Origin of the sequence: Sphingobacterium thermophilum (genome assembly GCF_039541675.1) — a bacterium.
Lineage (GTDB): Bacteria > Bacteroidota > Bacteroidia > Sphingobacteriales > Sphingobacteriaceae > Sphingobacterium > Sphingobacterium thermophilum.
Window position 1 is genome coordinate 1 of sequence record NZ_BAABGR010000003.1, and the last position, 57,671, is coordinate 57,671.

Sequence of the window (57,671 nt, forward strand, 5' to 3'; positions counted from 1 at the left end):
TACCCGTTACGCTACATGATTAATATCTTAAAGAACTCTCCGCCTCCGCATCTCGCTTCGGCTTTATCTCTTGCCTTACGGCCTTTATTTCTTTTTCTCTCCCCCTTCCTTGCGGACGGGACTGCAAAGGTAGAAACTTTATCCGACTTTCCAAAAACTTTTTTGAAGTTTTTTTTTCTCTTCTTTTTATCGGGCAACAAAAAAGATAAACTATCTTTTCCCTACCCTCTTCTACCCTCTTTTCAAACGTTCCGTAGAACTTCTCTCCCTAGCGGAGTGGTGCAAAGATAGAGAGTTTAAACCATTACTTCCAAACATTTTTAACCTATTTTTTAACCCTTAAAACATAATACGCTGATAATGCGTAAGATATTTTTTAAGTAACCTTAAAACTTTAATAAATCTATTCAAGAAAAAGCACCTTATTACTCCATCTGCCTTATAAAATCACAAATTATTTTGTAAACAGGGAAAAATTCATACTTTTGTTATTTAGAATTAATTTAAATAAAAAAAAGAAGCGATTATGAAAAAAAACTTCCTTTTTGCTCTATTCCTAGCAGCCGCCTTACATGGTAAAGCACAACAAGTATCAAATCCACTAATGAACCCAGACTTCTGGAAAGGCAAACCTAGCTTGGAAATGGTAAAAGCTGAAATAAACAAAGGTCACAGCCCTTCTCAAGGAAATGCAGCATTCTTCGACCCTACCACATATGCTATCAATAACCGAGCTTCAAATGATGTCATCATATATTTGATAGAACAAGAGGGTAATGGAATCCATAAGAAAACACATCATAGCCGCACCTACTTGCAATGGGCTGCAGCGGCAGGAAATGCTGACCTTGTTAAATATCTAATAGAAAAAGGATCTGATATACATTATAAGGACAGTTATGGCGATCCGGTGATTGCCTACGCAGCATCCGCCGGAAATACCAATCTTGAGGTTTATGAAGCACTATTCAAAGCAGGTATAGACCCCAAAGCAACTTATGAAAACGGAGCTACTCTTCTTATGTTAGCAATCGCACATGACACAGACTTTAAAGTTACAGAATACCTGCTCTCCAAAGGATTATCTCTGACCGACAAAGATGCTCACGGTCGAACGGTAGCTGATTATGCCGCCCGATTAGGCAATCTAAGTCTAATAGAAAGGCTCCTTGCTAAGGGGGTAGATCTTACTGACCAAGCTTTATTTTTTGCAACACAAGGGTCACGTCAAAAACAGAACGGTTTGGATGTTTTTCAACAGCTCATAGAAAAATATGGTCTAAACCCTAAGGCTGTCAATCCAAAAGGAGAAACCTTATTGCACATATTGGTAAAAAGACCGAATAAAGAACTTATCAACTACTTCTTATCTAAAGATATTGATATCACAAAAGCAGACCATGATGGCAATACCATCTTAATGAATGCTGCTGCCGGACGAGATGTTCAGCTTGTAGAAACTCTTCTTTCTAAAGCCAACACTATCCATGCACACAACGAAGACGGTGAAACAGCGCTCATAAAAGCGGTAGCTTCTGGATCTGCGGCGATAGTAGATCTTCTCATAAAGAAAGGCGCTGACACTAAAGTGGTAGACAAGAAGGGCAACAATATAGTCTATCACTGGTTTAACTCCTACCGCCCTAATGCCAAAGACGATTTTGTTGAAAAATTGAACGTCCTTAAAGCTGCGGGTATCGACATTACGGCCCCTCAGCAAAATGGGAATACGCTATTCCATCTAGCGGTAGATAAACAGGACATAGATTTAATCAAAAAAGCCGCAGAGCTAGGCGCAGACATCAATGCCCAAGATCAAGATGGCAATACGCCTTTGCATAAAGCAGCTCTTATTGCTAAGGATGATTCCTTACTCAAAACACTTATAGCACTGGGAGCAAAAAAAGAGCTGAAAACCGAATTCGATGAGACTGCCTATGATTTGGCTAAAGAGAACGACTTTTTATCCCGAAACAATATATCTGTAGAATTTTTGAAATAATATAAGGAGATGAAATATACTATTAAACTTTTTGTACTTACCTTCTTTTCCATATTTGCTATACAACATAGCATTGCGCAGACGACTACCAAGTACAAATGCATGATCCAAATGCAAAACTACTCCGGCAAGGAAGCCTATATAGTTATTTCCCTGATCAACCCTAAAGGTGAATATGAAAAAACCTTAGGTATTCTAGGCCCCGACCAAGAGTGGTATAACACCCTGAAAGAATGGGATAAATTCAGAACCAAAAAGAAAGAAAAACTAAATGCCATCACCGGCGCCTCCGTGGCCGGGGGTGCAAGAGCTACTCGAATATTAGAGTTTGACAGCAATAAACTAAACAAAGGTTATCGTATCCGCTTCGAATCGGCTGTAGAAACACAAAAATATCATGTCAAAGACGCAGAAGTGGCTTTGTCTTCCGACATTTTGGACAACAGAGAAGGTATCAAAGGGACGGGTTATATACGTACAATAAGATTTATAAAAGTTCAATAATAAATGACGTTATCGATCTGGAGATTTGCGCATCTTGCTTTAGCATTAATAAGCTCATTGTTTTTACTGATACTGTCCGTTACAGGCGTAATACTAGCTGTAGATGCAGTACAAGAAAAGTACCTTCCCTATCGTGTAAAAAATTTCGAGGAGATCACGCTCGCGCAAAGCATTCCCGCTTTGCGCGATGCTTATACGGAAATATTGCAAGTCACTGTGGATCATAATGACTTTGTAGCAATAGAAGCTTTGGATGAGAAGGGTAACAACATACATGCATATATAGACCCTTTAACGGGCGAAAAATTAGGCAATATCATTCCCAAAAGTCCGTTTATCCAATGGACAACAGCCCTGCACCGCTCCCTATTTCTAAAAGAAACGGGACGTCTCATAGTAGGTATTGTATCTTTCTTACTGCTATTGATAACCATTAGCGGAATCCTCTTGGTCATCAAACGCCAGCAAGGTATCCTCCACTTCTTTGATAAAATAAAGAAAGACAGCTTCGCTCCTTTCTATCATGTCCTATCGGGAAGATGGTTGCTTATCCCCGTTCTTATGATTGCTCTTACTGGAACTATCATCTTTTTGGTAAGACTGGACTTTTTCAAATCCGAAAACATAGAAATACCACACAATATCAGTTCTTCAGAACATTTAACCAAAGAGCTGAAGGATATAGCTTTCTTCCGAAATACCAAACTGACGGATGTAGAAAAAATAGAATTCCCTTTTATTCCGGACGATCCGACAGAACCTTTCATCATCACACTAAAGGACCGCATCGTTTCTATCAACCAGATCAATGGTGATATCCTTCATGAAACAAAACTTCCTTATGCGGCAGTACTTGAAAAAATCAATATCGACCTACATAGCGGAAGAACCAACAGCATATGGGCTATTATCTTAGGAATAGCATCGCTAAATATATTGTTATTTATCTATACGGGATTTGCCATTACCTTAAAACGCTGTCGCACAAAAATTCGAAACAAGTATTCTTCTCAAAATGCTGAGATTGTCATTCTTGTGGGGTCAGAAAACGGCTCTACAATTTCTTTTGCCAACAAAATACATCAACAGCTGCTTGCAAAGGGACATCGCTCGTTCCTTACAATGATGAACCAATACGTCTCCTTTCCAAAGGTTAGAAATATTTTCATTCTCACTTCCACTTATGGATTGGGTGATGCGCCCAGCAATGCAGATAAATTCATTTCCTTATTAGAAAAACATCCTCAACAAGGAAAAGTGGGCTTCAGCGTGGTGGGATTCGGCTCTACAGCATATCACGATTATTGCGCTTTCGCCCAGACAGCAGACAAAATAGTAGAACAACAGCCTTGGGCTGTCCGAATCACCAACCTTTTTACCGTCAATGACAAATCTTCTAACGAATTTGTAGAATGGGTAAGGCATCTCAACCATAAACTTTCTTTAGGTCTTTCTACCTCCCCGGCTGCGTACAACCCACATATATCGGGATTAAAGAAGTTTACCGTAGTAGAAAAAACACAAGCAACAGAAACTAACCCTACCTTCAAAGTGCTCTTAAAGAGCAGACAGAACTTTGTCTCCGGAGATTTATTGGCCATATACCCAGCTGATGACCACAGAGAGCGATTATATTCTATTGGCAGAAAAGGAAATTATATACAACTGGTGGTCAAACTATTTCCTAACGGCTTGGGTTCCGGCTTTTTGCATAGTCTAACTAAAGGTCAGACCATTCTAGGCCGTATCATGCCCAATCCTTCTTTCCACTTTCCGAAGAATGCCAATCAGGTGGCCCTTATCGCCAACGGAACGGGAATAGCCCCTTTCCTGGGTATGATAAGCGATAATACATCTCATATTCCTTTAAGACTTTATGCTGGATTCCGACACGACAATGAGCTTGTCCAAGAATACAGACAATTTGCTACGGCAGAAATTGAAAGACAGCATCTCTCGGAAATTCATTTTGCATTCTCACGCGAACAAGACAAACAGTATGTTATGGATTTGATTCGAAGAGATGCCAAGTATTTCGCAGACCTTCTTCATAACGAAGGGAAGATTATGATTTGTGGATCCCTACAGATGCAGAAAGATGTAGAAAAGGTACTAGACCAGATCTCTCAGTCATACAACAACGAAAGTCTGTCTACCTATAAGTCAAAAAAACAAATTCTGACAGATTGCTATTGATGAAAGACTATAAATTTTTCAGAAATAATTTGCTGCTATTATTAGTCATATTAGGCTTTGGCCCCTCCATGCTAAATGCCCAAGATATTGCTGTGACCCGCAATACATTCCTTATGGGTTCTCAATTTCAGATTACTATCGTAGCTCAGGATAGCATCACGGCAAATCACTTTATTGACCTTACCATAGAAGAGATGGAGCGTATAGAAAATCTGATTTCAGAATGGCGACCACATACACAAGTATCCGAAATCAACAGGCTGGCAGGAATCAAACCCGTAAAAGTGGACAAAGAACTTTTGGAACTCACGCAAAGAGCCTTATACTACTCTTCCATGACGGAAGGCGCCTTTGATATCAGTATTGCTGCTCTGGACAAAGTGTGGAAGTTCGACGGCAGCATGACACATAAGCCTTCAGAAACCACCGTCAGAGAATCCATCAAAAATGTAGGCTATGAAAATATCATTCTAGACACTACCCATTCCACCATCTTTCTGTCCCAAAAAGGAATGAAAATAGGCTTTGGCTCCATCGGAAAAGGTTACGCTGCAGATCGAGGTCGAGCACTCATGAAATCTTTAGGCGTTAAAGGAGGAGTAGTAAATGCCTCCGGCGACCTAACTACATGGGGATCACAACCTCTTGGCAAAACATGGAAAATAGGTATTAAAAATCCGTTTAGAAAGCACCGCATAGCCAAGGTACTCAAGCTTAAAGAAAGTGCAGTAGCTACTTCTGGCAGTTACGAAAAATATGCTGAAATTGATGGCATTCGCTATTCACACATCATCAATCCCAAGACCGGCTATCCTTCCACTGGACTTACAAGTGTTACCATCTGGGGACCGTCAGCCGAATTCGCCAATTTCTTAAGCACCTCCATCATGGTGTTGGGGACAAAGCAAGGTATTGCATTGGCAAAAAAATTCCCGGAATATAGTTTCTTCCTTATTACAGATAATGGTAGGATAATAAAATAATCTTTCTACTTCACCTCTGCACTATCGGTATCTTTTACCTCATCATCAAACAAGATTCGCACCGAAGGGGTATATGTATCCTCATATTGTTTGGTTTTATTGGCCCAAAAGAAAGCCCCAAGGAAAATCAAAGCTATAATAACACTAAACCCAATTAATAAAAAAATTATGTTCATTGTACTATACTTTTTTATAACAGTCCTCTTCGCTTACCGCACCAACGTGTCATCAAGCTTGTAAAAGATATTATGGTCACCGTACTTATAGGCATCAATATAGCGGCAAATAATGGAGACATCGTTCCTTGTACCGCAAAGCTCAATCCTATGATGTTATACATCAACGATATGCCGAAACTCATCTTGATGACTTTCACCGCATCTTTACTAAAATTAAAAAAAGCCGGAATCTTATCAAAGGAAACACCATCCAAGATAGCATCACAGCCCGGAGAAAAATTGTTGATATCATCCGATACAGCAATTCCAAGATCAGCCTTACGCAGTGCCCCCGCATCGTTAAGCCCATCTCCCAGCATACACACTTTATGATTTTGCTTTTGCCATTGATCAATACGTTGCAGCTTCTCGGAAGGATTTTGGTTAAACAACAGCTGAGATTCCGAAGGGAAGATTATCTTCAGCGCCTCAGCCTTTCGTTCGTTATCTCCCGAAATAAGATGAAGGTTATAGCCCTCCTTCTTCAGAGCCTGCACCACATCATTGAGCCTAGGACGCCATGACTGCTCCAATGTAAAAACGCCTTTTAATTCATCATTTATTTTTACGTAAACAGCAGTGCTCTCCGCGGTTTTTGCAACACCAACATATCCGGCACTGCCTATATCTACCTTATAATCTAAATATTTTGCTGACTGTCCTTTCCCCACCACTTCTTTGTAGTCCGATATGGGAAGGATGTTGCACGTACCTATCCATTTCACGATTTCTCTGCTCAAGGGGTGATTAGAGTTACGGCACATGGAGAAAAGTATATCTTTCTCCAGAGCACTTAATTCTCCTTCGAACCATAAAGCTGATGCATTAGGCGATGTGATGGTACCCGTCTTATCAAACACCACCGTATCAATTGCTGCCATCTGCTCTATGGCCGCGGTATTTTTGATATAAAATTTGTTACGGTCGAAAATGCTCAATGCCGCCGAAAGAGTAAATGGAGAACTTAAAGCCAAAGCACACGGACAAGCGATGATAAGCACTGCCGTAAAAGCTCCCCAAGCTTTGTCAGCATGTCCGTTGATCCACCAAAACGCCAACGCGGTCAACGCTATGCTCACTAAGACAACCGTAAAATATTTGCTTATGAAACCTACAAAAGTGTCGAATTTCTTTTCGTAAGTCTTGAAAGACTCGTTGTTCCATAGACGTGTAAGGTAGCTTTGATAGACAGGTTTTACCACTTCCAGCTCTATGGCTTCGCCCAACTGTCGTCCTCCGGCATACACTACCTCTCCCAAAACTTTGTCCACCGGCTTACTCTCACCTGTCACAAAGCTGAAATCCACAGATGCGTTTCCCTTTAGTAGGATTGCATCAGCAGGGATAATCTCATTATTACGTATAAGTATCCGATCTCCTACCTTTAAATCTCCTATCTGTTTAGGAATTTCCTTATTCTCTTCCATGACCGTTACCGCCACAGGAAAATAGGAACGGTAATCTCTTTCAAAAGATATATGATAATATGTTCTTTGCTGTACCCATTTACCTACCAAGATAAAAAACACCAGACTACACAAGGTATCCATAAACCCCGGACCGGTATGGGTTAAGATTTCTATAGCAGAGCGTAAAAACAGCACCAGAATCCCTAAGGCTAAAGGAACATCCAAGTTGAGTTGCTTCTGCTTTAAGCTGTTCCATGCCGACTTGAAATAGTCCGCAGCACTGTAAAACAAAACTGGAATTCCGAATGCCAAATTCATGTAACCAAAGAAATGGGCATATTCACGTTCAAATTCTCCTATACCGAAGTAGTCAGGAAAACTAATCATCATGGAATTGCCAAAGCAAAATCCTGCGACGGTAAGTTTCGCAATAAGTCCATTGTAACTCACTTTTCTACTTTCCTTAACTACATCTTGAAGTGTAATTTTAGGCTCGTAGCCAATGCGCTGAAGTAGTTCCACCACTTCTCTCAGTGTAATTAACTGTTTATCGAAAGTGATGCTAGCCTGTTTTTTCATAAAATCCACTTTTGAAGATCGGATGGCAGGCTCCAGCTTATACACATTTTCCAACAGCCATATGCAGGAACTACAATGGATAGCGGGTATATAAAAGGTGATAATCCCTATTTGGTCGTCCTGATAGTCTACCAACTTGGCAACAATATTGGGTTCGTCAAGATAAGAGAGATCCTGCTTCTGCAATTTTTGTGATTTTCCAGGATGAGTATTATAACGGTAATAGCTCTCCAGATTATTCTGGCTTAGGATTTGATACACTGTCTGACATCCCAAACAACAGAAAGTGTGGGAATCCAATACATAGGGAGTTTCCTCCACTTTGTCACCACAGTGAAAGCATGTGGTTCCTATCTTCGTCTCTACCACCATAATGTTATCCTTTAAATTGCTTGACTGAACAAGTTGTCTCGCTCCTGACGACGTTGTAAACGCTCATCAAAAGCCATACATACGTTGCGTAAGAAAGATTTCCCTGTCGGTGTTATACTGATCGTATTGTCTTTGATCCGAATCAGTTGGTCCTGCTCCAGAGGAGAGAGACGCGACAGGAAACGCTCATTCAACTCGTGCTGAGGTTTTAGATTCACCACGCCTCGGCACATCATGTCTAAGATATATTGACGGATAGTCAGGTCCTCGTCATTCAAAAAATGTCCTTTAAATACTGGGAGCAATCCTTGTCGGATAAGATCGTGATATTCTTCAACGGTTTTCACATTCTGACCAAAGGCTGTCCATGCATCCGAAATAGCGGAAACACCTAGCCCTATCATCAATGGAGTATACCTATCGGCATATCCCATGAAGTTGCGATGTAATGTTCCGTTTACGTTGGCTTCAAAGAGCGCATCCCCCTTCTTTGCGAAATGGTCCATCCCTACATCTTCGTAGCCGGCTTCCTGAATCATCGCTTTACCTTGCAGATACAGCTCTAGCTTGGCCTTACCTACCGGAAGATCCAACTCCGTAAAGCGTCTTTGGCCAGGTTTTATCCAGGGCACATGAGCATAACTGTAAAAGGATATACGGTCCGGAGAAAGTTTCAGCGATAAATTAAGAGTATGCTTGATAGAATCTAACGTCTGCAGAGGAAGTCCATATATTAAATCAAAGTTGATGGATTCATAACCTATCTGACGAGCTTCTTTCATAACTCGTGAAACATCCTCTACCGTCTGGTGTCTATTTATGACATACTGAACCTTCTCATCAAAGTCCTGAATTCCAAGACTCAATCTCTTAAACCCTAGGTCATATAAGGTCTGAAGGTGCTCGCGGGTAGTATTTGCGGGATGGGCTTCAAACGAAAAACTTGCATCTTGCGTTTTTTTGTTACCCGCCAATATCCCTTGAATTAATTTTTTAAGATTCTCTGGTGAAAAAAAAGTGGGAGTACCGCCACCAAGATGTATCTCCTGAATCAAGACACCTCCTTCTCCAAAAAGCTGACGGTACATTTCCCACTCTTTTAATAAAGAACCGATGTAAGGATCTTCAACCTTATGGTTTTTCGTAATGCGCGTATTACAACCACAATAGGTGCAAAGACTTTCGCAATACGGTAAATGAATATAGATACTTATTCCTTCGGATTTTGTTTGCTTATAACGGGCTACTACCCTTTCCGTCCATTCTTCACGGTTAAATTTTTCATTTTCCCAAAAAGGAACGGTAGGATAAGAAGTGTACCTCGGAGCAGGTACATTATATTTGTCAATCAACTTCTCTAACATCGGTTCAAAATTTAGAAGTTTATTATAAAGTTTTATCCTTATTACACGAAAACCCACATTGACAGGAACTTCCCAAACATTCGTTTTGTGTCCAAAGTGTAAGATTCTTTATGGTCTGTTGAGCTACACTCTCCAATGATGTATCCGAATCCGGCGTGTTAGCGACATGAAATTTGAGTTTCTTCGCATAATCCATATCGATATGATCCATCGTAGAAGAGCGTGTAATAATCTTATTTACATTAATATTATGTAGCGCATCTAAAATTTCTCGGTCCAAAATATCTTTATGCGAAATGATGACCACCTCTTTCCCTACAGCATATCTTAATGTTTCAAGATTCAGAGGATTCGAAATAAGGGTCAAGTCATGCACCTTAGCATTAGCTTTGGCCAATGTCTCCTTCTCAAAATCTTGAATATTATAGACTACAACACGCATATATTTTTTAATCCCTTAAATTGTCCAAAATTACCAGATTAAAGCGGGGCATGGTATGTAACCGGTCAGGAGAATATGTGATATAAGTCACAAAAAAAGGCTCCCGAAAGGGAGCCCTAGAAATTTCTTATTGTCTGATATTTTTAAGCTTGCGGATGGAAAAAATCCGTATGGCATTTCCTTCTTTAGTGATGAGCTTTTCCTCCTTAAAGTCCGCCAACATACGGCTTATGGTCTCATTGGCTGTCCCTGCCAATGCCGCCAAATCGTCGCGTGACACGCGAATCACCACCTCATCCTGATTTTCATCGCTGACAGATTTTACCGCGACCTGCACCAAAGTATTGGCAACACGCTTTCTTACAGAGTCATAAGCAAAGCCCAGCATCTGCTCTTCTTTTTCTTTCACGTTGCCAGAAAGTAGCTTTATAAATTTAGAAGCAAGCACCGGCTTATTGAACATGAGTTCAAAGAATTTTTCTTTCGGAATTAAAGCAATCTCTGTATCTTCTAATGCACTGGCATTGTCCGTATATTTTTCGTTCAGTAAGACAGATTCATAACCGAAAAACTCAGTCGCCGAAAGTATACTTGTCGTCAGTTCCCTACCATCTTGATAATACAGAAAAGTTCTCACCTTTCCGGACTTCACATAATATACATACACAGGACTATCCCCTTCCTCGTAGATAAGCTGCTTTTTCTTGTATACTTTGACACGCGCTTCATTGACAAGCTCGTTCAGCATTAAATCCTGCTCCTCGTCACTAAGGCTCAACGGATTGCTGCTTTTATGTGCAAACAAGGTCTGCAGGCTTTCTCTTTTCTTCAGACGGCTTTCGATGGAATTGAGCAATTCCAAATCATCAAAAGGCTTAACCAGATAGTCGTCGGCCCCCATTTCCATAGCTTTGCGCATATCCAAACGCTCCGACTTGGCCGTGAGGAAAATAAAGGGAATGTGCATAGTCTGCTCATGCTTAGAGAGCATATACAATACGCCGTAGCCATCCAACTCAGGCATCATGATGTCACATAAAATAAGATCCGGAATATGCTGCATAGCCATCTCCACCCCCTCTTTTCCGTTTTCTGCCTGCAAAACCTCATACCCCCCAGTAAGTTCCAAAATTTCGGCCGTACTCTCTCTGATTTCTAAATTATCCTCAACGATTAATATTTTTTTCTTAGTCATAGACAGATGATTATTTGTTACGTCTGAAGATCATTTTAAAGGATGTTCCTTTGTTTAATGCTGATTTATATTCCATTTCTCCTCCCATAAGTTGCACATATCGCTTAACAATATTAAGACCTAACCCCGTTCCAGGAATATTTCCTGTATTGTGCGCCCTGAAGAAGGGCTCAAACAGATGTTTTTGTGCATCTTCCGGAATACCGATACCGTTGTCACTGACCATCACTGTACATAAATCATCTGTAATTTCTGTGGCAAACTCTATAAAGGTATCTTCTCCAGAATATTTTATGGCATTGGAGATAAGGTTGATAATACTGTTCTTTAAGAGGTGGGCATCCAACTCAAATTCAGCCTGCGTTCCCGTATGCTGATAAACGATATGCTGGTTTTTCTTGCATATCAGCTGCATCTCCGCCGTGATCTCTTCTCCGAGCTGCACGACATTAATTTTTTCCATTTTTACGACCACCACGCCGGCTTCTAACTTCTCCAAAGACAGAAAGTCATTGAGAATATTATTGAGCAGCTGCACAGCGCCCTTGATACGGTTGGTATGTTTCATGATGGATTCCGCCGCATTCGGCTTCTCCAGATATTTATCTATAAGAGATGCTGACAACTGAACAGAACTTAAAGGTGTTCGGAATTCGTGTGAAGCCATAGACACAAAACGCGACTTAAGCTGGTTCAGTTCTTTTTCCTTTTCCAACGATTTGGAAACCTCCGCCTTCGCTTTCTCTAATTCAGACACCAAGGCTATCAGATCTTTGGTACGGTTACGGACGATCTCTTCCAGCTCCAACGTATGCTTACGAAGTTCCTCTTCGGCCTTTTTCTCCTTGGACAGATCGTGAATAAAGCCTGCAAAGACGCTTTTATCCTTATAAAACACCTCACTTACTGCCAGGCGAAAAGGAAAGGTCGAGCCGTCTTTTTTACGGCCCAAAACCTCACGGCCTATACCTATAATTTTCTTTTTGCCTGTTCGCCTGTAATTTTCTATATAAGAATCATGCAAGCTCCTATCCGGCTCCGGCATCAATATGGAAACATTCTGCCCCACGACCTCTTCAGCTGTATAGCCAAACAACTCTAGTGCTGCCGGATTGATAGACTCGATAAATCCCCGATTATCGGTAGTGATAATACCGTCTATAGCGTTTTCTATAATCGCTTCTAGAAGCTTTGCGGATTCTAAACTCATCTTCTTATTTAACCAACTTTTTGTATTTAATACGTTTAGGAGCTACATCTCCCAAGCGTTTTTTACGGTTTTCTTCATATTCGGTATAATTTCCTTCGAAGAAATACACCTGAGAATCGCCTTCAAATGCCAAGATATGCGTACATATCCTGTCGAGGAACCAACGGTCGTGGGAAATGATCACAGCACAGCCACCAAAATTTTCCAAACCTTCCTCCAAGGCACGTAACGTATTTACGTCAATATCGTTGGTAGGCTCGTCCAACAACAGTACGTTAGCACCTTTTTTCAAGGTCATTGCTAAATGGACGCGGTTTCTTTCCCCTCCAGACAATACTCCCACTTTCTTTTGTTGGTCAGCTCCATTGAAATTAAACTTAGAAACATATGCTCTGGAGTTAACCATCCTGTTACCTAACATGATGTTGTCGCTACCCCCCGATATATTTTCCCATACACTTTTCTCAGGGTCAAGGTCGTCGTGCATTTGGTCTACATACCCTAACACTACTGTTTCCCCTACACGGAAAGTTCCAGAATCCGGCTGTTCCTGACCTGTGATTAATCTAAACAAGGTAGTCTTTCCAGCACCATTAGGACCTATAATTCCAACGATACCTGCAGGAGGTAAGGAAAAACTCAAATTTTCGAACAGGATACGATCTCCATAGGCTTTGGTTACATTTTGTGCTTCGATAACGACATTTCCTAAGCGCGGTCCAGGAGGAATAAAAAGCTCCAGCTTCTCTTCACGCTCCTTCGTTTCTTCCGACGCTAACTTTTCATAGTTGTGAAGACGGGCCTTAGATTTGGCATGACGGGCTTTAGGTGCCATGCGTACCCACTCCAGCTCACGTTCCAATGTTTTTTGACGTTTGGTTTCCTGCTTTTCTTCTTGGGCTAAGCGTTTAGCTTTCTGATCCAGCCAAGAAGAGTAGTTCCCCTTCCAAGGAATACCTTCTCCTCTATCCAACTCCAAAATCCATCCCGCCACATTATCCAAGAAGTATCTGTCGTGCGTCACTGCGATGACCGTACCTTTGTATTGCTGAAGGTGCTGCTCCAGCCAATCTATAGACTCCGCGTCCAAGTGGTTGGTAGGCTCATCCAACAACAATACATCCGGCTCTTGAAGCAGAAGACGACACAAAGCTACCCGACGGCGCTCACCACCTGACAGATTGGCAACTTTAGCATCAGGATCCGGACAGCGCAACGCATCCATGGCTCGCTCCAGTTTCGTGTCTAACTCCCACGCATTAGTAGCATCGATTTTATCTTGTAATTCGCCCTGACGTGCCAACAGCTTATCCATCTCATCCGGATTCTCATACACCTCAGGCAGACCGAACTTTTCGTTTATTTCTTCATATTCTTTCAAAATGGAAGTGATTTCAGCAACTCCTTCTTCTACCACTTCACGTACTGTCTTTTCAGGATCCAGCTCCGGCTCCTGAGGAAGATAGCCTACTGAATAGCCTGGCGAGAATACCACTTCTCCTTGATAGGATTTGTCTATACCGGCAATTATCTTCAATAAAGAAGATTTTCCAGAACCATTAAGACCTATAACCCCAATCTTTGCACCATAAAAAAAGGATAAGTATATATTTTTAAGAACTTGTTTTTGCGGCGGATAGATTTTGTTTACCCCCGCCATGGAAAATATTACTTTTTCGTCAGACATATAAAAACAATAAACTGATTTTTTATTAAATTTATTTAAGTCAAAGATAGTCAAATTAAGCCCCAAACAAAAATTGGTACCACTTTCAAATTTAAAGAAGTGACGACACCTAAAATCTGCCATTTTGTCGATAAAATTTAATGGCGCAATTGTTGATAATTTATAGTAAAATATAAGTTCGGATTTTGAGATTATTTCATACTTTTATAAAAACCCTGCTTATATTTCATAAAAGAAAGGTATTATTAATGGAAGCAAAATTTTCACCAAGAGTAAAGGATGTAATTTCATATAGTCGTGAGGAGGCTATCAGGCTCCGTCATGACTATATAGGTACAGAACATCTCTTACTGGGACTTATCCGAGAAGGTGATGGTATAGCTATAAAAATTTTAAAAAGCTTAAATATCGATACAGCACGTATCAGACAGGCCATAGAGGATGCAGTGAAAGGATCGTCTGTATCCCGGACACCTATTGGATCTGTCCCTTTAACAAAACAGGCAGAGAAAGTACTAAAAATTACATATCTGGAAGCTAAAATCTTCAAAAGCGACATCATTGGCACGGAACATCTGCTATTGGCTATCCTTCGTGATGAAGACAACATAGCCTCGCAAATCTTGCAACAGTTCGGTGTAAACTACGACCTGTTCAAAAATGAGGTAGAGCAAAACCGCGGTGTCATCCGAGATGAAGCGTCGAGCTCTTCTACACCAGACGATGACTACGAAGAACAGGAAAGCTTTTCCGCTCCCAAAAAAGTGTCAGACATCAAATCTAAGACGCCAGTACTGGACAACTTCGGTCGTGACCTGACAAGAGCCGCGGAAGAAGGCAAGTTAGACCCTATTGTTGGTCGCGAAAAAGAGATAGAACGAGTGTCGCAGATTTTGTCACGTCGTAAGAAAAACAACCCAATCCTCATCGGTGAGCCCGGAGTAGGTAAATCTGCCATTGCGGAAGGGCTAGCCTTACGTATCGTGCAAAGAAAGGTTTCACGTGTGCTGTTCAACAAGCGTGTAGTAACCTTGGATCTGGCTTCATTGGTAGCGGGCACCAAATACCGTGGCCAATTTGAAGAGCGTATGAAAGCCGTGATGAACGAACTGGAAAAGTCTCCGGATGTAATCTTATTTATCGATGAGATTCACACCATTGTAGGAGCAGGTGGCGCTTCGGGATCGTTGGACGCTTCAAACATGTTCAAACCTGCCCTAGCTCGTGGAGAAATCCAATGTATAGGTGCTACGACCCTAGACGAATACCGTCAGTACATCGAAAAGGATGGTGCTCTGGATCGTCGTTTCCAAAAGGTTATGGTAGAACCTGCCACCCATGAGGAAACGCTAGAAATCCTTAACCGTATCAAGGACAAATACGAAGAACATCACAATGTCATCTATACCCCGGAAGCATTAGAAGCCTGTGTAACATTGACATCACGTTATATCACCGACCGCTTTCTTCCGGACAAGGCTATAGATGCCTTGGACGAGGCAGGCTCACGCGTACACTTAACCAACATCCATGTCCCTCAATCTATTATCGATATAGAAGAGAAAATCGAAGAGGTAAAAATGGAGAAAAACAAAGTAGTACGCTCTCAGAAATATGAAGAGGCCGCAAAACTTCGTGACACGGAAAAACGCCTGTTGGAAGAGCTGGAAAAAGAAAAATCAGCATGGGAAGCTGAAACACGCACAAAAAGATACACCGTAACGGAAGAAAACGTAGCAGAGGTAGTATCCATGATGACAGGAATTCCAGTACAACGTGTAAGCCAATCCGACAGTCAGAAGCTGTTGAACATGGCTGAAGCGATGAAAGGTCGTATCATCGGTCAGGATGAGGCTGTACATAAGCTAGTAAAAGCTATACAGCGTACTCGTGCAGGCCTAAAAGATCCCAAAAAACCAATAGGATCATTCATCTTCTTAGGGCCTACCGGTGTAGGTAAGACCGAGCTGGCTAAAGAGTTGGCACGTTTCATGTTCGACTCGGAAGATGCCCTAATACAGGTAGACATGAGCGAATACATGGAAAAATTCGCCGTATCACGTCTCGTAGGAGCGCCTCCAGGATATGTAGGCTATGAAGAGGGTGGTCAGCTTACCGAAAAGGTTCGTCGTAAACCTTATTCCGTTGTGCTGCTGGATGAAATTGAAAAAGCCCATCCGGACGTATTCAACTTATTGTTACAAGTATTGGAAGAAGGCCAATTGACAGACTCTTTAGGTCGAAAGGTTGACTTCAGAAATACTATCATCATCATGACATCCAACATTGGGGTACGTCAACTCAAAGAGTTCGGGCAGGGTGTGGGCTTCACCACCTCGGCACGGGAAAATCAAGCAGATGCTCATTCACGCAGTGTGATTGAATCGGCATTGAAACGGGCTTTCGCTCCTGAATTCTTAAACCGTATTGATGATGTTATCGTCTTCAACTCTCTAAACAAAGAAGATATATTCAAAATCATCGATATCGAGCTTAAGTCACTTTTCAGCCGTATTGAAGGCTTGGGATACAGCATCCAGCTTACCGACAAAGCTAAAGAGTACATCGCTGACAAAGGCTATGATTCTAACTTCGGAGCGCGTCCTTTGAAACGTGCCATCCAGAAATATTTGGAAGATCCTATCGCCGAAGAGATCCTTAAAGGAGAACTGAAGCCAAATGCTACCTTGGTAGTAGATCTCGACGAAGAGAAAAAAGAGATTATCATCCGAGGAGAAAACCCGAACAAGGATGACTCCGTTTCTTCCGACATAAAAGAGGAAAACGAAAAGTAACCTTATTCAGTTTGAAGAGGAACACCCAAGTTTTTGAACTTGGGTGTTTTTTTATATTATCTTCCTGTAACAAAAAAGGCTCAACACTACTGTTGAGCCCTTCTACTATAAATAGAATAATAACTACAAACCTATGATTTTACCATACTTACAAACTCATCGAACAGGTAACGAGAATCGTGTGGGCCTGGCGAAGATTCCGGGTGATATTGCACCGAGAATGCTTTTTTACCTTTCACACGAATACCTTCAATAGAGTTGTCATTAAGGTTGATGTGGGTAATTTCTATATTTTCCGATTTTTCTACGTCTTCTCTCACTACTCCAAAGCCGTGGTTTTGTGATGTGATCTCACAACGATTGGAGATGATATTTTTCACAGGGTGGTTGATACCACGGTGACCGTTGAACATCTTTTCCGTACGGATGCCATTTGCCAACGCTAAGATCTGGTGACCTAAACAGATACCAAACATAGGTTTGTCAGCAGCCAAGATTTCTTTCACCGTATTGATAGCGTAATCCATCGCTGAAGGGTCACCCGGACCGTTAGAGATGAAGTAGCCGTCAGGCTCCCATTGTTCCATCTCCGCAAAAGTAGTTTTTGCAGGGAACACTTTCGCATACACCTGACGTGAGTCGAAGTTTCTTAAAATGTTACGTTTGATCCCCAAATCCAATACTGCAATACGTATTGCTGCATCTTCACTGCCATAATAATATGGCTCTTTCGTACTTACCTTTGAAGATAATTCTAAACCGGCCATTGAAGGAACTTTAGCCAATTCAGCTTTCAACGAATCTATGTTTAGGTTTTCTGATGAAATAATAGCGTTCATAGCACCTTTGTCACGGATGTGACGCACTAACGAACGTGTATCTATATCCGAAATACCGACCAAATTCTGTTCTTCAAAATAAGTCTGGATAGACTGATCAGCTAACTTACGGCTGTAGTTGATATTGAAGTTTTTACAAACTAATCCGGCGATTTGAATTTTTTCCGATTCTGTATCGTCTTCATCAATACCGTAGTTACCAATATGGGCATTTGTCGTCACCATGATTTGTCCATAATACGACGGATCGGTAAAGATTTCTTGGTACCCTGTAGTACCGGTGTTAAAACAAATTTCGCCAGTAGTTGTTCCTATTTTTCCGGCAGCCTTACCATGAAAAACAGTACCATCTTCTAAAACTAAAATTGCGGGTAATTTACTGTAGCTGGTCATTTCTTATTTATACTGTAAAAAATTATTCCATTTAACCATAACTGATGATCCGTCCGGACACAAAAAAAGCCCAAATGGGCTAACGTATCAAATATTTGATGATTCAATGATTACATTGAAGTTGATTGCTGAATATACCGGATCAAAAGTGCCTGATTTCACGAGGGACAAAGGTACAACAAAAACTAAATACTAAAAAAGAAAATCTTCAAAAAAATACATTCTCCTTCCCTTATTTATAGGCCGACGCCTATTCCACAATTTCCTTCACTCTTCCTACCTGACCATCCGTGAGCCTTACCTTGATACCATGCGGATGATAAGAAGAAGAAGTAAGAATGTCCTTTACCTCCCCTTCCGTTAGATGTCCCGAACGCTGGTCTTTCTTCAAGACTATGCGCACCCGCATTCCAGGCCTGATGGCCGCTCTATTTCTACCGTCATGCATCTATTTCAACATTAAACCTATAGAAATGTTGAAATGCTGGTGCTGAAAATCTTTCATAAAGACATTCTTGGTAAGCTGCTGATAACCATATGATGCAGACACCGTCCAGCTGGTCTTTCCCGGATTTTCACTCAAATAGAAAAATCCACCTTTGAACATCATTCCTTTGTCGTATTGAGCACTCAGCTTCGCGGCATAACCTACATTTGCTAACAACCCAATTTTGGAGTTGGCATTAAATTCACCGAAAGGAAGACGTCCATCCAAGAATATAGGGAATAAGTTCTGATCGTACTTATACTTATCTTGGTTGGCCGCATGTGGATCGTTGGTCTTATAGGTTCCTTTCAGTCGTTCATTTCCCAAGCCCAAACCCAAGAAGGCACGCTCATTGTAGTTTTTACCGAAGATAAAATGAACGGTGTATCCACTGAACGCTCCCTCGTAGCCTTCATTGGCAAAACCTAGGTTGGCACCTCCCTGAATGAGGGTATAGAATGAAGTCTGTGCCTTGACAGCCATAGAAGTACCCACCAACAGACATGCTAGTAAAAGTTTTTTCATATATTAATTAGTTTAGAATTTTAAAAATCATTTCGCGCAGCAAATCTCCTTCCGAGGTTTGAGGTCCCACCTCCACCCCTTTGAATTTAAGATCGTAATCTTTCAACACATGAAACACGTGAAACACTTTTGACTTATTGAAATTTCGGGCTGCAAGCTCGTAATCCTTCACAAAAAAAGGAGATATGCCCAATTCTTTGGCGACGGCGCTGGAACTTTTATCTGCCAGATAATGGTATTTCAACACCTTAGAAAAATAGCCGTACAAAGTAGCCATAACCATTATCGGAGGATTGGATTTAGGGTTGGCAGCAAAGTAGTCTACAATCTGGATGGCCTTCACCGCATCGCGTCTTCCTAAAGCGTTATTCAATTCGAAGACATTGAAGTCTTTGCTAATACCTATATTCTGTTCGATATCCTGCACAGAGATTTCTCTGTCTTTAGTGACGTTCAAGATCAGCTTTTGCACTTCATTAGCAACCTTGGATAGGTCCGTTCCTAAATATTCGGCCATCAGTGCTGCCGCCTGTGGATGTATCTTACGTCCTTGTTCTTGTATTTCACCGACAATCCATGGAGCTACCTTATCGTCATATAATTTCTGCGACTCAAAGGCGACACCCACCTTTTCTATATTTTTATAAAGCTTGGTACGCTTGTCAAATTTGCCATGCTTATACGCCAACACCAGAATCGTGGTTGGCGTAGGATTCTCCACATATTTGTTGAACAGCTCTACTTCTTCCTCGCCCTTCCACTTCATAGCCTGCGCCTCCTTCACAATGATGACCTGATAGTCACTCATCATAGGATAACGCTTCGCAGCATTGATGATGGTAGAAAAATCCACATCTTTGCCGTATAAAATGGTCTGATCAAACCCCTTTTGCGCGTCGTCAAGCACTCCTTTCTCAATAGCCTCACATAACACATCTATAAAATGCGACTCCTCCCCATGCAATAAGTACAACGGCTTGTATTTGCGCTGCTTGATACTATTGAGAATATCCTGAAATTTCATATCACTGCGAAATTAACTATTTATGATGAAAGATAAAGGAATAGCTGTAAATAGTAGTCTCAGCTTCCTAATTTCTTCTTTCGGAGGTAATTTCGTATCTTTGCCTATGTTTAGTCCCATTGCTTTAAACTTACCCCCAATAGCACTGAAACTTTCCCGCATTAACAACAAAATATACGTCTTCGATGTATTGCGGAAAAAAAATCTTGTCCTCACGCCAGAAGAATGGGTACGACAACATTGGGTTCATTTTCTTCATGATTACAAGGATTATCCGAAGTCGTTAATGAAAATAGAGGGAGGCTTGGTGGTCAATGATATGCAAAAAAGAAGTGATCTGGTCATCTATAATGCACAAGGAGAGAAAATAATCTTAGCAGAATTTAAAGCTCCACATGTTAAGATCACATCCAAAACTTTTGAGCAGATAAGCACCTACAACACCAAACATCGTATACCTTACCTATTAGTAAGTAACGGCATAGAACATCATTTCTGTAAGATAGATTTTGATAATGGCACCTTCGAATTCATCGAAGACATCCCAAATTACATTAGGGAGACATAATTTTATATTTTTTTCAAAAAAAGGATTTATATTTAGTTTTATATATTTACACAGAAAAAACGACATATATGAGTATAGATAAAAACGAATTTCGTAAATACGCCATAAAACACCATCGTATTGGTAGTCAACATGTAGATGGCTTCATCTCACGAGTAGAAAGAAGATTACCTACCAACTTGACCCCTTATATCGTGGAAGAACGTCAGCTCAACGTAGCGCAGATGGACGTTTTCTCCCGTTTGATGATGGACCGCATCATCTTTTTGGGCGATGCTATCAACGACCAAGTGGCAAACATTATTCAGGCTCAATTGTTATTCCTGCAGTCTACCGATGCCAAACGCGATATACAGATATATATCAATTCGCCGGGCGGAAGTGTATACGCGGGCTTAGGTATATACGACACCATGCAGTATATCTCTCCTGATGTGGCCACTATATGTACAGGTATGGCCGCTTCTATGGGAGCGGTACTATTGGTTGCAGGAGCAAAAGGTAAACGTGCAGCGTTGAAACATTCCCGCGTGATGATACACCAACCTTCAGGTGGTGCTCAAGGGGTGGCTGCCGACATGGAAATCAACCTTCGCGAGATGCTGAAGGTAAAAGAGGAGCTATATACCATCATCTCACAACACTCAGGACAAACATATGAGTGGGTTGAAAAATCTTCTGACCGTGATTATTGGATGAGAGCTTCGGAGGCAAAAGATTTTGGTATGATTGACGAGGTGCTAGTCCCTCGCAAAGACAGTAATATATAAAATGAATAAGAATCAGAAAGATATACATTGCTCCTTTTGTGGTATCAGCAAAAATGAAGCATTAATGCTCATTGCAGGCGACGGAGCTCATATCTGCGATCGTTGTGTAACCCAGGCGGGTGAAATTTTAGCGGAAGAATTAAATCACCGTAAAAATAAGTCGCTGCAGACGACATTGAAATTAATTCGTCCGATAGAAATCAAACAACACCTTGACCAGTATGTTATCGGTCAAGATGAAGCTAAAAAAGTAATCTCCGTAGCGGTATACAACCATTATAAGAGATTAAACCAAAAAACTTCTTCCGATGAGACAGAAATAGAAAAGTCTAACCTGCTTATCGTCGGAGAAACCGGAACAGGAAAAACCTTATTAGCAAAAACGGTAGCTAAAATACTTAACGTACCCTTTGCTATCGTGGATGCCACAGTGCTGACAGAAGCAGGATATGTGGGAGAAGACGTAGAAAGTATACTTACCCGCCTATTACAGGCAGCAGACTACGACGTAGCGGCAGCAGAAAGAGGTATTGTCTATATCGATGAGATTGACAAAATCGCACGCAAGAGCGACAACCCTTCCATCACACGCGATGTGTCGGGGGAAGGAGTTCAACAAGCGCTGTTGAAAATTCTGGAAGGAACCAACGTAAACGTACCTCCGCAGGGTGGACGTAAACACCCAGACCAGAAGATGATCACCGTAAATACAAACAATATTTTGTTTATATGCGGTGGAGCTTTCGACGGCATCCAAAAGAAAATCGCCAACCGTCTGCGTACACAGACCGTAGGCTATAAAATGAAAGACGAAGAGGAAGATATAGATTTAAATAACCTCTATAAGTATATCACTCCTCAGGATTTGAAAAGCTTCGGCTTAATCCCTGAGTTGATTGGTCGTCTTCCGGTATTGACGCACCTGAACCCGCTAGACAAGAAGGCGCTCTTGAGCATCTTGACAGAACCAAAAAATGCCTTGATTAAGCAGTACACAAAACTGTTTGAATATGAAGGCATAGAGCTGAAGTTTGACAAGGAAGTGTTCGACTTTATTGTAGACAAGGCTTGGGAATTCAAATTGGGGGCTCGTGGCTTGAGAAGCATCTGTGAAGCTATCATGCTGGATGCCATGTTTGAGATTCCATCCACAAAAGATCAGAGTGAGGACAAGACGCTTCATATCACGCTGGAATATGCGAAGCAAAAATTCGCCAAAGCAGATATCAAGAAGCTGAAAGTAGCATAAGCAGCGAAACCCTCACTCCTCCAAAGTGAGGGTTTCGTGTCTTTTGGGGTTAACATTAAAATTTAGTACTATGAAGAAAGAAAAAAAAACAGTAGAAAGTCCTATAACTCCAGGACTTAAAACAAAAGAAGAAATAGTCAACAATTGGCTGCCTAGATATACAGGAAAACCTTTAGAAGAGTTTAGCAATTACATCCTGCTTACCAACTTCACCAAATATGTGAAGTTGTTTTCAGCCATGCACGACGATGCACCCATCTATGGGGAAGACAAAGCCATGCAGGCATGTACCGCAGACGGCATCACCATCATCAACTTCGGTATGGGAAGCCCTATGGCCGCCACCATCATGGACCTCCTATCTGCCGTAAGGCCTAAAGCTGTTCTATTCTTGGGAAAAACCGGTGGACTAAAAAAGAAAATAGGTGTAGGTGAACTAATCCTTCCTATTGCAGCAATACGCGGCGAAGGTACGTCCAACGACTACTTCCCTCCCGAAGTACCGTCCCTACCGGCTTTCGCTCTCCAAAAGGCTATATCCACCACCATCCGTGAATATGGAAGAGACTACTGGACAGGTACGGTGTATACAACCAACCGCCGCGTGTGGGAACACGACAAGTCTTTCAAGAAATATCTGAAATCCATCCGCGCCATGGCTGTGGATATGGAAACCGCTACCATATTTAGCGTAGGGTTTGCCAACAAAATCCCTACAGGAGCCCTGCTATTGGTATCTGATCAGCCCATGGTTCCTGAAGGCGTCAAAACAGCGGATTCCGACATTTCCGTAACCGAAAAATATGTGGAAACACATCTCAAAATAGGTATTGATGCCTTAAAACAGCTTATCAACAATGGATTGACTGTCAAACATCTTAAGTTTTAAGTGCTGCCCTACATACATTAAACATAAAAGAGTGGCCTCTGAAGCCGCTCTTTTTGTTTTACAGAAATTTTTAAATAATTTTAATTTTACAAAAATTCTACTATCTTTGTCGAGTACTTTTGTAGCATATTACTAATCAAAACCTTTCAAGGATTGGTCTTGATTTATAAAGAAGTGGCGAGAGACTGGCTCAGTGACCCACTGGCAACCAGCAGCAAAAGGCTGAAAAGGTGCCAATTCCTGTCTAAAACATGTCGTTTTAGAGCATATAAATGTAAAAGACTATGATATATTCAACGAAGACAACATTAAATTATCCGATTGACAACCTTCCTGTTAAGGAACACCTTTCCGCATTTTTCACCCGTAAACATTCTATTTCGTGCATGCGAATGCGCTAGTCGTCTGCAATATTTTTCCTTACAGATATTGCTATATAAAAGACGACCACCCTTCTGAATACATTATTATTAAGGAGTAAATCATCATATATTTTTATAACCTGAAAAATTGAAAAGAAAATGGCTGAGAATAAAAGCTTAAAATTTGAAACTTTACAAGTACATGCTGGCCAAGAGGCCGACCCAACAACAGGATCAAGAGCTGTTCCAATCTATCAAACTACCTCATATGTTTTCGAGAATGCAGAACATGGTGCTAACCTATTTGCGCTGAAACAGTTCGGAAACATCTATACACGCATCATGAACCCTACCACCGACGTATTCGAAAAAAGAATAGCAGCATTGGAAGGTGGTGTGGCTGCCGTTGCTGTATCTTCCGGACAGGCCGCGCAGTTTATTGCATTAAACAACCTCTTGGAAAGCGGAGATAACTTCGTTGCAGGCGCTAACCTTTATGGAGGTACATACAACCAATTTAAGGTAGCCTTCAAAAGATTAGGTATCGAAGTACGCTTTGCCGAAGATTCAGATGCCGAAAATATCGAAAAGCTTATTGACGAAAAGACTAAAGCTATCTACGTAGAAACTATCGGTAACCCTTCTTACAATATCCCTGACTTCGACAAGATCGCTGCTGTAGCACGTAAATATGACATTCCTTTTATTGTGGATAACACTTTCGGTGCCGGAGGTTATCTTTTCAAACCTTTGGAACACGGCGCTAATGTTGTCGTAGAGTCAGCTACCAAATGGATTGGCGGCCACGGAACAAGTATCGGCGGAGTGATTATCGATGGTGGCAACTACAATTGGGGTAACGGCAAATTCAAACAATTCTCAGAGCCTTCAGAAGGTTATCACGGTTTGGTATTTTCTGAAGTGTTCGGCGAAAACGGTCCTTACGGCAATATACAGTTTGCCATCCGCGCACGCGTAGAAGGATTGCGAGACTTCGGTCCTTCCTTATCTCCATTCAACTCATTCCTATTGCTGCAAGGCTTGGAAACATTATCATTACGTGTGCAACGCCATGTGGACAATGCGCTCGAAATCGCCCAATGGTTGGAAGCTCACCCTCAGGTAGAAAAAGTAAGCTACCCTGGATTGAAGAGCCATCCTCATCACCATAATGCACAGAAATATCTTAAAAATGGATATGGTGCCGTTTTATCTTTCTCCATCAAAGGAGGAGCCGACAAAGCGAACGAATTCATCGATGCGTTACAACTGATAAGCCACTTGGCAAACGTAGGAGATGCCAAAACATTGATCATACATCCTGCTGCGACAACACACCAGCAGCTTACGACAGAAGAACAAGCTAAGGCCGGCGTATTCCCTGGATTGTTACGTCTGTCCGTGGGTATCGAACATATTGACGATATCAAAGCCGACTTAGCACAAGCTTTCGAAAAAATTAAGTAGTCTTCTGACTACTTAATTTTTTAATATCAGAAAATAAGGGAAAAGAGAAACTACAGTTATTTTATTTTATGAGTAAGAAACTTACTATCGGAATGTTCGGGTTTGGAGTTGTGGGACAAGGATTATACGACATTATCAAAACAAAAAACTTAAACTTAGAAATAAAAAAATTTGTCATTAAGAATGCCGACAAAAAGCGTTCATTGCCGGCAGAACTATTCACCACAGACGCCAATGCTATACTCGATGACCCGGAAATCAATACCGTAGTCGAGCTTATCGACGATGCCGAGGCAGCTTTCGAAATCACCAAAAGAGCCCTTTCATCGGGTAAGAATGTGGTTTCTGCCAACAAAAAAATGATTGCTACACATCTCCAAGAACTTACGGAACTACAACAACAATATGGCACCTCACTCTTGTACGAAGGAGCAGTATGTGGCAGTATTCCAATCATCCGCAATTTAGAAGAATACTATGACAATGAGCTGCTGCATTCAGTAAGCGGGATTTTCAACGGCTCCTCCAACTATATCCTTTCCAAAGTATTTAACGAAGGACAAAGCTATGCCGACGCCCTAAAAAAAGCACAGGAGCTAGGCTTCGCCGAAACCAACCCCATCTTAGATGTTGGTGGCTTTGACCCTAAATACAAGTTGACTATCGTTGCCTCGCACGCCTATGGCATCTTTGTCAATCCAGACAGCATCCTCAACCTAGGTATTGACAAATTAGGGGACGCCGATATACAGTTTGCTCGTGAGAAAAACTACAAAATTAAGTTGATTCCTTATGCCAAAGAGATAAGCAACAGCGAAGTAGTATTGTATGTGTTGCCGCGCTTCATCAACAAAGACAATATCTTATATAACGTTGAGAACGAAAATAATGGAGTGTTGGTAAAAGCAGCCTTCGCCGACGAACAGTTCTTCTATGGCAAAGGAGCAGGTGGACACCCTACCGGTTCGGCGGTATTGTCCGACATCGCTGCCTTGCGTTACGGCTATCGCTACGAATATAAAAAGCACCTGGAGTCCCAAGAGCTGCAATATTCTACAAACTACGACTTGAAAGTTTACCTCCGTTACGAAGACGAAGAACTCTTAAATAAGGTAACCTTCAAAAATATCTCTGAAAGATATTATGGCGAACATTATAAATATGTCATCGGAACCATAAATCTTCAGGAGATTCTGGACAAGAAAGAACTCATCAACCAAGAAGGTAACTTCTTGGCCGAATTACCTTAGTTCTCTCAGTAATATTATGCTTTTTTTGCATCACTAACCCCTAAAAAGGTTAGTGATTTTTTCTTAATATTTATTTCATGATCAAAAATTGCTTTAATGATGAATATTATATAGCTTTATAAGGAGACACCTAATTATACTCCAATTTTATGAAAAGATTATTTTTATTCACATTATTGGCAAGCATACAGCTATGTCTGGCGCAGGAACAAAGCGTGCATGAAGAAAAGTCCGCCACAGGCTATATTATCATCAGTGCAATCATTCTCATAGCTGTAATTGTCATCCTTTACAAAAGACAAAAAAGAAAATTTAACGAATAAAAAAGGGCAAGCATTACTTGCCCTTTTCATTATATCTCCACGCCAAATTTATCCAGTTTTTTCTTCAGCTCTGTTTCCGACAAACCTACCTGTCTTGCTGTCTTGGCTATATCGCCAAAATTCTTGTTCAGTTTATGTATCAAAAATTTCTCTTCGGCAAAACTTAAGAAATCATTGAAGTTTTCCATGCGGTCTAGGTCTATCATCGATGACCCTACAGCGTTCTTATGGGTAGATACGGATGGGTTGGCAAACATGTTTACCTCAGTCTTTGTGATTTTTTTGTCGCTGAGGATGATCAAACGTTCGATCATATTACGCAGTTCACGTATGTTTCCGGTCCAAGGCAGTTCCTGTAGTGCCTGCATAGCATCATCCGTAATTTCCTTCACAGGAATATTATAATCTACACAGATCTCTTCACAGAAAGCGTTGGCAAGAATCGGAATATCGTCTTTTCTTTCCGCTAAGGAAGGCACATGGATCAATATCACGCTCAGACGATGGTAAAGGTCCATACGGAAATTTCCGGCCTCTATTTCTTTTAGCAGATCTTTGTTCGTCGCTGCAATGACACGTACATCAATAGGGATTTCTTTGTCTCCTCCTACACGTGTTATTTTGTTCTCCTGTAGGGCGCGCAACACTTTTGCCTGTGCCGAAAGACTCATATCGCCGATTTCATCCAAGAACAGAGTTCCTCCGTTGGCTTGCTCAAATTTCCCGATACGTTGCTTAACCGCAGAGGTGAAGGATCCCTTCTCATGACCAAAAAGTTCGGATTCAATCAACTCGGAAGGGATGGCAGCACAGTTTACCTCAATAAGAGGACCTGACGCTCGGGCAGATTTCTCATGCAGCCAACGTGCGACCAACTCTTTTCCTGATCCATTGGCTCCCGTCACCAGCACTCTGGCGTCCGTCGGTGCTACCTTCTCTATGCTTTCTTTTATTAAAGATATTCCTGGCGATTCACCCAATATTTCTTTGGTTTTGGATACCTTACGCTTCAAGACTTTGGTCTCCTTGACCAGTGTAACTTTTTCCAAAGCATTGCGTACGGTAATCAGCAGCCTGTTAAGGTCCAGCGGCTTCTCTAAAAAGTCGTACGCTCCCTTGCGGGCAGCTTCCACGGCCGTTTCTATCGTGCCATGCCCCGAAATCATGATAAAAGGAGTCTCCGAAAACTCTTTCGCCGCCGAAAGTACTTCCATCCCATCCATCTTGTTCATCTTAATGTCGCACAACACCAAGTCTATCTTTTCCTTCTTTAGGATTTCCAAGCCTTCGGCACCGTTGTCGACATCGATGACTTTATAATCTTCGTATTCTAAAATATCACGCAATGAGCTACGAATAGGACGTTCGTCGTCAATTATCAGGATGGTGGTCATATGCAATAAGATTTATGATTATTTAGCAAAATAGCAAAAAGCTCATAGAAAAACAAAAAGAAGCAAACCTTATAAGCCGGGTTCTGTATCCTAAAGACTAGGACTTCTATCATTTATCTAGGCCTGCACTCACGCACAGGCTCTATCGACCTACCCATTGCGGGTCCTAGCGTCAACGACGATAGGAAAAGACGAGCAGCCTTTGAGTCCCGCAACCTATTTGGTCTTTCAACACACGAGGTTTTCCGCAATGTATGTCACCATACAAGGCCGTGAGCTCTTACCTCACGTTTTCACCCTTACCCCATGCAAGCATGTGGCGGTATATTTTCTGTGGCACTTTCTGTCTCCCCCCGAAGGGGCAGCCTTCCTGTTAGGAAGCGTGTTGCTCTGCGTTGCCCGGACTTTCCTCTCTCCTCTTACGAGGACAGCGATAGAACCAGTTTGCTTCTTTTTGCGTTTGCAAAGGTACCAAAGTTCTTCCGCATACAAAAACTTTACTTTAACGGTGACGCCATAATACAATTTTATTTTTCAAAAATTTCTTAACTTTAATAAACTATTAATAAACCTAAATTATTTTTAAATTAAACTGTAGCCCAATATGAAAATCTTAAAGTTTATTGCCTGTCTTTTATTCGGTCTTATGTTTATCAATTCGGGATTAAATAAGTTATTTCAGTATTTACCCACTCCAGAGTTGAGCGAAGAGCTTACCAAAGTAACAGAAGCCTTTGGAACGATAAAATGGCTCATGCCTCTGGTAGCCATTATAGAAATTGTGGGTGGTGTGTTATTCATTATCCCCAAAACTAGAGCCTTAGGCGCAATTGTCATCTTCCCTATTATGGTGGGTGTCATCCTACAACATATCTATTTTGCGCCCGAGACAATCCATATTGCTTTGATATTATTGCTAATCAACTTATGGATTATCATAGACAACCGCAAGAAATACTTACCTATGCTCGAAAACTAACCACTATAGATTATGGCCAAAATTCATGCTTACCTCAATTTCAATGGCAACTGTGAAGAAGCTTTCCGCTTCTACGCTGCTGCCTTCAAAACAGAAATCATTTCTTTAATGCGCTTCAGCGACATGCCTGAAGACCCCAACTTTCCTATTCCGGAACAAGATAATAACAAAGTATTACATACCGGAATGGCTATCAACGACAATCAATATATTATGGGGACAGACTGCTTGGAAAGCATGGGACAGCGTGCAACTTCTGGCACCAATGCCTACATCATGCTGGATGCCAGCTCCGCCGAAGAAGCAGAAGAGCTCTTCGACGCCTTGTCCGTCGATGCGCAAACTATAGAAATGAGTCTGGGAGAAACATTCTTCGCCGAAAGATTTGCCTCTTTCATCGATAAGTTCGGCATCCCTTGGATGATACACTATGAAGGTTCTAAAAAGATGTCATAGGACACACAGCAGCCTAGTAAAGGGCTGCTGATTATTTTTTAGACAAAACGGGCTGTTCAAAAGCAACACCATTCCAACCATAACGGATAAATTGCCGTATGTTCGGGTGACTATCGCCTTCCGGAGTAAACTTAACCTCCTCATAGTGCTCGGCAAACAGGTTTAACGTATCTTCTTCCGAAAGATTGTTCAGCTTGGCAAAATACAGAATACGGGCACTGCCCTGATTCTCGTTTGCAGCATTCACAATCTCTCCATTCCAGAAGGACGTAGGGCGGTAATTGTAGTGCTGTTGGATAAATGTCAAAACATCTTTGAATACTTTTTGTTTAGTCTGTAGATGAAGTAATAGTTCTTGAAGAGACATAATAAAAATTAAAAAGACAAGATATGAAAAAATCAAGTTTAACAACAATGGGGGTAGCATTAGGCCTCTTTTTAAGTTGCCAAAACACCCCAAACAGCACTCAACAAGAAGCAGACAGCTTACGGATCACTGATGAACATACATCCCAAAATTCACTGGATTGGGCCGGAATATATCAAGATACAGTACCTTGTGCAGACTGTCCCGGAATCTTCACTACAGTAAAACTATATGAAGACGGTACGTATGCCTACATTGCTGAATATATAGACCGCAACACCACAGTGCAGGACTCCGGAAGATTTATGTGGCATAACAACGGATCCATAGTCCATCTCAAAGGGAATAATGTGGACGAAAAATATAAAGTCGGTGAAAACATGCTTTTGCCGGTAGATGAAGAAGGCAACGTCATACAAAGTGAGCTTATAGATCAAATGACACTGCATAAAGTCAACTGATAACTGATAGTTTGTAATTCGGGTGCATCGTCTGTTGCACCTTATCACTTTAACAACTTATAAACTTAAAGCTATGGTGGAAATTCCAATAATCGCGAAAGCGCGGATACAGATTCTAAAACCTATAGAAGAGGTGTTTGACGCTATCGTCAATCCGGACAGGATAAACAAATATTTCGTTGCACATAGTACAGGAATTTTAAAAAGCAACACTACCGTGCAATGGAAATTCCCTGAGTTTGAAGAATTCTACCCTATCCACTGCAAGGACATCATTCCTAACGAAAAAATCTCTTTCAACTGGGATCCCGCTAATCCGCAGATGACCGTAGATATCGTGCTGGAGCAAGCGGGTGACGCCACCATAGTTACCGTCGAAGAAGGCAACTTCTCCGACCATAAAGACGCCGTACAACAAGCCATAGGTCAAACGGAAGGATGGGCAAACTTTTTGGTATGTCTGAAAGCCTATCTCGAATATGGCATCAATCTACGTAACGGTGCCTTTGATTTTATCCGCGACAACCACAGTCAATAATCAAAACCATAAAATATTTCAACTATGCCTAAACAAGTAATTCATATTTCTGCTAAAGTGGACGCCCCCATAGATAAAGTCTGGGAGCACTATAATAATCCGGAATCAATAAAACAATGGAATCATGCCAGTGACGACTGGCACTGTCCTTCATCCAGCAACGACCTTCGTGTCGGCGGCAAATTCAAAAATAGAATGGAAGCCAAAGATGGTAGCTTCGGCTTCGACTTCGAAGGAGAATATCTCGATATCATTCCGCTGCAGAAAATCTCGTACAAAATGACCGATGACCGTAAAGTGGATATGTCATTCCATGAAGAAAATGGATATACACTTATTTTGATAGACTTCGAAGCGGAAGAGATGAATCCTATAGACATGCAAAAAGAAGGATGGCAAGCAATCTTAAATAATTTTAAAGTATTTGTAGAACAACAGCCTTAGGTATGCTAGGGACAACCATCTTAGCATAAGAAATGAACACGTTTATCATCTTGCTGCGGGCCGTAAATGTGTCGGGAACAAATATCATCAAAATGAAGATGCTGAGAAACCTCTTATTAGTCCAAGGTTTTCAGAACGTACAAACATACATTTAAAGTGGAAATATCATCTTACAGACAAAACAAAAGGCTCAGGAAGTGAAACATCTTGTCAAAGAAAGCATAAGACAACATCTTGGACGCCAGATAGAGGTTTTTGTCTTGGACAAATGCCGCCTTCAGCAACTCTTAAAGAACAATCCCTTTCCGACACATTACCCAAAAAATAGAACGTTTATAGCACTATTGGGCAGCATCCCGCAGCAAGATGATATTGAGGTCTTACGCAGCATGCCTTTAGATGATGATAAACTTGAAATCAGAGAAGATGTCTGCTATTACTATATACCGGTCGGTGCCTCAACGTCCAAGCTGTCCAATGTACTTATTGAGAAAAAGCTGAAAGTTCGCGCCACCAGTCGAAACATCAACACCATGTTGAAACTTATGGAACTAACCCAAACATAAACTATGAAAATTCTCAGAAATGTATTTATCTCCCTGCTAGTACTTGTAGCCATAGTACTTGTCATTGCTGCCATATCACCCAAAACCTTCCACGCAGGAAGCGAAATTATCATCCACCGCAACGCCACAGAGGTGTTTGACAAAGTCAAATACCTGAAAAATCAAGGGGAATTTGACCCATGGTCCAGACAAGACCCCAATATCCAAAAGGAATATCTGGGAGAAGATGGAACAGTAGGTTTTACCTACACATGGAAAAGCAATAAAGTAGGAAACGGAAGACAGGTCATCAAACAAATCATAGAAGGAAGACGCCTAGATATAGACATCTATTTCAACGATAACAAGCAGGCCAACCATTCTTTTATAGAGGTAGATTCTATTGCTCCTCAACAAAGTAGTGTTCGCTGGGAAATAGAAGGCTGTATCCCCTTTCCCTTTAATATAATGAATCTGGTGTACGATATGGATGAGGATTTCAAGCAAGGACTTATAAACCTCAAAAGTACACTTGAAAAATAGTATATTGAGTGAAATTATACCTCTACATGAAAGAAAAGGATTTCAACACTATTGACGAGTACATTGCCAACCAAGACAAAATGTTTCAAAAAAGGCTCCATGAGTTAAAACAAATTATCTTGGAAGTCTCTCCCCTACAGATACAGGAAAAGATTTCCTATAGAATACCTACCTTTTGGCGTAACGGAAATATTATCCATTTCGCCCAACATGCTAAACATATAGGACTTTATCCAGGACCAGAAGCCATAAAAGTCTATAAGGAAAAGCTTGTAAACTACAAAACATCCAAAGGAACTATCCAAATTCCAAACCATCACCCTCTCGACAAAAGCCTCATTCAAGAATTGGTGCGATTTAACATAGAAAGGCTGGAAAATAAAGTCTTATCCCGACAGGACGAACATACGACAAAATAGAAAGATTTAGACGAAAGGATGAAGGCTCTCATCCATAAAACCCAGCTCCAAAAACCCTACAAATGGGGTATGGATATATACACCTTCAATGGTAAAAACATTATTGGATGGAGAGGTTTCAAAAACTTCTTTTCTGTATGGTTTTATAACGGCGTATTCCTCAAAGATCCTTACAAAGTATTAGTAAATGCTTCCGAAGGAAAAACAAAATTTTTACGCCAATGGCGTTTTACGGACAGCTCCCAGTTTGATGAGAAAAAAGTATTAGAATATATTGAAGAAAGTATTCAAACCATCAAGGACGGCAAAATACTTCCTAGAGATAAGAATAACACAATAGATGCCCAAGGAATATGTTTGGCAACAGTATCATAGGTTTTGGCCTATACCATTATAAATACCAGTCCGGTCATGAGGGAGAAGCTCCCATTGTTGGCTTTTCTCCTCGCAAATCAGCCATATCCCTATACGTCTATTGCGGTACACCTCAACAGAATGAGCTAATTGCACGATTAGGGAAAATGAAAAAAGGAAAAGCCTGCATCTATATCAAAAAGTTAGATGATATTGATATAAATGTACTTAAAGCATTGATAAAAGAAACCATAGACTTTATTTCGATGAATTACGAAAGAATAAAATAACAAAGGGTGGAATGATGATCATTCCACCCTTTGTCTGAAAACAATTTAGAGCTGATTATTTCAACAAGTCTCTATATACTTTAGCCTTCTTCAATTCTGTTTGAATATCTTTACGTGAAGCATCAAAGCTCAACACCTTTTCAAAGTCAGCAACAGCTTTTGTATAAGCATCTGTAGCTACCTGTTTGTTATAGCCTTCAGCACCTTCCGTACCTTTCAAGATTCCCAAATCACGGTAAGCAATAGCTCTGTTTTGATACAATTTGACATCCTTATTGTTGATATTTATAGCTTTCGAATAATCCTCAATCGCTGAAGTCAACAGCTGCTCTTTCTCGGCAATCGTTAATTTCGAGTCTTTGTCTACAGCCTGTATATTTTTAGCTTTTGCTCTATAATAATAGGCATTGGCATTTTTACCATCTAAGGCGATCACTTGTCCAAAAGTTTTGGCAGACTCTTTGAAATCCGCAGATTGGAACTGTGAATATCCTAGAAGATACAACACGTGCGGATCGTTCGCTTCGGCAGGTAATGCTTTCTTCAAATGCGTCACGGCAGATTTAAAATCACCGTCAAGCAAGGCCTTCTGTCCCATACGCACATTAGGATTCTTATGTTCTTCCTGTTGGGCTGACGCTGTCAACGTCAACAAAGCCAAAGCTAATGTAGAAATGCCCACCTTTACCGATTTTAATCTGCTATTCAAATTTTTAAAGTTCATATCTATTGTAATTATGTTTCTTTCTGTTAGAGTAAAATTGAGATAATAAGTTTAAGTCATCAACAAATACTTATACACATTTCCACAATATATAGCGGAACTATGCTGCGCTAAATATACGGTTTTTCAATGTCTTCATACTGACACACTGTGGTCTTTTATATGACGAAATTACAGTTACCTAGATATTATAGCATAAATAATACCAAAATTTTCATTTGGCATTGCTCTTGCAATAATGAATACCACTATATAAAAAGAAAAAAAATAGCATAAATTCTGACAACATGTCGGATATTTAAGACATTATACTATACTATGAGCAAAATCAAAAAATTCGACTTCAATCAAGCTATCCCCATTATTAGTGAGGACACTGAATTTTTTCCTTTACTAAGCCAGCAAGATGAAGATGAAATGCACAACGAAGATATACCAGAGACGTTAGCTATTTTACCTTTACGCAATACTGTTTTATTTCCCGGAGTTGTTATACCTATAACTGTAGGTCGCGATAAATCTATCAAATTAGTAAGAGAATCATACAAAACGGACAGAATCATAGGTGTCGTATCCCAAAAGGATATGAACGTGGAAGATCCCGGCTTCGAACAGCTTCATAAAGTCGGAACGGTAGCTATGATCATCAAGGTGTTGCAAATGCCGGATGGCAATACGACCGTCATCATCCAAGGTAAGCAACGCTTCAAGCTGAAAGACCTGGTACAGTCCGAACCTTATATCAAAGCTAGGGTAGAACGTTTTGCGGAAGATAAGCCGAAGACCAACAGTAAAGAGTTCAAAGCACTGATATCTTCTATACGCGAGCTGGCCTTGCAGATCATACAGCTGTCCCCTAACCTTCCTTCGGAGGCAGGAATAGCTATACGCAATATTGAAAGTCCTACCTTCCTGATAAACTTTATCTCCTCCAATCTGGCGATAGAACTTCCGGAAAAGCAAGGCTTGCTGGAAACAAAAAATTTCGTCAGAAGGGCTAAACAGCTGTTGGAATATCTGACCACAGAGCTTCAGCTGTTGGAACTAAAAAATCAAATCCAGAACAAGGTACGTACGGATTTGGACAAGCAGCAACGTGACTACTATCTTAACCAACAGCTTAAGACAATTCAGGAAGAATTGGGTGGCAACACGCCAGACCTAGAGATAGAAAATCTCAAAACACGCGCTAAATCCAAAAAATGGCCGGAAGAGGTTGGAAAACATTTCGACAAAGAAATCGAAAAGCTGGCACGTATCAATCCTGCAGCAGCCGATTATTCCGTACAAATCAACTATCTGGAGCTCCTATTGGATTTGCCTTGGGGTGAATACACCAAAGATAAATTTGACCTGAACAGAGCTATCAAGATTCTGGACAAGGATCATTATGGCCTAGAAAAAGTCAAACAGCGTATTATTGAGTATCTGGCTGTCCTGAAGCTGAAGAACGACATGAAAGCCCCCATCCTATGTCTTGTGGGCCCTCCAGGAGTGGGTAAGACATCACTAGGGAAGTCTATTGCCAAAGCGTTGGGACGTAAATATACCCGGATGGCGTTGGGTGGCGTACGTGATGAAGCCGAAATTCGTGGACACCGTAAAACCTATATCGGTGCAATGCCTGGACGTATCATACAGTCGCTGAAAAAAGCAGGAACATCGAATCCCGTATTCGTGTTGGACGAAATAGACAAGTTGGGGGCTGACTTTAAGGGCGATCCATCATCTGCCTTATTGGAAGTATTGGATCCGGAACAAAACACGCACTTCTATGACCACTACGTGGAAATGGAGTATGACCTTTCGAAGGTGATGTTCATCGCTACAGCCAACTCGCTAAGCACCATCCAGCCTGCTCTCCTAGACAGAATGGAAATCATTGAAGTAAATGGCTACACTATCGAAGAAAAAATTGAAATAGCCAAGAAACACTTGCTTCCGAAGCAGCGCGAGATGCACGGCCTCAAGGCGAAAGATGTTACCCTTTCAAGTAAGGTCATAGAAAAAATCATCGAAGAATATACCCGAGAATCTGGGGTCCGCGGCCTAGAAAAGAAAATAGGTTCTATCGTCCGTGGTGTGGCGACGAAAAAAGTAATGGAAAAGCCGTATTCGCCAAATGTAACACCGGAGATGGTAGAAGAAATCCTCGGAGCACCAATCTTTGACAAAGATATTTACGAAAGCAACGAGGTTGCCGGCGTAGTGACAGGTCTTGCCTGGACAGTCGTGGGTGGCGACATTCTTTTCATTGAATCCAGTCTAAGCCCTGGAAAAGGAAAATTGAGTCTTACCGGAAACCTAGGGGATGTGATGAAAGAATCCGCCGCTATAGCTATGGCGTATCTCCGCTCTCACGCAGAAGAATTTGGCATCAATTACAAAGTCTTTGACACGTGGGATGTAAACATCCACGTTCCTGCTGGAGCAACACCAAAAGACGGTCCTTCGGCAGGTATTACTATGCTGACAGCGCTTACCTCTCTTTTCACGCAGCGCAAGGTTAAAGAAAAGCTGGCTATGACCGGCGAAATCACCTTACGAGGCAAAGTACTTCCTGTAGGGGGTATCAAAGAAAAAATCCTTGCCGCCAAACGCGCCAACATTAAGGAAGTGATCCTGTGCAAATCCAACGAGAAAGACATACTCGAAATCAAGGAGGATTATATCAAGGATATGAAATTCCACTACGTTACTGAAATGTCGGAAGTAATAAAACTTGCCTTGTTGGACAGCAAAGTAAAAAATCCTAAAGATATAGAGCGTTTTATACGTGAAGAAAACAAAGAAGATAAAAGATAGATTCTTTGCTATTTTATGAAAAAGCGTTATTCGAAAGAATAGCGCTTTTTTTATGTCTTTTGACTATCTTAGCTTCTACTAACCTGATAATATGAGCTTTTACGAATTAATATCTATAGGACTTTATTTCCTGCTAATGGTGTTGATAGGTATTTACTCCTATCTTAAGACAAAAAACAGTTCAGATGATTTTTTAATCGGAGGTCGTAAGCTAGGAGCTGCAGTCACAGCATTATCTGCCGGGGCTGCAGATATGAGTGGCTGGCTTCTCATGGGAGTTCCGGGAGCAGTTTATCTTTCCGGAATTTCAGCTTCCTGGATAGCCATAGGACTTACTATAGGTGCGTACGTTAACTATCTACTTATCGCGCCACGTCTGCGTATCTATACGGAGCTGGCCAACAATTCAATTACTCTTCCTGTATTTTTTGAAAATCGTTTTAAAGACAAGTCAGGTACTATAAAAATTATATCCAGTATATTGATTTTGGTATTTTTTACCTTGTACACCTCGGCAGGTATGGTTTCCGGAGGAAGACTTTTTGAATCCGCCTTTGGCATGGATTATAGCACAGGACTTATTGCCACAAGCTTTGTGGTAGTACTTTACACCTTTATGGGTGGATTTCTCGCCGTGAGTCTCACAGATTTCGTGCAGGGCACCATCATGCTTATTGCGTTAATCCTAGTACCTGCTGTCATGCTATGGCATTTAGATGGACTTCCGCATACACTAGATATTATCAGGACAAAAGACGACCATTACCTTGATATATTTAAAGGCACCTCCACAATCAGTATTATTTCTTTGCTTGCTTGGGGACTGGGATATTTTGGGCAACCCCATATTTTAGTAAGATTTATGGCTATAGAAAAGGCTAAAGATCTGAAACAGGCACGTAAAATAGGTATAAGCTGGATGATATTGACAATGAGTGGCGCAATCCTCATCGGCTTATTCGGTATAGCGTATATAGCGGAGCATGTTCCCGGCAAAGTAAACTTTTTCGACAACTCCAAAGAGCAGGCCGAAACCATCTTTATTTACTTAGCTAGAACATTATTTCACCCTCTTATCGGAGGATTTCTCCTTTCTGCCATTTTAGCAGCCGTAATGAGCACTATATCCTCTCAGCTGTTAGTAACCTCCAGCTCCTTGACAGAAGACATCTATAAAACTTTTCTTCACAAGAATGCTGACAACAAACGTATGATGCTGGTAAGTCGCCTTTCCGTGTTGGTTGTCGCTTTAGTTGCATTCTTACTATCGCTAACGCCTAAGGACACTATCCTAAATCTTGTTGGTAACGCTTGGGCAGGCTTCGCCGCAGCCTTCGGTCCTCTTGTTATCCTCTCCTTAATGTGGAGAAAGATCACCCTTATAGGAGCTGTGTCCGGAATGACACTAGGTGCCACAACCGTTTTGGCATGGGTATACATCCCGCATGACTATAAGGCGCTGTACGAGATAATACCAGGTTTTGCGATAAGCTTTTTAGCCACTGTTATCATTTCCTTATTGACATACAAAGCCAATCCGAAAATAGAGGAAGATTTCAACAAGATGATTGCTGAAAAGAACCAAGAAAATTAGTTTTTTAAGGGAATTATTTAATAGAAATCCGTTTTACAACAGTTTCGGCACCGGATGCCACTCGCAAAAAGTAGAAACCCGGATTTATCTTTTCCGCAGTTTCAAACACGTGACTGTTGGTACCTTCTTCCAAGGTACCGTTATAGAGGTTTAACACCTCATTGCCTAAAGCATCCATAAGCTTGATGGTTACGGCGGACTGCTTGGCAAGGTTGAAAGAAACAAGAATTTGACCTACAACGGGATTGTAAGAGGCCTTCACATTGTTAATTAATTTATCAACATTTTCCTTTTCAATATCCAACTTTACAATCGGAGTATTTACAGAATGATTGGCCAATACGGATGAACCAAATGTAACAAAAGTGAATATGGCTAGAGTAAGTACTCTAACTTTAAACATATTGCAAACTTTTAAATTAAATTTATTCATCCTTTTATATTTGACAATTAATTATGGAATGGTTGATTATCTTATACTAAGATTATTGTATTACAAATGTAATGTGATTTTGTTTACAAACAATTAAAGATAACTTTTTTTTTACACAATTAACAATTTTTAACAAGTTTATTGAAAATGTCGAATAATTGCTCTAAATTGCCCCACAAATTAAAGTATTCAGTATAGAAGAATTATATGGGATCCCACCATAATCAACATTTAAATCGGCTCAGTGGAGCAGGTTTATTAATCTCTCTCGGCATCATATTTGGAGATATTGGCACATCTCCCTTGTATGTTCTCAAAGCTATATTTAACAACGATATAATACAAAAAGATCTTGTGATTGGTTGTGTTTCTTGCGTATTGTGGACATTGACCATTCAGACGACCATCAAATATGTACTTATCACCCTAAATGCAGACAACAAAGGAGAGGGAGGAATTTTATCACTATATTCCTTAGTCCGACGTCAAGCGAAATGGTTAATTATACCTGCAATATTAGGCGCTTCCACCCTATTGGCTGATGGTATGATAACACCTGCTATTACGATTTCATCCGCCATTGAAGGGCTTGCAATATTTAATCCTGAGATACCCACCGTTCCAATTGTAATTACGATAATATCCGTATTGTTTCTTATCCAACGATTTGGGACATCCATTGTAGGTCGCGTTTTTGGACCACTTATGCTCGTATGGTTTAGTACTATCGGCTTATTAGGACTACATGCAATTGGGTTAGCAACAGAGATATTAAAAGCTTTTAATCCTCTTTATGCTTTCTATACGCTAGTAAACCATCCCCATGCACTAATTATTATTGGTGCCATTTTCTTATGTACCACGGGAGCAGAAGCTTTGTATTCTGACATGGGACATTGTGGAAAAGCCAATATCCGCGTGAGTTGGATTTTCGTGAAATTAACTTTAATACTCAATTATCTAGGACAAGGTGCTTGGTTAATTTCCCATACAGGACAAAATATCGGAGACACCAACCCTTTTTACTCCATAATGCCCAACTGGTTTATAGTTTATGGTATTGCTATAGCCACCATTGCTGCCATCATCGCGAGTCAGGCTATGATTACAGGCTCATTTACTTTGATTTCCGAAGGTGTAAGATTGAACATTTGGCCCAAAGTAGCCATTCGCTACCCAAGTAACCAAAAAGGTCAATTGTATGTCCCGTCAATCAATTTGATATTATTTATCGGTTGTATGCTGATTATTTATGTATTTGAAAAATCCAGCAACATGGAAGCAGCTTATGGACTAGCCATCAATTTAACATTCTTATCTACCTCGATTCTGATGGTTTACTTTATGTTGAGACGCAGAATCAACAAATTTTTAGTCATCTTTTTTGCGCTTATTTATTTTGCTATTGAAATCACCTTTTTGATAGGTAACGGAGCTAAAATCACACATGGTGGCTGGCTCACTTTACTTTTGGCAGCCTCAATATTCTTAGTGATGTATGCCTGGTTCAGAGCCCGCAAAATCAAAAATGAATTTGTGCGTTTTGTCCATATTGATCAGTATTTCCCTATAATTGAGGAATTAAGTAGTGATACTTCTGTACCCACTTTCGCATCACAATTGGTATATTTAACAAGTGCAAACAGTAAAAAAGAAATAGAAGCCCAAATCATTTACTCGATTATCAATAAAAAACCAAAACGTGCAGATGTATATTGGTTTGTACATGTCGATGTAACTGACGCCCCTCATGGTAGAGAGTACATAGTAGACCAATTAATTCCAGGAAAATTAATTCGTATCGATTTCAAATTAGGTTTCCGCGAAGAACAAAAAATAAGTTTATTATTCCGAAAAGTAGTTGAAGAAATGGTCAAAAATGGTGAAGTGGATATCATCAGCCAATATGACACGCTAAAGAAACACAATATACCAGGTGATTTCAACTTTGTGGTCTTGGAAAAAGTATTTACTAAAACGACGGATTTGAGTTGGCCGAATCGAATCATTATGGAAATATACCGTATCTTGAGAAGATTCAGCTTGAGCGAAGAAAAAGGTTTCGGATTGGATAGTAGTTTTGTAACCTTAGAACGTGTACCTTTGAATATTCCGACCACAGAGAATATTAGATTGCATAGGATACATTAAGAATTACAACAAAAATCGAAAAAATTAGCACAGGAGAAACCCGATTTATAATCCTAATCTGATAATCAAAAGATGGCTATCCGATAGAATAGGCTTTTAAATAAATTCTTAATCCAATTTATCCCTCATAAATAAAGCCACTTCAATGAAGCGGCTTTATTATTTATAATATGTTTTCACTATTCTTGTATACGCAATTTAGAATTCTTATATCCATAAAGAAAATAAATCACTAATCCTGCTGCTAACCAAAGAATAAAGATAATCCAGTTACTTGCTCCTAATTCGGACATGAGGTAAAGATTTATCAAAATTCCGATAACTGGTAATAACGAGAAGTTGTGTTTATAAGCAAAAATACTTAACGCTAACCAAGTCAACCAAAAAACCAACACTAACGACTTGTGCAAAATCACATTTCCAGCTCCTAAAGTTTTCCACTCAGCGAGGCTGTCTTGTCCATAAAAGTACATTAAAACAAGACCTACAATAAATCCTATCCCTACTAAATACTTCCCATTTACATAGGGAACTTTGAATTTAGATTTGGCAGACAAGCCTGATTTATCCATGTACAATACACCTGCGCATACCAAAATGAAAGCGAAAAACGTTCCTACAGAAGTCAAATCCACAAAGAAATCCATCTTAAAAAATAATGCCGGAATAGTCACTACGATTCCTGTCACGATGGTGGCAAAGGATGGTGTTTTGTATTTAGGATGGATGGTAGCAAATCTTTTCCACAACAGTCCGTCACGGCTCATCGTCATCCAGATACGTGGCTGTGCCAGCTGAAACACCAACAAAGCACTGGTAATGGCTATCACCGAAGTAACCGAGATTACACCGGCCATATGATTGAAGCCTACATAGTCAAAAACGTAAGCTAAAGGGTCTTTCACATTCAGTTCAGTGTAGTTGACCATACCGGTAAGCACCAAAGTGATAAGCACATATAATATGGCGCATATCACAAGGCAATAAATCATCGCACGTGGCAGGTCCCGCTGAGGATTCTTACATTCTTCGGCTGTGGTAGAGATGGAGTCGAAGCCAATGAAGGCGAAAAATACTGCTGCTACCCCACTTAGGACGCCTGAAAGACCATTGGGTGCAAAAGGAGTCCAATTCTCCGGCTTAACAAAGAAAGCACCGCCTAAGATTACAGCCACAATGATACCCACCTTGATCAGTACCATGATATTGCTGGCACGCTGTGATTCCTTTATACCTATATAGACTAACCAAGTTACTAAAACAGTGATTAAACCTGCTGGCAAGTCAAATACTATAGGAATATCACCAATACGTGGTGCAGTCTGGTATGCTTCCAAGGCAATGCGGTCTATACCGGTAAGTTGTTCTGCCCCTACCTCCAACATCTTGGCATGTGCATCCAAAGCGTAGCCGGGAGCCATGGTCAGCCACTTAGGTATATGAATACCAAATCCCTCAAGCATGGAGACAAAATACTGAGACCACGATATGGCCACTACCATATTGGATACGGCGTATTCTAACACCAAAGCCCAACCTATTATCCAAGCGAAAAGCTCTCCAAAAGCGACATAGGCATACGTATAGGCTGAACCCGACACAGGGACGGTGCTAGCAAACTGGGCATAAGAAAGGGCGGTAAACACACAGGCGAAAGCTACAAAAACGAACAGCATAGATACCGCAGGACCTCCATTGTAGGCAGCAAGACCTATGGTACTGAAAATACCTGCCCCGACAATTGCAGCAATACCTAAGGATACCAAATCACGCACCCCAAGAATTTTCATCATCCCACTGCCCTTCGCTTCCGAATCCGCAATGATTTGCTCTACACTTTTCTTCCTGAAGAGTTGATTCTTCATATTTGTTAATAATTATTTATCGATCTAATTCTTTAATCTAACTGTTGGGAGATATAATGATATATCTCTCCGAAATCACGTAACTCGTCATGCTGATACTCGTCCAGCTGCACGGCCAAAGTTTCTATATGTTCTGCCGTGGGTCTGAAGTCCCATACCCGCCTGCAAATATTAAAAAGAGCATGTGGGATGTTCTCAATCTGAGCGTAGTCAAAAATATATTTTGATTCAACAAATTTATTATAAAAGTTGAGAAATCTATCCACGTCGACGATTTTCAACGTATTTAAGTATTTGGTGAGCATATTGACATCTACACTTTCCAAATGCTCGTACATGCGTCCTACACTCAGCAATTGATGTGCTATGAGCTTGTGGTCCAACAGCAGCTCCAGGCTGATATGCGCCAGAAAACTGGCCCGCACCGGCAAATCTTCTACCGTCTTCTCAATCCTTTTGCGTAGCGCATGGGTATGATCGTAAAAAAATGGAGAGCTGTGAAACAGCCGGTCTACCTCGACATGGTGCACCCACCCTTCCGTAATGGCCTTATAAGTCGATCCAAAAGGAAATTGATCAGCAATCTTATGGATTTGAAAGGAATAATCTTTATCGACATTCTTCAACAAGTCCGGCAATAACCCTCCCAATACCTGCTCGGAAGAAGCAGCATACCGCTCAAAATAATAATGTGATAAAAAGTTCAAACCCTTACTATTTATACAATATTTGTCGTAAGATACATCATAATCTGTTATCTTTGCAATTCTTAATTAAAATTTATATAAATCATATCGCTATGAGTTTTGTAGAAGAATTACGTTGGAGAGGCATGTTACAAGATATCATGCCGGGTACCGAAGAATTACTGAACAAAGAGAAAGTGTCAGGCTACATCGGTTTTGACCCAACAGGCGATTCTTTACACGTAGGTCACTTGACCCAAATCATGACATTAATCCATTTTCAAAATGCAGGCCACAAACCTATAGCCCTTGTAGGGGGTGCTACAGGCATGATCGGAGACCCTTCGTTCAAGTCTGCAGAGCGAAATCTTCTGGATGAAGAAACATTGCGTTACAATGTGGAATGTCTGAAAAAACAGCTTTCGAAATTTTTGAACTTCGGCGACGGTGAAAACGATGCCAAAATGGTTAACAACTATGACTGGTTCAAAGATTTCAAATTCTTGGATTTCATTCGTGATGTGGGTAAGCTGATTACGGTCAACTACATGATGGCCAAAGACTCGGTAAAGAAACGTTTGGAAGGCGAAAACGGTCTTTCGTTTACTGAATTTACCTATCAACTCATTCAAGGATATGATTTCTATTATCTCTGGAAACATCACAACTGTAAAATACAGATGGGTGGTTCGGACCAATGGGGCAATATCGTTACCGGTGCCGAGCTTATCCGTCGTCAGGATCAAGGCCAAGCTTACGCCTTGACAACCCAGCTCATCAAAAAAGCGGACGGTCAAAAATTTGGAAAAACAGAATCCGGTGCTGTATGGTTAGACCCTAAGAAAACCTCCCCATTCAAATATTACCAATTCTGGCTGAATACGACCGACGATGATGCAAAAAACTGGATTAAAATCTTTACGCTGAAAACTAAAGAGGAAATCGATGCCATCATTGCCGAACATGAGGCCGCACCTCACCTACGTGTAGTGCAAAAGGCATTGGCTAAAGATATCACCATCCGTACGCACTCCATGGAAGCCTACGAAACAGCCGTAAAAACTTCCGAATTTTTGTTTGGCAACGGCTCTTTAGAGTTCCTAGCAGGCTTAGACCACGAAGGTGTGTTAGAAGTGTTTGACGGTGTCCCTCAATTTACTGTAAGCAAAACAGAACTAGAAGCTGGAATCAACATTCTTGACCTATTGGCCGTAAAGACTCAGGTCTTCCCTTCAAAAGGAGAAGCCAAGAAAATGTTGGTAGGTGGCGGCGTATCGTTGAACAAAGTGAAGTTGAACGATATCGAAAAGACAGTGAACACCTCCGACTTGATCAACAACAGATATCTTGTTGCACAAAAAGGTAAGAAAAACTATTTCTTGATTATAGCTCAATAAGAGTTTAACTTATACCAAAATAGAAAGGCTACAGAAAACTGTAGCCTTTTTTCTTATCTCATAATAATATCATAAGCGCTCTACATTTCTCCAATTCTTTACTAATTTTGTACCTTTGCAAAATAAAAAAGCAAGGGTAAAAGAGATAGAGATGATAGATAAATCATTATTTGAAGTAATGGCTCCGGCAGGATCTAAGGAAGCTATGGCTGCGGCTATCAAGGCAGGAGCTGATTCAGTATATTTCGGAATCGAGCAGTTAAACATGAGGGCACGTCAGACCAACAATTTTTTGATCGACGACCTTCCTGAAATTGCCAAGCTATGCAGTGACAACAACGTTAAGAGCTATATTACTTTAAATACCATTATCTATGATCACGATATCTCTTTGATGCGCCGCATTATAGATAAGGCTAAAGAGGCCGGCATTACAGCTGTCATTGCTTCGGACCTAGCGGTAATGAACTATGCCCGTAAAGTGGGAATGGAAGTACATATCAGTACCCAGTCCAACATTACCAATATTGAGACCGTGGAGTTCTACGCCCAATATGCGGATGTGATGGTGATGGCGCGTGAGCTCACCTTAAAACAGGTTGGTGATATTGTGAAGGCTATTGAGAAAAACGATATCCGCGGTCCTAAAGGTGAACTCGTACAGATAGAAATCTTTGCTCATGGCGCTTTATGTATGGCCGTTTCGGGTAAATGTTATCTGAGCTTACATTCGCATAATGCTTCGGCCAACCGCGGTGCTTGTATCCAAAACTGCCGCCGTACATATACCGTGACGGACGAAGAAGGTATTGAGCTGCAAGTAGACAACGAATACATCATGTCCGCCAAGGACCTCTGTACCATAGACTTTTTGGACAAAATTCTGGAAGCCGGAGTTCGTGTATTGAAAATCGAAGGACGCGGACGTGCGGCAGACTACGTATACACAACGACAAAATGCTACCGTGAAGCAGTAGACGCTTTCGCCGAAGGAACTTATACTCCTGAAAAAATTGAACAATGGAAAGCTAGACTGAGCGAAGTATACAACCGCGGCTTCTGGGACGGCTACTATCTAGGACGTAAGATGGGCGAATGGTCCAACGTTCATGGCTCATTGGCGACAACCCGCAAGATTTACTTAGGAAAAGGGGTAAAATACTTCGACAAAGTAGGTGTGGGTGAATTCTTCATTGAAAGCCAAAGCTTGCAAAAGGGCGACAAGATTATCGTTACGGGGCCTACGACAGGTTATGTAGAAACCGAAGTAGAAGAAATCCGTCTGGATTCAGGAGAAGTAGTTGAAAAAGCCTCTAAAGGACAGACAGTATCCTTCAAAATCGCTGAGAAGATCAGACCTTCGGACAAATTGTACAAAATAGTAGCTGCAAATGCCTAAGTTGATTCACTACAGACAACGTTGTATAGGGTGCAATGCTTGTGTAGAGATAGCCTTCAGCCGCTGGCGAATGTCAAAAAAGGACGGCAAAGCCGTATTGCTTGGCGGCATAGAAAAAAAGGGAGTCTACCAAGCGACAATTCGTGAAGAAGAAGTAGAGGACAATCTTCGTGTAGTAGAAGCCTGTCCTGTAAACATTATAAAATTGGATGGAGTCTAAAAAATGTCTTTCTCGATGAGAAAGACATTTTTTACCTTGCCTTGATACATTACTTCTTACCTTTGTTAAATGATTAGTAATAGAGAGCTTTTCCTGAAAAACACAGCTCAAACCTCCGATAGTCCAAGACTTATTGAAATCGAAAAAGCCGAAGGTTCCTATCTCTATGGTCCTCAAGGACAGAAATATCTAGATCTTGTGTCGGGTTTCAATGTCAGCAATATAGGTCACCGTCATCCTAGGGTGATTCAAGCCATCAAAGATCAGCTAGAAAAATATTTGCACGTTACCGTGTACGGTGAGTTTGTGCAAGCTCCACAGGTGCAGTTTGCTACCAAGCTTTTGGAAAATCTACCTGATTCTTTCGGTTCGGTATATCTCACCAACTCGGGAGCCGAAGCTGTAGAAGGCTCCATGAAAATTGCAAAGAAATATACGGGAAGAAGACAGATTATAGCAGCAAAAAATGCCTACCACGGCAGCACTCAAGGTGCATTGAGTCTAATAGGCAATGCAGAGTACCATAAAGCTTATGCTCCTCTCCTGCCGGAAATAGATTTTATAGAGTATAACAAGCTTCAGGATCTAGAATGCATCACCGAGAAAACGGCTGCCGTATTTGTGGAAGCAATCCAAGGAGAGGCCGGCGTACGTGTACCATCGGTAGAATATATGCAGGCCCTACGCAACAAATGTAACGAAACCGGAGCTCTGCTCATCTTCGATGAAATTCAAACAGGATTTGGTCGTACAGGCCGATTGTTTGCTTTTGAACATTTCGGTATTGTGCCGGATATCCTCATGCTTGCTAAAGGTATTGGTGGTGGCATGCCATTGGGTGCTTTCGTAGCGCCAAAAGCAATTATGGATGTCATCAAATCTAATCCTATGCTCGGCCATATCACTACTTTTGGTGGGCACCCTGTATCTTGTGCGGCAGCATTGGCTTCGCTGAATGTGATTTTAGAAGAAAAACTTATCGAAAAGGTAGAACAGAAAGCTGCTCTTTTTCGCAAGGAGCTTGCTCATCCCAAAATCAAAGAAATAAGAGGTCTTGGATTGATGATGTGCCTACAAGTTGAAAACTTCGATCAAGTTTATAACATCAGCAAATACTGTGCGGATAACGGCGTAATGATAGACTGGTACCTGCATTGTGAAACAGCCTTACGTGTGGCTCCTCCTCTCACCATCAGTGAAGAGGAAATCATGGAAGCCTGCAGAATAATACGCGCCGCCATTGATAAATTCTGTTAACATCCATATTTTAGGGTTAATAAACCTTAATCTATGAAAGACAGAAGAAGTTTTCTCAAACAGACTTTAGCTGCTGTAGGTGTTGCTGCAGTGGGAAGTAATATGGCTAAGGCCGAAGAATTTATCGTTAAAGATACTAAGATAAAATTACAGCAGAATGATATTATCCTCTTTCAAGGAGATTCTATCACAGACCATGGGCGCAATAGAGAACGTCTAGGACCCAATGACTTAGAAGGAATGGGAAAAGGATATGCAGCACAGGCTGCCCGAACCCTATTGCACAGATTCGCTTCAAAGAACCTACAGATTTATAATAGAGGTATTGGAGGACATAAAGTTCCGCAGCTGCAAGAAAGATGGCAGAAAGATTGTCTGGACATAAAACCTAACGTGTTGAGTATCCTTATCGGCGTGAACGACTACTGGCATAAGCGTGACGGCAAATACCAAGGCACAGCAGCGGAATATAAGTCCCAATACCGAAAGTTGTTGGACTATACCTTAACACACTTACCTCAGGTGAAGCTTATCATCGGTGAGCCTTTCGGTGTAAAAGGCGTAAAATACGTTGATGACTCTTGGTATCCGGAATTTGCAGATTACCAACGTGCGACAAAAGAAATAGCTAAAGAATACAACGCCATTTTTATCCCTTATCAGAGCATCTTCGACAAAGCACAAAAAGAAGCCGAAGGAAAATACTGGACGTACGATGGTGTTCACACCTCCATGGCCGGCATAAGCCTTATGGCAGAAGCTATTGTAAATTGCTTTAAATAAAGAATTTATTTTGTTCCATAATTAATGATAAGTTAACATTAGCTTCATACTTTTGAATAATTTATCTTAAATATGGAACATTTTCTTTATTTGGTAATCATTACTTTAGCGGTATTGGCCATCATAGACCTGATGGTCGGCGTGAGCAATGATGCTGTAAACTTCCTGAACTCCGGTTTGGGTTCCAAAGCTCTTTCATTCCGCACCATCATGATCCTAGCAACAGCGGGAATACTATTTGGTGCCGTATTTTCCAGTGGAATGATGGAAATTGCCCGTAGCGGCATTTATGTTCCCAGCATGTTCTCCTTCAATGATGTCATTGTCATCTTTTTAGCGGTGATGATGACAGATATTATCCTGCTGGACATTTTCAACTATTTCGGACTTCCAACCTCTACCACCGTTTCCATAGTGTTTGAGTTATTAGGTGGAGCGGTCAGCCTAGCCGTCTATAAGATCGTTACCAACAATGACAGCTGGACGACCCTGCCCAATTATATAAATACGGAGAAAGCATCGGAAATAGTCGTCAGTATATTGCTGTCGGTAGCCATCTCCTTCACCTTGGGGATGATTATTCAATATCTCTCTCGTGTCATTTTCACCTTTCAATTCGACAAGAGAGTAAAAAAATTCGGTTCTTTTTTCGGGGGAATTGCATTGGCGTTGATTTCTTATTTTATCCTCATCAAAGGATTAAAATCTGTAAGTTTTATTAGCCAGGATGCCAAGGTCTGGATTCATGAGCACGAGCTTATGCTTTTAGGCGGTAGCTTTATATTCTTCACCATACTAAGTTTTGTTTTTATCAAACTTCAATTAAATATCTTCAAAATCATTATCGGCGCCGGCACGTTTGGTTTGGCTCTTTCTTTTGCCGGCAATGACTTGGTGAATTTTATAGGGGTTCCCATAGCAGCCATTCAATCTATAGAAATCTTCAAATCGTCGGGAGGAGATCCGAACACCTTTATGATGACTCCTCTTGCCTCTTCGGATATAGTAGCCCCTATGTGGATACTTTTCATCAGTGGGCTTATAATGATATTTACTTTGTGGACTTCCAAGAAGGCCAGAACCGTTATCGAGACGGAGATGAGCTTAAGCAGTCAAGATGCTTCTACCGAAAAGTTTGAGCCCAACCTACTGTCTAAATGGATAGTGCGCTTCTTTGTCAATTTGGGAAATCTACTTTCGTACATTGTCCCTCGTTCCTTGCAAGTAAAATTAGACAGACGTTTCGACAAAGTTACCTCCATAGAAAAAACATCTTCTGATGCTCCCATGTTTGACATGGTACGTGCTTCAGTAAATCTTACTGTGGCCAGCAGTCTTATCGCCTTAGGAACCTCTCTTAAGCTTCCTCTGTCAACGACGTATGTAACGTTTATGGTAGCTATGGGTACGGCCTTTGCGGACCGTGCGTGGGACCGTGAGTCCGCCGTTTATAGGGTTTCAGGTGTGTTTCATGTCATCGGTGGATGGTTTGTTACGGCAGGATGTGCTTTCTTAGGCGCTTTCATCATCGCTTATCTTCTCAAGATCGGAGGCATAATAAGTTTTGTCTTGGCATTGATAGCCTTGGCTATTCTATTGCTTCAGAATGCTCGAAGTCATCGCCGTAAGATTGCAGAACAAGCAACAAAAAAGTTGCAGCTGGAAAAATCAGATATCCGTTCGCTGCAACAGGTTACGGAAGCTAGCGCCACGCAAATTGCAGAGGTCATAGCCAAAACCAACCTTTTTTATCAAAGTGTCATTGACGACCTTGTAAAAATGGACCTTACCAACTTGGCAAACCATAAAAAGCTGATCAAGAAATTAAACAAGGAGTTGGACTCTACCAACGACAATCTTTATAAGTTTATCCGTAACCTAGACGATACTTCTGCCAAGGCAAGCCGCTACTACATCATCTCTTTGGGGTACTTACAGGATATTGTGGAAAATCTCTATAACATCGGTAGCAATGCCCACAATCATGTGGACAACAATCACAAACCACTCCGTGAATCCAAAGGAAAACACTTGTTTCTCGTGGGCGCACAGCTCAGTGATTGGTATGCTGAGATATACAACATGTATAAGCGTTTAGATTTTACCAATATAGACACCGTCATCAAAAAACGCGACAAGATACAGCAGACGATAAATACCCTTATGGATCAGGAAATAGAATATATACGCACTAGCGACACAAGTCCTAAAAATACCAAACTCTATTTCGCCATATTGCTGGAAACAAACGAAATGATAAGCTCTACCTTCAAACTTTTGCGCTTGCATAAGGAATTCCTAGAATTCAAAAGAGCCAACAGCAACTGATAATCCATACACATACACTATCGAACCGCATTATTTCAGAGAGAAATAATGCGGTTTTTCTTTTTCGTTAAGTCCTAAGTTACATCTTGACAATATTTATTTAGATTATTAATTTGGCGACTCGTTAATCAAATTTAGACTTAAACAACATTTTTTAAACGGTATTAGTTTGGACTATTAATTCAGTTTAGATTATGTTAACCCAGTTATCAAACTTAAAGAACTATCGAATCATTAGAGCTTTATTCGTCTTAGTATGTCTTATTTTGGGTGTTTCGGCACACACCTTAGCTCAGAATCAAAACAAAAAGAAAAGTGCTTTTACATCACGCTTACTCAATGTTGCCGGTACGACCAATGAAACTTTCCGGTATAATAGCACATTGACCAACGGTAAGCCTTTTACGCAAAACTACAGCCTCTCGGCGAAGCTTCCGGCAGGATGGCAGGTTATATTCCGTGCGGAAGGTGTTTCCGTTACAGCACTACAGGTAGATTCAAACGCTACCAAAGATATCACAATAGAAATTACATGCCCTGCCACTACTAAACCGGACACATACAAAATCCCGGTACAGGCTATTTCTTCTGCCGACACATTAACCTTGGACTTAGAAGCTGTGGTGCGCGGTTCTTATGGATTGGAAATCACCACACCTACAGGTCGTCTTAGCGACCAAATCGTAGCTGGGGGCAGCAAAGAAATATTATTGGAAGTAAAAAATACCGGAACACTTCCTCTAAACACATTGGAGCTTTCTTCACAACTACCTACAAAATGGGAAACAAGCTTCTCGCCTAGCAATATTGAGCAGCTGCAGCCAGGACAAAAAGCAGACGTAAAGGTTACTTTGAAAGTTCCTGATAAGACCATTGCCGGTGACTATGTATCGAAAATGATTGTGAGAACGAGCAATCATGAAACCACAGCAGAAGCAAGCATCCGTATTACGGTAAAAACTTCTATCCTTTCAGGATGGATTGGTATTCTGATCATCCTAGCTGCTGCAGGTTTAATTTATTATCTCATCCGCAAATACGGAAGAAGATAATATAAAACACATAGTCAAACTTAAAACCATATATCGCATGAACAATCCTATCATTGAGTTGACGGATTTAACGAAGTGTTATGGGAAAAAGACCGCGGTCGACAGACTGAACCTTAAAATATATTCCGGAGAAATATTTGGATTGCTGGGGCCTAACGGGGCGGGAAAGACAACCAGCATCTTGATGATGTTGGGGCTTACGGAGCCCACCTCTGGCACGGCCACCATTTGTGGTTACAATGCTACGCGCAATCCCTTGCAGGTTAAGAAGCTCGTAGGCTATCTACCAGACAATGTGGGGTTCTATCCAGACATGACCGCTGTAGAGAATCTATGCTTCATAGCTCAGCTGAACGGGTTAGCGGAAGAAGAAGCTAAAAAGTCTGCCAAGGAGCTTTTGGAAGTGGTAGGACTGGAAGCTAACAGCGACAGTAAAACTGGAACTTTCTCACGCGGGATGAAGCAACGATTAGGACTTGCGGAAGTGCTTATCAAGAAGCCTAAAGTGATAATTCTGGATGAGCCTACACTAGGAATAGACCCTAGCGGTGTCAACGAATTCTTGGAGCTTATCCAACGGCTAAGCCGTGAGCAAAAACTTACCGTATTGATGTCTTCACATCATCTCCATCAGGTGCAGCGCGTATGCGACCGCGTAGGGATATTCGTAGACGGCAAGATGATCGTGGAAGGACCGATAGACTCGTTGGCACAAAAGCTACAGATGCACGAAGGTTTCAAAACCGTAATTCAGCTTGCTAGTGAGATCGAAAACCCTACCGTACTTGAAAAAGCACTTCAGGATATTGAGGGATATAAATCTTTATCGGTAAAGCAAGATACCCTGCATGTACTGGCATCTAAAGATATCACCGCGGAAGCAGTACGCGCTTTAGTATATCAAAATGCCAACATCGTTTCGGTACAAAGAAACGGATATTCCTTAGATGATATCTACAGCAAATATTTTGAAAGTAGTAATCAGAGAGAAGTGAAACATGAAAGAAAACGTAAATAATTTTTTTAAAAATATCTTCAACCCTGATGGGAGCTCTACGGGAAAATCGGCATTCCCTCCTACCCCCATGAAGGTGCTTATTCGCAAGGAAATAGGATCTCATATCCGTAGCTGGCGCTTTATTATCCTCATCGCACTTATCGTGCTTACCTTCGGTGCCTCCCTCTTCGTGTCTTTTTCGGGGCTAAGAGAAACTATCAACAATGCCCAAGATCCGGACAGTGCTTTTGTATACCTAAAGCTCTTGACTACCAGCGACAACTCTATTCCTCCCTTTCATATATTCCTCAACTTCTTAGCTCCCTTACTGGGTATAGCCTTAGGATTTGATGCTATCAATTCTGAGCAGAATGGGGGGACGCTGACACGTCTTGTGGCACAACCGCTTTATCGTGACAACCTCATTCTTAGTAAGTTCTTCGCTCCTCTTATTATCGTAAGTGTGCTTTTTACTTCACTATGTATGCTTATGATAGGAGCCGGAATTATTACAACAGGAATTAATATAGAATGGCAGGAAGTGGTCCGTATTAGTGGATTCATTATCATCAGCATCATCTATGTAGCTTTTTGGTTGAGTCTGTCGATACTGTTGTCCATAGTTTTCCGTCAGGGAGCCACCTCTGCACTGACAGCGATAGGAATATGGTTATTCTTCACCGTATTCTTTCCTATAGTTATCAACCTTATCATACGACCTTTCATCCCAAACCCGAATTATATTTCGGAACAGGAATATTTAGCGTGGAATAACCTTATCTTGAATCTATTGCGTCTGTCGCCAAGCCAACTGTATACGGATGCTACGACGACAATTCTGATGCCTTCCGTACGAAGCCTTGGCCCTGTATCAATAGAACAAATGATAGGTGCTATACCTTCACCGCTTTCGTTCAAAGACAGCCTGATGATTATATGGCCTCAGCTGACAGGAATTACAGCAGCCATGATGGTGTGCTTTGCGCTGTCCTACTTCGTATTTATGCGAAGAGAAATACGTTGTTAAGCAACTTTTCCTTTGGAAAATACTGTAAATAAAAAAAAGCGATGAGTAATTCATCGCTTTTTTATATCTAGAATCATGACTATTAACCATTTGAAAGTGCAGCTGCTCCTGAAACGATCTCTGTAAGCTCCGTAGTAATGGCAGCCTGACGAGCTTGGTTGTATGAAAGCTTAAGCTGACGCAATAGATCTCCAGCATTTTCTGTTGCTTTATCCATCGCAGTCATACGAGCACCATGCTCTGAAGCATTAGAATCCAAGACGGCTTTATACAGCTGGATTTTAACAGCCTTAGGGATCAATTCTTCAATGATTTTCTCTTTTGAAGGCTCAATGATATAATCCAACTCTACAGTATCTTCTTTCTTCTCTTCCGGCAATAGAGGTAACAGTTGCTCAGAAGTTAAAATCTGTACTGCAGCATTACGGAATTGGTTATAAACAACCTCTACACGGTCGAAAGTACCTTCTTTGAATTCTTGCATGATGAATTCAGTAACCTGAGATACGTTTTCGAAGTTAAGGTTGTTTAACAGATCGTTGTGATTACCGATAACGTTGTAATTACGTTTAGCGAAGTAATCGTGACCACGTTTACCAATAGCGATGATGCTAACATCACCTTTTGCAAACTGATCCGCATATTTAGATGCGATCAAATTGTTGGTAGTTTTTATAACGTTGGTATTGAAAGCTCCGGCCAACCCTCTATTGGAAGTAATAACGACCAACAACACCTTGTTTGGTTCTCTATCCTGAGTATATGGAGAATCGTTACCTTCAACAGAAGCCGAAACTTGCGCAAGAATATCTCTTAACTTATTGGCATAAGGGCGCAACTGAATGATAGCATTCGTAGCACGCTTTAGTTTCGCTGCAGACACCATCTTCATGGCTTTAGTAATCTGCTGCGTTGATGTTACCGAGGTAATACGGTTTCTTACTTCTTTTAAATTTGCCATATTTTAATAGAGATTTGAGTAAGGAGTATTGGTATTGAGTAAAAAGCTACTCTTTACTCAATACTCTATACTCTTATCTAATTAATATTTTGAAGCTAATTCTTTAGCTACTTTTTCTAATACTTCAGTTAACTCATCCGAGAATTTACCAGCTTTTAGAGCTGCTAACACTTCAGGATGACGTTGCTCTAATTGCGTTAAGTATTCCTCTTCGAACTGACGTACTTTCTCTACAGGAACGTTACGCAATAAGCCTTTAGTACCAGCGTAGATGATAGCAACTTGCTTTTCTACAGGTACCGGAGAGAATTGACCTTGTTTCAAGATCTCTACGTTACGTACCCCCTTATCCAATACCGCTTTTGTTGCTGCGTCCAAATCCGAACCGAATTTAGCGAACGCTTCCAACTCACGAAATTGCGCTTGGTCAAGTTTCAATGTACCGGCAACTTTCTTCATTGATTTGATTTGTGCGTTACCACCTACACGAGATACCGAGATACCTACGTTGATCGCAGGTCGGATACCGGCATTGAACAAGTTAGACTCTAAGAAAATCTGACCGTCAGTGATGGAAATCACGTTTGTAGGGATATAGGCCGATACGTCTCCCGCCTGAGTTTCGATGATCGGCAACGCTGTCAATGAACCACCACCTTTTACCAAGTGTTTGATAGACTCAGGCAAGTCGTTCATATTGCGAGCAATCTCATCCGATGAGTTGATTTTCGCTGCACGCTCTAATAGACGAGAGTGTAGGTAGAATACGTCACCAGGATAAGCTTCACGGCCAGGAGGACGTCTCAACAACAAAGACACCTCACGGTAAGCTACCGCTTGTTTTGATAAGTCATCATACACAATCAATGCAGGACGACCTGTATCGCGGAAGAACTCACCGATAGCAGCACCTGCCATTGGAGCGTAGAATTGAAGTGGAGCTGGATCAGAAGCTGAAGCAGACACTACAATTGTGTACGCCATAGCCCCTTTTTCTTCAAGGGTACGTACGATGTTTGCTACAGTAGAGTTTTTCTGACCTACAGCTACATATATACAATATACTGGATTACCAGCATCGTAGAATTCTTTCTGGTTGATGATAGTGTCGATACATACCGCAGTTTTACCAGTTTGACGGTCACCGATCACTAACTCACGTTGACCACGGCCGATAGGAATCATAGCATCAATCGCTTTGATACCTGTTTGCAAAGGCTCATTTACCGGCTGACGGAAGATTACACCCGGAGCTTTACGCTCAATAGGCATTTCATATGTCTCACCAGTGATAGGTCCTTTACCATCGATTGGTTGACCCAAAGTGTTTACAACACGACCAAGCATACCCTCACCTACCTTAATAGATGCGATACGGTTAGTACGTTTGATGGTATCTCCTTCTTTAATTTCATCAGAAGGACCCAAAAGAACAACACCTACGTTGTCTTCTTCTAAGTTTAATACAATACCTTGCAATCCATTTTCGAATTCAACCAACTCACCTGATTGAACCTTTGTTAAGCCGTAAACGCGAGCGATACCGTCTCCGACTGTAAGCACGGTACCTACTTCCTCTAGTTCGGCCTCTGACTTAAAGCCTGACAATTGCTCTCTAAGAATTGCCGAAACTTCATCTGGTCTTACCTCTATCATTTTACTTCGTATAAGGGGTTTTAGATTCTATTACTTTACTGAAAGTCAGGTTGCTTATATACCTTGACTAATGAAATGTCTTTCTAATTTTCTCAATTTGCCGGCAACGCTTTCATCCAGCTGTCTGTCGCCAACTTTAATGATAAAACCACCGATCAAAGAGCTGTCTACCTTATTTGTCAAGACAACACTAGCATTGATTTGTTCGGCAATTTTATTACCTAAAGTTTGGATATTCTCTGAAGACAATGGCTGTGCCGATATTACTTCAGCTTTTACGATACCTTTCAGCTCATTGTACTGACGTACAAACTCCAAAGTGGTATCGAAGATAATGTTACCACGTCCTTTGCAGACCATGATGTTGAAGAAACTGGAAACCTCAGGGCTTACCTTTCCTTCAAATATAGCTTTTAAGATATTTTGCTTCTTGTCTAACTTGAT

Annotated in this window: 54 protein-coding genes, 1 other RNA gene, 1 pseudogene and 1 riboswitch (1 of these 57 running past the window's edge); of the genes and pseudogenes, 35 read left to right on the top strand and 21 right to left on the bottom strand. The window is 41.0% G+C overall.

The annotated features are described in order from the left end of the window. From ABD873_RS00710 to ABD873_RS00730, 5 genes are all read left to right on the top strand, one after another. The coding region (locus ABD873_RS00710; protein WP_345063264.1) for a hypothetical protein at positions 1-291 on the top strand (291 nt) is incomplete at its 5' end. A 235-nt stretch (positions 292-526) separates the two neighbouring features. Then, complete coding sequence (locus ABD873_RS00715) at positions 527-2,002, top strand: ankyrin repeat domain-containing protein (RefSeq protein WP_345063268.1); 1,476 nt, start codon at positions 527-529, stop codon at positions 2,000-2,002. A 9-nt stretch (positions 2,003-2,011) separates the two neighbouring features. Continuing rightward, on the top strand, positions 2,012-2,506 hold the full coding sequence (locus ABD873_RS00720) for a DUF2271 domain-containing protein (protein WP_345063271.1): 495 nt from the start codon (positions 2,012-2,014) through the stop codon (positions 2,504-2,506). A gap of 3 nt (positions 2,507-2,509) precedes the next feature. After that, complete coding sequence (locus ABD873_RS00725; protein ID WP_345063274.1) at positions 2,510-4,702, top strand: PepSY domain-containing protein; 2,193 nt, start codon at positions 2,510-2,512, stop codon at positions 4,700-4,702. Beyond that, positions 4,702-5,685 carry an FAD:protein FMN transferase gene (locus tag ABD873_RS00730; RefSeq protein ID WP_345063277.1) on the top strand — a complete coding sequence of 328 codons (984 nt, stop codon included), beginning with the start codon at positions 4,702-4,704 and terminating at the stop codon, positions 5,683-5,685. Before ABD873_RS00725 ends, ABD873_RS00730 begins: the two co-directional genes overlap by 1 nt. A 5-nt stretch (positions 5,686-5,690) precedes the next feature. Here the strand turns inward: ABD873_RS00730 and ccoS are convergent, their stop codons facing one another. The 7 genes from ccoS to ettA form a co-directional block, all read right to left on the bottom strand. Next, positions 5,691-5,861, bottom strand: coding sequence for a cbb3-type cytochrome oxidase assembly protein CcoS (gene ccoS, locus ABD873_RS00735; protein ID WP_082021739.1), 171 nt, complete (start codon positions 5,859-5,861; stop codon positions 5,691-5,693). Between the two features lie 14 nt (positions 5,862-5,875). Beyond that, positions 5,876-8,263: a heavy metal translocating P-type ATPase gene (locus tag ABD873_RS00740; protein WP_345063284.1), complete on the bottom strand. Its 2,388-nt coding sequence runs from the start codon at positions 8,261-8,263 to the stop codon at positions 5,876-5,878. A gap of 11 nt (positions 8,264-8,274) precedes the next feature. Then, positions 8,275-9,627 (bottom strand): oxygen-independent coproporphyrinogen III oxidase, encoded by a 1,353-nt coding sequence (gene hemN, locus ABD873_RS00745; protein WP_345063287.1) that lies wholly within the window; start codon positions 9,625-9,627, stop codon positions 8,275-8,277. A 22-nt stretch (positions 9,628-9,649) separates the two neighbouring features. Beyond that, positions 9,650-10,069, bottom strand: coding sequence for a Rossmann-fold NAD(P)-binding domain-containing protein (locus tag ABD873_RS00750; RefSeq protein WP_039052673.1), 420 nt, complete (start codon positions 10,067-10,069; stop codon positions 9,650-9,652). A 127-nt stretch (positions 10,070-10,196) separates the two neighbouring features. After that, a complete protein-coding gene (locus ABD873_RS00755; protein ID WP_345063292.1) occupies positions 10,197-11,264 on the bottom strand; it encodes a response regulator in 1,068 nt (355 codons plus the stop codon). Between the two features lie 10 nt (positions 11,265-11,274). Then, positions 11,275-12,474 carry a PAS domain-containing sensor histidine kinase gene (locus tag ABD873_RS00760; protein ID WP_345063294.1) on the bottom strand — a complete coding sequence of 400 codons (1,200 nt, stop codon included), beginning with the start codon at positions 12,472-12,474 and terminating at the stop codon, positions 11,275-11,277. A 4-nt stretch (positions 12,475-12,478) separates the two neighbouring features. Continuing rightward, positions 12,479-14,161, bottom strand: a complete 1,683-nt coding sequence (ettA, locus tag ABD873_RS00765; protein WP_039052675.1) for an energy-dependent translational throttle protein EttA — start codon at positions 14,159-14,161, stop codon at positions 12,479-12,481. 248 nt (positions 14,162-14,409) lie between these two features. Between ettA and ABD873_RS00770 the strand changes: the two genes are divergently transcribed. After that, positions 14,410-16,956 (top strand): ATP-dependent Clp protease ATP-binding subunit, encoded by a 2,547-nt coding sequence (locus ABD873_RS00770; protein WP_345063299.1) that lies wholly within the window; start codon positions 14,410-14,412, stop codon positions 16,954-16,956. A 131-nt stretch (positions 16,957-17,087) separates the two neighbouring features. Here the strand turns inward: ABD873_RS00770 and carA are convergent, their stop codons facing one another. From carA to holA, 4 genes are all read right to left on the bottom strand, one after another. Further along, positions 17,088-18,188 (bottom strand): glutamine-hydrolyzing carbamoyl-phosphate synthase small subunit, encoded by a 1,101-nt coding sequence (gene carA / locus ABD873_RS00775; protein WP_345063302.1) that lies wholly within the window; start codon positions 18,186-18,188, stop codon positions 17,088-17,090. A 250-nt stretch (positions 18,189-18,438) separates the two neighbouring features. After that, on the bottom strand, positions 18,439-18,636 hold the full coding sequence (locus ABD873_RS00780; RefSeq protein WP_345063305.1) for a YwbE family protein: 198 nt from the start codon (positions 18,634-18,636) through the stop codon (positions 18,439-18,441). After that, positions 18,637-19,200, bottom strand: coding sequence for a hypothetical protein (locus ABD873_RS00785; RefSeq protein WP_345063308.1), 564 nt, complete (start codon positions 19,198-19,200; stop codon positions 18,637-18,639). It abuts the gene before it with no gap. A 7-nt stretch (positions 19,201-19,207) separates the two neighbouring features. After that, entirely contained in the window at positions 19,208-20,224 is a 1,017-nt protein-coding gene (gene holA / locus ABD873_RS00790; RefSeq protein ID WP_345063311.1) for a DNA polymerase III subunit delta, read from the bottom strand. A 22-nt stretch (positions 20,225-20,246) separates the two neighbouring features. On the opposite strand from holA, the gene ABD873_RS00795 reads away from it, so the two are divergent. From ABD873_RS00795 to ABD873_RS00825, 7 genes are all read left to right on the top strand, one after another. Beyond that, the gene (locus ABD873_RS00795; RefSeq protein WP_345063314.1) at positions 20,247-20,792 is read left to right on the top strand and encodes a type I restriction enzyme HsdR N-terminal domain-containing protein; all 546 of its coding nucleotides are present in this window, start codon (positions 20,247-20,249) and stop codon (positions 20,790-20,792) included. 68 nt (positions 20,793-20,860) lie between these two features. After that, positions 20,861-21,562 (top strand): ATP-dependent Clp endopeptidase proteolytic subunit ClpP, encoded by a 702-nt coding sequence (gene clpP, locus ABD873_RS00800; protein ID WP_345063316.1) that lies wholly within the window; start codon positions 20,861-20,863, stop codon positions 21,560-21,562. Position 21,563: 1 nt separating this feature from the next. Further along, on the top strand, positions 21,564-22,811 hold the full coding sequence (gene clpX, locus ABD873_RS00805; RefSeq protein ID WP_039054144.1) for an ATP-dependent Clp protease ATP-binding subunit ClpX: 1,248 nt from the start codon (positions 21,564-21,566) through the stop codon (positions 22,809-22,811). A 70-nt stretch (positions 22,812-22,881) separates the two neighbouring features. Beyond that, positions 22,882-23,700 carry an AMP nucleosidase gene (locus ABD873_RS00810; RefSeq protein WP_345063323.1) on the top strand — a complete coding sequence of 273 codons (819 nt, stop codon included), beginning with the start codon at positions 22,882-22,884 and terminating at the stop codon, positions 23,698-23,700. Between the two features lie 161 nt (positions 23,701-23,861). Further along, positions 23,862-23,975: riboswitch (SAM riboswitch) on the top strand. A 246-nt stretch (positions 23,976-24,221) separates the two neighbouring features. Continuing rightward, entirely contained in the window at positions 24,222-25,529 is a 1,308-nt protein-coding gene (locus ABD873_RS00815) for an O-acetylhomoserine aminocarboxypropyltransferase/cysteine synthase family protein (protein WP_345063326.1), read from the top strand. A gap of 68 nt (positions 25,530-25,597) precedes the next feature. Then, the gene (locus ABD873_RS00820; protein WP_345063328.1) at positions 25,598-26,779 is read left to right on the top strand and encodes a homoserine dehydrogenase; all 1,182 of its coding nucleotides are present in this window, start codon (positions 25,598-25,600) and stop codon (positions 26,777-26,779) included. A 149-nt stretch (positions 26,780-26,928) separates the two neighbouring features. Beyond that, a complete protein-coding gene (locus ABD873_RS00825) occupies positions 26,929-27,102 on the top strand; it encodes a hypothetical protein (RefSeq protein ID WP_156138325.1) in 174 nt (57 codons plus the stop codon). A gap of 29 nt (positions 27,103-27,131) precedes the next feature. On the opposite strand, the gene ABD873_RS00830 is transcribed toward ABD873_RS00825, so the two are convergent. Together ABD873_RS00830 and rnpB are read right to left on the bottom strand one after the other, a co-directional pair. Beyond that, positions 27,132-28,496: a sigma-54-dependent transcriptional regulator gene (locus tag ABD873_RS00830; protein ID WP_039054141.1), complete on the bottom strand. Its 1,365-nt coding sequence runs from the start codon at positions 28,494-28,496 to the stop codon at positions 27,132-27,134. A gap of 56 nt (positions 28,497-28,552) precedes the next feature. Continuing rightward, an RNA gene (gene rnpB, locus ABD873_RS00835) (RNase P RNA component class A) lies at positions 28,553-28,946 on the bottom strand. A 154-nt stretch (positions 28,947-29,100) separates the two neighbouring features. Between rnpB and ABD873_RS00840 the strand changes: the two genes are divergently transcribed. Beyond that, positions 29,101-29,475: a DoxX family protein gene (locus ABD873_RS00840; RefSeq protein ID WP_039054139.1), complete on the top strand. Its 375-nt coding sequence runs from the start codon at positions 29,101-29,103 to the stop codon at positions 29,473-29,475. A gap of 12 nt (positions 29,476-29,487) precedes the next feature. Continuing rightward, positions 29,488-29,931: a VOC family protein gene (locus tag ABD873_RS00845; RefSeq protein ID WP_345063341.1), complete on the top strand. Its 444-nt coding sequence runs from the start codon at positions 29,488-29,490 to the stop codon at positions 29,929-29,931. A gap of 31 nt (positions 29,932-29,962) precedes the next feature. Here the strand turns inward: ABD873_RS00845 and ABD873_RS00850 are convergent, their stop codons facing one another. Then, complete coding sequence (locus ABD873_RS00850; RefSeq protein ID WP_345063343.1) at positions 29,963-30,298, bottom strand: HopJ type III effector protein; 336 nt, start codon at positions 30,296-30,298, stop codon at positions 29,963-29,965. Between the two features lie 23 nt (positions 30,299-30,321). On the opposite strand from ABD873_RS00850, the gene ABD873_RS00855 reads away from it, so the two are divergent. From ABD873_RS00855 to ABD873_RS00890, 8 genes and pseudogenes are all read left to right on the top strand, one after another. Continuing rightward, positions 30,322-30,759 (top strand): copper resistance protein NlpE, encoded by a 438-nt coding sequence (locus ABD873_RS00855; RefSeq protein ID WP_345063346.1) that lies wholly within the window; start codon positions 30,322-30,324, stop codon positions 30,757-30,759. Positions 30,760-30,832: 73 nt separating this feature from the next. Continuing rightward, the gene (locus tag ABD873_RS00860) at positions 30,833-31,297 is read left to right on the top strand and encodes an SRPBCC domain-containing protein (protein WP_345063349.1); all 465 of its coding nucleotides are present in this window, start codon (positions 30,833-30,835) and stop codon (positions 31,295-31,297) included. Between the two features lie 24 nt (positions 31,298-31,321). Next, complete coding sequence (locus tag ABD873_RS00865) at positions 31,322-31,741, top strand: SRPBCC family protein (RefSeq protein ID WP_039054136.1); 420 nt, start codon at positions 31,322-31,324, stop codon at positions 31,739-31,741. Positions 31,742-31,773: 32 nt separating this feature from the next. Next, positions 31,774-32,307 (top strand): annotated as a pseudogene (locus ABD873_RS00870) (DUF1697 domain-containing protein). Positions 32,308-32,310: 3 nt separating this feature from the next. Beyond that, a complete protein-coding gene (locus ABD873_RS00875) occupies positions 32,311-32,829 on the top strand; it encodes an SRPBCC family protein (RefSeq protein WP_345063354.1) in 519 nt (172 codons plus the stop codon). A 26-nt stretch (positions 32,830-32,855) separates the two neighbouring features. Next, positions 32,856-33,248 (top strand): iron chaperone, encoded by a 393-nt coding sequence (locus ABD873_RS00880; protein ID WP_345063357.1) that lies wholly within the window; start codon positions 32,856-32,858, stop codon positions 33,246-33,248. An 18-nt stretch (positions 33,249-33,266) separates the two neighbouring features. Then, positions 33,267-33,623, top strand: a complete 357-nt coding sequence (locus tag ABD873_RS00885; RefSeq protein WP_345063360.1) for a DUF1801 domain-containing protein — start codon at positions 33,267-33,269, stop codon at positions 33,621-33,623. Continuing rightward, positions 33,602-33,892, top strand: coding sequence for a DUF1801 domain-containing protein (locus ABD873_RS00890; protein WP_039054133.1), 291 nt, complete (start codon positions 33,602-33,604; stop codon positions 33,890-33,892). The genes ABD873_RS00885 and ABD873_RS00890 overlap by 22 nt, the downstream gene beginning before the upstream one ends. Before the next feature lie 55 nt (positions 33,893-33,947). Here the strand turns inward: ABD873_RS00890 and ABD873_RS00895 are convergent, their stop codons facing one another. Then, a complete protein-coding gene (locus ABD873_RS00895) occupies positions 33,948-34,601 on the bottom strand; it encodes a tetratricopeptide repeat protein (RefSeq protein WP_345063365.1) in 654 nt (217 codons plus the stop codon). Between the two features lie 333 nt (positions 34,602-34,934). Here ABD873_RS00895 and lon point away from each other — a divergent pair, with 333 nt between their 5' ends. Then, the gene (gene lon / locus ABD873_RS00900) at positions 34,935-37,421 is read left to right on the top strand and encodes an endopeptidase La (protein WP_345063368.1); all 2,487 of its coding nucleotides are present in this window, start codon (positions 34,935-34,937) and stop codon (positions 37,419-37,421) included. A gap of 91 nt (positions 37,422-37,512) precedes the next feature. Continuing rightward, positions 37,513-39,015 (top strand): sodium/proline symporter PutP, encoded by a 1,503-nt coding sequence (gene putP, locus ABD873_RS00905; protein WP_039054131.1) that lies wholly within the window; start codon positions 37,513-37,515, stop codon positions 39,013-39,015. Positions 39,016-39,028: 13 nt separating this feature from the next. Here the strand turns inward: putP and ABD873_RS00910 are convergent, their stop codons facing one another. After that, positions 39,029-39,418 carry a T9SS type A sorting domain-containing protein gene (locus ABD873_RS00910; RefSeq protein WP_345063376.1) on the bottom strand — a complete coding sequence of 130 codons (390 nt, stop codon included), beginning with the start codon at positions 39,416-39,418 and terminating at the stop codon, positions 39,029-39,031. Positions 39,419-39,655: 237 nt separating this feature from the next. On the opposite strand from ABD873_RS00910, the gene ABD873_RS00915 reads away from it, so the two are divergent. Then, positions 39,656-41,599 carry a KUP/HAK/KT family potassium transporter gene (locus ABD873_RS00915; RefSeq protein WP_345063379.1) on the top strand — a complete coding sequence of 648 codons (1,944 nt, stop codon included), beginning with the start codon at positions 39,656-39,658 and terminating at the stop codon, positions 41,597-41,599. Between the two features lie 179 nt (positions 41,600-41,778). Here the strand turns inward: ABD873_RS00915 and ABD873_RS00920 are convergent, their stop codons facing one another. Both ABD873_RS00920 and ABD873_RS00925 read right to left on the bottom strand, forming a co-directional pair. Beyond that, positions 41,779-43,464 (bottom strand): amino acid permease, encoded by a 1,686-nt coding sequence (locus ABD873_RS00920; protein ID WP_345063381.1) that lies wholly within the window; start codon positions 43,462-43,464, stop codon positions 41,779-41,781. 32 nt (positions 43,465-43,496) lie between these two features. Continuing rightward, entirely contained in the window at positions 43,497-44,171 is a 675-nt protein-coding gene (locus ABD873_RS00925) for an ACP phosphodiesterase (RefSeq protein WP_345063384.1), read from the bottom strand. 92 nt (positions 44,172-44,263) lie between these two features. Here ABD873_RS00925 and tyrS point away from each other — a divergent pair, with 92 nt between their 5' ends. From tyrS to ABD873_RS00970, 9 genes are all read left to right on the top strand, one after another. Beyond that, positions 44,264-45,547: a tyrosine--tRNA ligase gene (tyrS, locus tag ABD873_RS00930; RefSeq protein WP_345063387.1), complete on the top strand. Its 1,284-nt coding sequence runs from the start codon at positions 44,264-44,266 to the stop codon at positions 45,545-45,547. 151 nt (positions 45,548-45,698) lie between these two features. Then, on the top strand, positions 45,699-46,946 hold the full coding sequence (locus ABD873_RS00935; protein ID WP_345063390.1) for a peptidase U32 family protein: 1,248 nt from the start codon (positions 45,699-45,701) through the stop codon (positions 46,944-46,946). Continuing rightward, a complete protein-coding gene (locus ABD873_RS00940) occupies positions 46,939-47,166 on the top strand; it encodes a ferredoxin (RefSeq protein WP_039053467.1) in 228 nt (75 codons plus the stop codon). The genes ABD873_RS00935 and ABD873_RS00940 overlap by 8 nt, the downstream gene beginning before the upstream one ends. A 69-nt stretch (positions 47,167-47,235) precedes the next feature. Then, a complete protein-coding gene (locus tag ABD873_RS00945) occupies positions 47,236-48,423 on the top strand; it encodes an aspartate aminotransferase family protein (RefSeq protein WP_039053468.1) in 1,188 nt (395 codons plus the stop codon). Between the two features lie 33 nt (positions 48,424-48,456). Further along, the gene (locus ABD873_RS00950; RefSeq protein ID WP_345063398.1) at positions 48,457-49,206 is read left to right on the top strand and encodes an SGNH/GDSL hydrolase family protein; all 750 of its coding nucleotides are present in this window, start codon (positions 48,457-48,459) and stop codon (positions 49,204-49,206) included. A gap of 72 nt (positions 49,207-49,278) precedes the next feature. Further along, positions 49,279-51,534 (top strand): inorganic phosphate transporter, encoded by a 2,256-nt coding sequence (locus ABD873_RS00955; RefSeq protein ID WP_345063401.1) that lies wholly within the window; start codon positions 49,279-49,281, stop codon positions 51,532-51,534. Positions 51,535-51,728: 194 nt separating this feature from the next. Beyond that, positions 51,729-52,586 carry a COG1470 family protein gene (locus ABD873_RS00960; RefSeq protein WP_345063404.1) on the top strand — a complete coding sequence of 286 codons (858 nt, stop codon included), beginning with the start codon at positions 51,729-51,731 and terminating at the stop codon, positions 52,584-52,586. A 37-nt stretch (positions 52,587-52,623) separates the two neighbouring features. Beyond that, positions 52,624-53,604: an ABC transporter ATP-binding protein gene (locus ABD873_RS00965; RefSeq protein WP_039053471.1), complete on the top strand. Its 981-nt coding sequence runs from the start codon at positions 52,624-52,626 to the stop codon at positions 53,602-53,604. After that, on the top strand, positions 53,585-54,610 hold the full coding sequence (locus ABD873_RS00970) for an ABC transporter permease (protein WP_345063410.1): 1,026 nt from the start codon (positions 53,585-53,587) through the stop codon (positions 54,608-54,610). Before ABD873_RS00965 ends, ABD873_RS00970 begins: the two co-directional genes overlap by 20 nt. A gap of 82 nt (positions 54,611-54,692) precedes the next feature. Here ABD873_RS00970 and atpG read toward each other — a convergent pair whose 3' ends face one another. The 3 genes from atpG to ABD873_RS00985 all read right to left on the bottom strand — a co-directional run. Beyond that, on the bottom strand, positions 54,693-55,571 hold the full coding sequence (gene atpG, locus ABD873_RS00975) for an ATP synthase F1 subunit gamma (protein ID WP_345063413.1): 879 nt from the start codon (positions 55,569-55,571) through the stop codon (positions 54,693-54,695). Between the two features lie 81 nt (positions 55,572-55,652). After that, the gene (gene atpA / locus ABD873_RS00980; protein ID WP_345063416.1) at positions 55,653-57,227 is read right to left on the bottom strand and encodes a F0F1 ATP synthase subunit alpha; all 1,575 of its coding nucleotides are present in this window, start codon (positions 57,225-57,227) and stop codon (positions 55,653-55,655) included. Between the two features lie 54 nt (positions 57,228-57,281). After that, positions 57,282-57,671 carry the 3' portion of a F0F1 ATP synthase subunit delta gene (locus ABD873_RS00985; RefSeq protein ID WP_345063418.1) on the bottom strand. 156 nt of this gene lie beyond the right edge of the window, so 390 of the gene's 546 nt are visible here — the last part of the coding sequence; the start codon falls outside the window, past its right edge; the stop codon is at positions 57,282-57,284.

What these genes read in the sequence shown, in the direction of transcription:
- ABD873_RS00845 (WP_345063341.1), top strand. Translation starts at nt 29,488, where the DNA reads ATGGCCAAAATTCATGCTTACCTCAATTTCAATGGCAACTGTGAAGAA.
- ABD873_RS00875 (WP_345063354.1), top strand. Translation starts at nt 32,311, where the DNA reads ATGAAAATTCTCAGAAATGTATTTATCTCCCTGCTAGTACTTGTAGCC.
- ABD873_RS00725 (WP_345063274.1), top strand. Translation starts at nt 2,510, where the DNA reads ATGACGTTATCGATCTGGAGATTTGCGCATCTTGCTTTAGCATTAATA.
- ABD873_RS00830 (WP_039054141.1), bottom strand. Translation starts at nt 28,496, where the DNA reads ATGACCACCATCCTGATAATTGACGACGAACGTCCTATTCGTAGCTCA.
- ABD873_RS00715 (WP_345063268.1), top strand. Translation starts at nt 527, where the DNA reads ATGAAAAAAAACTTCCTTTTTGCTCTATTCCTAGCAGCCGCCTTACAT.
- ABD873_RS00950 (WP_345063398.1), top strand. Translation starts at nt 48,457, where the DNA reads ATGAAAGACAGAAGAAGTTTTCTCAAACAGACTTTAGCTGCTGTAGGT.
- ABD873_RS00970 (WP_345063410.1), top strand. Translation starts at nt 53,585, where the DNA reads ATGAAAGAAAACGTAAATAATTTTTTTAAAAATATCTTCAACCCTGAT.
- ABD873_RS00755 (WP_345063292.1), bottom strand. Translation starts at nt 11,264, where the DNA reads ATGACTAAGAAAAAAATATTAATCGTTGAGGATAATTTAGAAATCAGA.
- ABD873_RS00810 (WP_345063323.1), top strand. Translation starts at nt 22,882, where the DNA reads ATGAAGAAAGAAAAAAAAACAGTAGAAAGTCCTATAACTCCAGGACTT.
- ABD873_RS00720 (WP_345063271.1), top strand. Translation starts at nt 2,012, where the DNA reads ATGAAATATACTATTAAACTTTTTGTACTTACCTTCTTTTCCATATTT.
- ABD873_RS00850 (WP_345063343.1), bottom strand. Translation starts at nt 30,298, where the DNA reads ATGTCTCTTCAAGAACTATTACTTCATCTACAGACTAAACAAAAAGTA.
- ABD873_RS00965 (WP_039053471.1), top strand. Translation starts at nt 52,624, where the DNA reads ATGAACAATCCTATCATTGAGTTGACGGATTTAACGAAGTGTTATGGG.
- carA (WP_345063302.1), bottom strand. Translation starts at nt 18,188, where the DNA reads ATGACCAGCTACAGTAAATTACCCGCAATTTTAGTTTTAGAAGATGGT.
- ABD873_RS00820 (WP_345063328.1), top strand. Translation starts at nt 25,598, where the DNA reads ATGAGTAAGAAACTTACTATCGGAATGTTCGGGTTTGGAGTTGTGGGA.
- ABD873_RS00960 (WP_345063404.1), top strand. Translation starts at nt 51,729, where the DNA reads ATGTTAACCCAGTTATCAAACTTAAAGAACTATCGAATCATTAGAGCT.
- ABD873_RS00885 (WP_345063360.1), top strand. Translation starts at nt 33,267, where the DNA reads ATGAAGGCTCTCATCCATAAAACCCAGCTCCAAAAACCCTACAAATGG.
- hemN (WP_345063287.1), bottom strand. Translation starts at nt 9,627, where the DNA reads ATGTTAGAGAAGTTGATTGACAAATATAATGTACCTGCTCCGAGGTAC.
- lon (WP_345063368.1), top strand. Translation starts at nt 34,935, where the DNA reads ATGAGCAAAATCAAAAAATTCGACTTCAATCAAGCTATCCCCATTATT.
- ABD873_RS00770 (WP_345063299.1), top strand. Translation starts at nt 14,410, where the DNA reads ATGGAAGCAAAATTTTCACCAAGAGTAAAGGATGTAATTTCATATAGT.
- ABD873_RS00795 (WP_345063314.1), top strand. Translation starts at nt 20,247, where the DNA reads ATGATGAAAGATAAAGGAATAGCTGTAAATAGTAGTCTCAGCTTCCTA.
- ABD873_RS00940 (WP_039053467.1), top strand. Translation starts at nt 46,939, where the DNA reads ATGCCTAAGTTGATTCACTACAGACAACGTTGTATAGGGTGCAATGCT.
- ABD873_RS00865 (WP_039054136.1), top strand. Translation starts at nt 31,322, where the DNA reads ATGCCTAAACAAGTAATTCATATTTCTGCTAAAGTGGACGCCCCCATA.
- ABD873_RS00920 (WP_345063381.1), bottom strand. Translation starts at nt 43,464, where the DNA reads ATGAAGAATCAACTCTTCAGGAAGAAAAGTGTAGAGCAAATCATTGCG.
- ccoS (WP_082021739.1), bottom strand. Translation starts at nt 5,861, where the DNA reads ATGAACATAATTTTTTTATTAATTGGGTTTAGTGTTATTATAGCTTTG.
- ettA (WP_039052675.1), bottom strand. Translation starts at nt 14,161, where the DNA reads ATGTCTGACGAAAAAGTAATATTTTCCATGGCGGGGGTAAACAAAATC.
- tyrS (WP_345063387.1), top strand. Translation starts at nt 44,264, where the DNA reads ATGAGTTTTGTAGAAGAATTACGTTGGAGAGGCATGTTACAAGATATC.
- atpA (WP_345063416.1), bottom strand. Translation starts at nt 57,227, where the DNA reads ATGATAGAGGTAAGACCAGATGAAGTTTCGGCAATTCTTAGAGAGCAA.
- ABD873_RS00780 (WP_345063305.1), bottom strand. Translation starts at nt 18,636, where the DNA reads ATGCATGACGGTAGAAATAGAGCGGCCATCAGGCCTGGAATGCGGGTG.
- ABD873_RS00750 (WP_039052673.1), bottom strand. Translation starts at nt 10,069, where the DNA reads ATGCGTGTTGTAGTCTATAATATTCAAGATTTTGAGAAGGAGACATTG.
- ABD873_RS00815 (WP_345063326.1), top strand. Translation starts at nt 24,222, where the DNA reads ATGGCTGAGAATAAAAGCTTAAAATTTGAAACTTTACAAGTACATGCT.
- ABD873_RS00740 (WP_345063284.1), bottom strand. Translation starts at nt 8,263, where the DNA reads ATGGTGGTAGAGACGAAGATAGGAACCACATGCTTTCACTGTGGTGAC.
- ABD873_RS00880 (WP_345063357.1), top strand. Translation starts at nt 32,856, where the DNA reads ATGAAAGAAAAGGATTTCAACACTATTGACGAGTACATTGCCAACCAA.
- ABD873_RS00760 (WP_345063294.1), bottom strand. Translation starts at nt 12,474, where the DNA reads ATGAGTTTAGAATCCGCAAAGCTTCTAGAAGCGATTATAGAAAACGCT.
- clpP (WP_345063316.1), top strand. Translation starts at nt 20,861, where the DNA reads ATGAGTATAGATAAAAACGAATTTCGTAAATACGCCATAAAACACCAT.
- ABD873_RS00785 (WP_345063308.1), bottom strand. Translation starts at nt 19,200, where the DNA reads ATGAAAAAACTTTTACTAGCATGTCTGTTGGTGGGTACTTCTATGGCT.
- ABD873_RS00890 (WP_039054133.1), top strand. Translation starts at nt 33,602, where the DNA reads ATGTTTGGCAACAGTATCATAGGTTTTGGCCTATACCATTATAAATAC.
- ABD873_RS00915 (WP_345063379.1), top strand. Translation starts at nt 39,656, where the DNA reads ATGGGATCCCACCATAATCAACATTTAAATCGGCTCAGTGGAGCAGGT.
- ABD873_RS00855 (WP_345063346.1), top strand. Translation starts at nt 30,322, where the DNA reads ATGAAAAAATCAAGTTTAACAACAATGGGGGTAGCATTAGGCCTCTTT.
- ABD873_RS00840 (WP_039054139.1), top strand. Translation starts at nt 29,101, where the DNA reads ATGAAAATCTTAAAGTTTATTGCCTGTCTTTTATTCGGTCTTATGTTT.
- ABD873_RS00860 (WP_345063349.1), top strand. Translation starts at nt 30,833, where the DNA reads ATGGTGGAAATTCCAATAATCGCGAAAGCGCGGATACAGATTCTAAAA.
- ABD873_RS00910 (WP_345063376.1), bottom strand. Translation starts at nt 39,418, where the DNA reads ATGTTTAAAGTTAGAGTACTTACTCTAGCCATATTCACTTTTGTTACA.
- holA (WP_345063311.1), bottom strand. Translation starts at nt 20,224, where the DNA reads ATGAAATTTCAGGATATTCTCAATAGTATCAAGCAGCGCAAATACAAG.
- ABD873_RS00955 (WP_345063401.1), top strand. Translation starts at nt 49,279, where the DNA reads ATGGAACATTTTCTTTATTTGGTAATCATTACTTTAGCGGTATTGGCC.
- ABD873_RS00945 (WP_039053468.1), top strand. Translation starts at nt 47,236, where the DNA reads ATGATTAGTAATAGAGAGCTTTTCCTGAAAAACACAGCTCAAACCTCC.
- ABD873_RS00730 (WP_345063277.1), top strand. Translation starts at nt 4,702, where the DNA reads ATGAAAGACTATAAATTTTTCAGAAATAATTTGCTGCTATTATTAGTC.
- ABD873_RS00825 (WP_156138325.1), top strand. Translation starts at nt 26,929, where the DNA reads ATGAAAAGATTATTTTTATTCACATTATTGGCAAGCATACAGCTATGT.
- putP (WP_039054131.1), top strand. Translation starts at nt 37,513, where the DNA reads ATGAGCTTTTACGAATTAATATCTATAGGACTTTATTTCCTGCTAATG.
- ABD873_RS00935 (WP_345063390.1), top strand. Translation starts at nt 45,699, where the DNA reads ATGATAGATAAATCATTATTTGAAGTAATGGCTCCGGCAGGATCTAAG.
- atpG (WP_345063413.1), bottom strand. Translation starts at nt 55,571, where the DNA reads ATGGCAAATTTAAAAGAAGTAAGAAACCGTATTACCTCGGTAACATCA.
- clpX (WP_039054144.1), top strand. Translation starts at nt 21,564, where the DNA reads ATGAATAAGAATCAGAAAGATATACATTGCTCCTTTTGTGGTATCAGC.